49 protein-coding genes, 1 tRNA gene and 1 other RNA gene (2 of these 51 running past the window's edge) are annotated in these 57,671 nt (G+C 56.8%); 25 read left to right on the forward strand and 26 right to left on the reverse strand.

Annotated elements, in window-relative coordinates:
- From rnpA to NP603_RS07360, 5 genes are all read left to right on the forward strand, one after another.
- On the forward strand, nt 1–142 hold the final stretch of the coding sequence (rnpA, locus tag NP603_RS07340; protein ID WP_256610267.1) for a ribonuclease P protein component. Its footprint begins 227 nt before the window's first position; the window shows 142 of its 369 coding nt (coding positions 228–369); the start codon falls outside the window, past its left edge; it ends in the stop codon at nt 140–142.
- On the forward strand, nt 124–348 hold the full coding sequence (yidD, locus tag NP603_RS07345) for a membrane protein insertion efficiency factor YidD (RefSeq protein ID WP_082410012.1): 225 nt from the start codon (nt 124–126) through the stop codon (nt 346–348). Before rnpA ends, yidD begins: the two co-directional genes overlap by 19 nt.
- 2 nt (nt 349–350) lie before the next feature.
- Complete coding sequence (gene yidC, locus NP603_RS07350; RefSeq protein ID WP_256610268.1) at nt 351–2,075, forward strand: membrane protein insertase YidC; 1,725 nt, start codon at nt 351–353, stop codon at nt 2,073–2,075.
- A 3-nt stretch (nt 2,076–2,078) separates the two neighbouring features.
- Nucleotides 2,079–3,419, forward strand: coding sequence for a tRNA uridine-5-carboxymethylaminomethyl(34) synthesis GTPase MnmE (gene mnmE / locus NP603_RS07355; RefSeq protein WP_256610269.1), 1,341 nt, complete (start codon nt 2,079–2,081; stop codon nt 3,417–3,419).
- 459 nt (nt 3,420–3,878) lie between these two features.
- Complete coding sequence (locus tag NP603_RS07360) at nt 3,879–7,355, forward strand: PPi-type phosphoenolpyruvate carboxykinase family protein (RefSeq protein ID WP_256610270.1); 3,477 nt, start codon at nt 3,879–3,881, stop codon at nt 7,353–7,355.
- Nucleotides 7,356–7,388: 33 nt separating this feature from the next.
- Here the strand turns inward: NP603_RS07360 and NP603_RS07365 are convergent, their stop codons facing one another.
- From NP603_RS07365 to sucC, 5 genes are all read right to left on the reverse strand, one after another.
- A complete protein-coding gene (locus NP603_RS07365; protein ID WP_256610271.1) occupies nt 7,389–9,470 on the reverse strand; it encodes a putative bifunctional diguanylate cyclase/phosphodiesterase in 2,082 nt (693 codons plus the stop codon).
- Between the two features lie 242 nt (nt 9,471–9,712).
- Nucleotides 9,713–10,837 carry a hypothetical protein gene (locus tag NP603_RS07370; RefSeq protein ID WP_256610272.1) on the reverse strand — a complete coding sequence of 375 codons (1,125 nt, stop codon included), beginning with the start codon at nt 10,835–10,837 and terminating at the stop codon, nt 9,713–9,715.
- A gap of 4 nt (nt 10,838–10,841) precedes the next feature.
- A complete protein-coding gene (locus NP603_RS07375; protein WP_256610273.1) occupies nt 10,842–12,488 on the reverse strand; it encodes an NAD+ synthase in 1,647 nt (548 codons plus the stop codon).
- Between the two features lie 3 nt (nt 12,489–12,491).
- The gene (sucD, locus tag NP603_RS07380; protein ID WP_256610274.1) at nt 12,492–13,364 is read right to left on the reverse strand and encodes a succinate--CoA ligase subunit alpha; all 873 of its coding nucleotides are present in this window, start codon (nt 13,362–13,364) and stop codon (nt 12,492–12,494) included.
- Nucleotides 13,364–14,533, reverse strand: coding sequence for an ADP-forming succinate--CoA ligase subunit beta (gene sucC, locus NP603_RS07385; protein ID WP_256610275.1), 1,170 nt, complete (start codon nt 14,531–14,533; stop codon nt 13,364–13,366). Before sucC ends, sucD begins: the two co-directional genes overlap by 1 nt.
- A gap of 98 nt (nt 14,534–14,631) precedes the next feature.
- Here sucC and NP603_RS07390 point away from each other — a divergent pair, with 98 nt between their 5' ends.
- Nucleotides 14,632–16,254: a sensor histidine kinase gene (locus NP603_RS07390; protein ID WP_256610276.1), complete on the forward strand. Its 1,623-nt coding sequence runs from the start codon at nt 14,632–14,634 to the stop codon at nt 16,252–16,254.
- On the forward strand, nt 16,251–17,591 hold the full coding sequence (locus NP603_RS07395; RefSeq protein WP_256610277.1) for a sigma-54-dependent transcriptional regulator: 1,341 nt from the start codon (nt 16,251–16,253) through the stop codon (nt 17,589–17,591). Before NP603_RS07390 ends, NP603_RS07395 begins: the two co-directional genes overlap by 4 nt.
- Nucleotides 17,592–17,637: 46 nt before the next feature.
- Here NP603_RS07395 and NP603_RS07400 read toward each other — a convergent pair whose 3' ends face one another.
- Together NP603_RS07400 and NP603_RS07405 are read right to left on the reverse strand one after the other, a co-directional pair.
- Complete coding sequence (locus tag NP603_RS07400) at nt 17,638–18,111, reverse strand: hypothetical protein (RefSeq protein WP_256610278.1); 474 nt, start codon at nt 18,109–18,111, stop codon at nt 17,638–17,640.
- 159 nt (nt 18,112–18,270) lie between these two features.
- Nucleotides 18,271–20,106, reverse strand: coding sequence for an EAL domain-containing protein (locus NP603_RS07405; RefSeq protein WP_256610279.1), 1,836 nt, complete (start codon nt 20,104–20,106; stop codon nt 18,271–18,273).
- 180 nt (nt 20,107–20,286) lie between these two features.
- Between NP603_RS07405 and NP603_RS07410 the strand changes: the two genes are divergently transcribed.
- From NP603_RS07410 to NP603_RS07430, 5 genes are all read left to right on the forward strand, one after another.
- Nucleotides 20,287–21,138, forward strand: a complete 852-nt coding sequence (locus tag NP603_RS07410; RefSeq protein WP_256610280.1) for an HDOD domain-containing protein — start codon at nt 20,287–20,289, stop codon at nt 21,136–21,138.
- 337 nt (nt 21,139–21,475) lie between these two features.
- Complete coding sequence (locus tag NP603_RS07415; RefSeq protein ID WP_256610281.1) at nt 21,476–23,014, forward strand: porin; 1,539 nt, start codon at nt 21,476–21,478, stop codon at nt 23,012–23,014.
- A gap of 182 nt (nt 23,015–23,196) precedes the next feature.
- Nucleotides 23,197–24,624, forward strand: coding sequence for a sensor histidine kinase (locus NP603_RS07420; protein ID WP_256610282.1), 1,428 nt, complete (start codon nt 23,197–23,199; stop codon nt 24,622–24,624).
- Nucleotides 24,625–24,682: 58 nt separating this feature from the next.
- Nucleotides 24,683–25,627, forward strand: a complete 945-nt coding sequence (locus NP603_RS07425; RefSeq protein WP_256610283.1) for a cation diffusion facilitator family transporter — start codon at nt 24,683–24,685, stop codon at nt 25,625–25,627.
- 5 nt (nt 25,628–25,632) lie between these two features.
- Entirely contained in the window at nt 25,633–27,021 is a 1,389-nt protein-coding gene (locus tag NP603_RS07430) for a sigma-54-dependent transcriptional regulator (RefSeq protein WP_256610284.1), read from the forward strand.
- Here NP603_RS07430 and NP603_RS07435 read toward each other — a convergent pair.
- From NP603_RS07435 to hemA, 4 genes are read right to left on the reverse strand one after another with little or no spacing between them, the layout of a single operon-like run.
- The gene (locus NP603_RS07435) at nt 27,018–27,443 is read right to left on the reverse strand and encodes a M67 family metallopeptidase (protein ID WP_256610285.1); all 426 of its coding nucleotides are present in this window, start codon (nt 27,441–27,443) and stop codon (nt 27,018–27,020) included. The two genes, NP603_RS07430 and NP603_RS07435, sit on opposite strands and share 4 nt — an antisense overlap.
- A complete protein-coding gene (gene prmC / locus NP603_RS07440; RefSeq protein ID WP_256610286.1) occupies nt 27,440–28,306 on the reverse strand; it encodes a peptide chain release factor N(5)-glutamine methyltransferase in 867 nt (288 codons plus the stop codon). Before prmC ends, NP603_RS07435 begins: the two co-directional genes overlap by 4 nt.
- Nucleotides 28,299–29,384: a peptide chain release factor 1 gene (gene prfA / locus NP603_RS07445; protein WP_256610287.1), complete on the reverse strand. Its 1,086-nt coding sequence runs from the start codon at nt 29,382–29,384 to the stop codon at nt 28,299–28,301. Before prfA ends, prmC begins: the two co-directional genes overlap by 8 nt.
- A 6-nt stretch (nt 29,385–29,390) precedes the next feature.
- On the reverse strand, nt 29,391–30,641 hold the full coding sequence (gene hemA, locus NP603_RS07450; protein ID WP_256610288.1) for a glutamyl-tRNA reductase: 1,251 nt from the start codon (nt 30,639–30,641) through the stop codon (nt 29,391–29,393).
- Nucleotides 30,642–30,788: 147 nt separating this feature from the next.
- On the opposite strand from hemA, the gene NP603_RS07455 reads away from it, so the two are divergent.
- The 7 genes from NP603_RS07455 to pth all read left to right on the forward strand — a co-directional run bounded on the left by NP603_RS07455 (nt 30,789) and on the right by pth (nt 36,256).
- Nucleotides 30,789–32,513, forward strand: a complete 1,725-nt coding sequence (locus NP603_RS07455; RefSeq protein WP_256610289.1) for a tetratricopeptide repeat protein — start codon at nt 30,789–30,791, stop codon at nt 32,511–32,513.
- Nucleotides 32,510–33,082, forward strand: a complete 573-nt coding sequence (lolB, locus tag NP603_RS07460; protein ID WP_256610290.1) for a lipoprotein insertase outer membrane protein LolB — start codon at nt 32,510–32,512, stop codon at nt 33,080–33,082. The genes NP603_RS07455 and lolB overlap by 4 nt, the downstream gene beginning before the upstream one ends.
- Nucleotides 33,079–33,954, forward strand: coding sequence for a 4-(cytidine 5'-diphospho)-2-C-methyl-D-erythritol kinase (ispE, locus tag NP603_RS07465; protein WP_256610291.1), 876 nt, complete (start codon nt 33,079–33,081; stop codon nt 33,952–33,954). The genes lolB and ispE overlap by 4 nt, the downstream gene beginning before the upstream one ends.
- Before the next feature lie 9 nt (nt 33,955–33,963).
- A tRNA-Gln gene (locus NP603_RS07470) sits at nt 33,964–34,038 on the forward strand.
- Between the two features lie 35 nt (nt 34,039–34,073).
- The gene (locus tag NP603_RS07475) at nt 34,074–35,027 is read left to right on the forward strand and encodes a ribose-phosphate diphosphokinase (RefSeq protein WP_256610292.1); all 954 of its coding nucleotides are present in this window, start codon (nt 34,074–34,076) and stop codon (nt 35,025–35,027) included.
- A gap of 45 nt (nt 35,028–35,072) precedes the next feature.
- Entirely contained in the window at nt 35,073–35,669 is a 597-nt protein-coding gene (locus tag NP603_RS07480; RefSeq protein ID WP_256610293.1) for a 50S ribosomal protein L25/general stress protein Ctc, read from the forward strand.
- Nucleotides 35,670–35,686: 17 nt separating this feature from the next.
- A complete protein-coding gene (gene pth / locus NP603_RS07485; protein WP_256610294.1) occupies nt 35,687–36,256 on the forward strand; it encodes an aminoacyl-tRNA hydrolase in 570 nt (189 codons plus the stop codon).
- 344 nt (nt 36,257–36,600) lie between these two features.
- Here the strand turns inward: pth and NP603_RS07490 are convergent, their stop codons facing one another.
- The 3 genes from NP603_RS07490 to cysD all read right to left on the reverse strand — a co-directional run bounded on the left by NP603_RS07490 (nt 36,601) and on the right by cysD (nt 40,938).
- Nucleotides 36,601–38,193, reverse strand: coding sequence for a tetratricopeptide repeat protein (locus NP603_RS07490; protein ID WP_256610295.1), 1,593 nt, complete (start codon nt 38,191–38,193; stop codon nt 36,601–36,603).
- Nucleotides 38,194–38,364: 171 nt separating this feature from the next.
- Nucleotides 38,365–39,990 carry a sulfate adenylyltransferase subunit CysN gene (gene cysN, locus NP603_RS07495; RefSeq protein ID WP_256610296.1) on the reverse strand — a complete coding sequence of 542 codons (1,626 nt, stop codon included), beginning with the start codon at nt 39,988–39,990 and terminating at the stop codon, nt 38,365–38,367.
- Nucleotides 39,991–40,029: 39 nt separating this feature from the next.
- Complete coding sequence (cysD, locus tag NP603_RS07500; protein WP_256610297.1) at nt 40,030–40,938, reverse strand: sulfate adenylyltransferase subunit CysD; 909 nt, start codon at nt 40,936–40,938, stop codon at nt 40,030–40,032.
- A gap of 89 nt (nt 40,939–41,027) precedes the next feature.
- On the opposite strand from cysD, the gene NP603_RS07505 reads away from it, so the two are divergent.
- A complete protein-coding gene (locus tag NP603_RS07505; RefSeq protein ID WP_256610298.1) occupies nt 41,028–41,438 on the forward strand; it encodes a hypothetical protein in 411 nt (136 codons plus the stop codon).
- Nucleotides 41,439–41,447: 9 nt separating this feature from the next.
- Here NP603_RS07505 and trxC read toward each other — a convergent pair whose 3' ends face one another.
- The 4 genes from trxC to NP603_RS07525 form a co-directional block, all read right to left on the reverse strand.
- The gene (gene trxC / locus NP603_RS07510; protein ID WP_256610299.1) at nt 41,448–41,882 is read right to left on the reverse strand and encodes a thioredoxin TrxC; all 435 of its coding nucleotides are present in this window, start codon (nt 41,880–41,882) and stop codon (nt 41,448–41,450) included.
- 96 nt (nt 41,883–41,978) lie between these two features.
- On the reverse strand, nt 41,979–42,929 hold the full coding sequence (locus NP603_RS07515; protein WP_256610300.1) for a zinc metalloprotease HtpX: 951 nt from the start codon (nt 42,927–42,929) through the stop codon (nt 41,979–41,981).
- 3 nt (nt 42,930–42,932) lie between these two features.
- Entirely contained in the window at nt 42,933–43,244 is a 312-nt protein-coding gene (locus NP603_RS07520; protein ID WP_256610301.1) for a chaperone modulator CbpM, read from the reverse strand.
- Between the two features lie 3 nt (nt 43,245–43,247).
- Entirely contained in the window at nt 43,248–44,192 is a 945-nt protein-coding gene (locus NP603_RS07525) for a DnaJ C-terminal domain-containing protein (RefSeq protein ID WP_256610302.1), read from the reverse strand.
- Nucleotides 44,193–44,434: 242 nt separating this feature from the next.
- On the opposite strand from NP603_RS07525, the gene ssrA reads away from it, so the two are divergent.
- Nucleotides 44,435–44,813, forward strand: a transfer-messenger RNA (tmRNA) gene (gene ssrA, locus NP603_RS07530).
- Nucleotides 44,814–45,198: 385 nt separating this feature from the next.
- Here ssrA and NP603_RS07535 read toward each other — a convergent pair.
- A complete protein-coding gene (locus NP603_RS07535) occupies nt 45,199–45,507 on the reverse strand; it encodes a hypothetical protein (RefSeq protein WP_256610303.1) in 309 nt (102 codons plus the stop codon).
- A 297-nt stretch (nt 45,508–45,804) separates the two neighbouring features.
- On the reverse strand, nt 45,805–47,331 hold the full coding sequence (locus NP603_RS07540; RefSeq protein WP_256610304.1) for a TolC family protein: 1,527 nt from the start codon (nt 47,329–47,331) through the stop codon (nt 45,805–45,807).
- A gap of 240 nt (nt 47,332–47,571) precedes the next feature.
- Between NP603_RS07540 and NP603_RS07545 the strand changes: the two genes are divergently transcribed.
- From NP603_RS07545 to NP603_RS07555, 3 genes are read left to right on the forward strand one after another with little or no spacing between them, the layout of a single operon-like run.
- Nucleotides 47,572–47,841 (forward strand): YtcA family lipoprotein, encoded by a 270-nt coding sequence (locus NP603_RS07545; RefSeq protein ID WP_256610305.1) that lies wholly within the window; start codon nt 47,572–47,574, stop codon nt 47,839–47,841.
- Between the two features lie 7 nt (nt 47,842–47,848).
- A complete protein-coding gene (locus tag NP603_RS07550; RefSeq protein WP_256610306.1) occupies nt 47,849–49,000 on the forward strand; it encodes an HlyD family secretion protein in 1,152 nt (383 codons plus the stop codon).
- The gene (locus NP603_RS07555) at nt 48,997–51,210 is read left to right on the forward strand and encodes an FUSC family protein (protein WP_256610307.1); all 2,214 of its coding nucleotides are present in this window, start codon (nt 48,997–48,999) and stop codon (nt 51,208–51,210) included. The genes NP603_RS07550 and NP603_RS07555 overlap by 4 nt, the downstream gene beginning before the upstream one ends.
- A gap of 14 nt (nt 51,211–51,224) precedes the next feature.
- On the opposite strand, the gene NP603_RS07560 is transcribed toward NP603_RS07555, so the two are convergent.
- The gene (locus tag NP603_RS07560; RefSeq protein WP_256610308.1) at nt 51,225–51,554 is read right to left on the reverse strand and encodes a hypothetical protein; all 330 of its coding nucleotides are present in this window, start codon (nt 51,552–51,554) and stop codon (nt 51,225–51,227) included.
- A 415-nt stretch (nt 51,555–51,969) separates the two neighbouring features.
- Between NP603_RS07560 and NP603_RS07565 the strand changes: the two genes are divergently transcribed.
- Nucleotides 51,970–52,680 (forward strand): hypothetical protein, encoded by a 711-nt coding sequence (locus NP603_RS07565; RefSeq protein WP_256610309.1) that lies wholly within the window; start codon nt 51,970–51,972, stop codon nt 52,678–52,680.
- 2 nt (nt 52,681–52,682) lie between these two features.
- On the opposite strand, the gene NP603_RS07570 is transcribed toward NP603_RS07565, so the two are convergent.
- The 5 genes from NP603_RS07570 to NP603_RS07590 form a co-directional block, all read right to left on the reverse strand.
- Nucleotides 52,683–53,267, reverse strand: coding sequence for a hypothetical protein (locus NP603_RS07570; RefSeq protein ID WP_256610310.1), 585 nt, complete (start codon nt 53,265–53,267; stop codon nt 52,683–52,685).
- A 29-nt stretch (nt 53,268–53,296) separates the two neighbouring features.
- On the reverse strand, nt 53,297–54,313 hold the full coding sequence (locus tag NP603_RS07575; RefSeq protein ID WP_256610311.1) for a PASTA domain-containing protein: 1,017 nt from the start codon (nt 54,311–54,313) through the stop codon (nt 53,297–53,299).
- A gap of 101 nt (nt 54,314–54,414) precedes the next feature.
- Nucleotides 54,415–54,963: a phage tail protein gene (locus tag NP603_RS07580; protein ID WP_256610312.1), complete on the reverse strand. Its 549-nt coding sequence runs from the start codon at nt 54,961–54,963 to the stop codon at nt 54,415–54,417.
- Nucleotides 54,944–57,556, reverse strand: coding sequence for a putative baseplate assembly protein (locus tag NP603_RS07585; protein ID WP_256610313.1), 2,613 nt, complete (start codon nt 57,554–57,556; stop codon nt 54,944–54,946). Before NP603_RS07585 ends, NP603_RS07580 begins: the two co-directional genes overlap by 20 nt.
- Before the next feature lie 2 nt (nt 57,557–57,558).
- Nucleotides 57,559–57,671, reverse strand: the 3' end of a protein-coding gene (locus tag NP603_RS07590; RefSeq protein WP_256610314.1) for a GPW/gp25 family protein. It continues 316 nt past the right edge of the window; the window shows 113 of its 429 coding nt (coding positions 317–429); its start codon lies beyond the right edge, outside the window; the stop codon is at nt 57,559–57,561.

The raw sequence follows: 57,671 nt of genomic DNA on the forward strand, positions 1-57,671 counted from the left end.
ATTACAGCGGCAACACATCGTCGGCATAGATATTGTAGTTTTGGCGCGGGGCGACGCAGCTAACGCAGCCTCGCCGATATTGAGGAAGTCATTGGAAAGGCATTGGCTAAAACTGGTAGAGCGATGCGATTCCTGCTCATAACCCTGATCAAGGTATACAAATACTTCATAAGTCCTTTGCTGGGGCCGAGATGCCGTTTTTATCCCAGCTGTTCAAGTTATGGCTTAGAAGCAATCCAGCTGCATGGTGCTTTCAAAGGCTCTTACCTCACGCTTCGCCGATTATTGAAATGCCACCCTTTTCACGAGGGCGGCATTGATCCTGTTCCGGAAAAATTGAGTAAATAACAATGGATAACATAAGATTTGTCTTGGTCATGGCGATGTTGATGATCTCCTACATGTTGTGGGAGTCTTGGCAGATCGATTATGGCCCGAAGCCGCAAGCGATCATTTCCGACAAGCCTGTGATCGCTGGAGACGCAACGGTCGCCGCAGCCGGACAGGCCGCCGAAGCCGGGCAAAACCCCGCAAATCCAGCCGTTGTCCAAGCCTCTGCGGATAAAGTCATCAAAGTCAAAACCGATGTTTTCGAACTGGAGATTGATACCCAAGGCGGCACATTACGCAATCTCGATCTGCTCAAGTACCCCCACGAAAAAGTCAACACCGTTGTCGACAAGGCCTATGCTCTGATCGGCATGACGCCGCCGGAAAAAAATCTCAACCCGATCCGCCTGTTCGACAGCAATCCGGAAAGCCTTTATCTGGCGCAAAGCGGCTTGATCGCCAATGCCAATTCCGCCGCGGCTCCGGACCATCGCAGTGCGTTTAGCGCCGAAAAGAACGAATACCAATTGGCTGAAGGCCAGGACGAATTGCGGATTCCGTTGACCTGGACCAACGACCAGGGTTTGACCGTCACCAAAACCTATACCTTCAAACGCGGTAATTATGCGATCGGCCTGGAACAAAAGGTCAGCAACCGCACGGCTCAGGATTGGTCGGGTAAACAATACAACCAATTGCTGAGAAAGCTGTACAGCGACAAAAGCAATAACAGCTTCATCAGAACCTTCTCCGGCGGCGTGGTTTACACCGAGAAAGACAAGTTCCAAAAAATCAAATTCGAAGACATGGCCGACGACAAATATGATGTCAAGGCCAAGGAAAATGTGCATAGCCAAGGCGGTTGGAGCGGCATGATCCAACATTACTTTGCCGCGGCCTGGATTCCGCCTGCCGACCAGGATGCCCAGTTTTACACCAACGACTTGAAGGACACCCGCTACCAAGTCGGTTCCCTGTCGCCGGATTTGATCGTGCCTGCCAACGGCGAAGCAGCGTTCACCAGCCAATTGTTTGCCGGCCCGAAAATCCAGCCGGTCATGGAAGCTTTGGCGCCCGGCCTGGAACTGACCGTCGATTACAGTTGGCTGACGCCGATTGCCAAAGGCATTTACTGGCTGCTTAACCAGATCTACGGTTTCGTCGGCAACTGGGGTGTGGCGATTTTGGGTGTGACCTTCGTCATCAAGGCCTTGTTCTTCAAATTGTCCAAAGCCAGCTTCCAGTCGATGGCAAAAATGCGCAAGATTCAGCCGCGCCTGAAAGATTTGCAGGAGCGTTACGCCGACGACCGCCAGAAGTTCAATACTGAAATGATGGCGATGTACAAAAAGGAAAAGGTCAATCCGCTCGGTGGCTGTTTGCCGATCCTGGTGCAGATTCCGGTGTTCATTTCGCTGTATTGGGTATTGATCGAAACCGTCGAAGTGCGCCAAGCTGACTTTGCTTTGTGGATTCAAGATTTGTCGGCGCAAGACCCGTTCTACCTGCTGCCGATTCTGTACGGCATTACCATGAAGATTCAGCAAAGCCTGAACCCGGCACCGATCGATCCGTTGCAAGCCCAGGTCATGAAAATGTTCCCGATCGTGTTCACCGTGTTCTTCCTGTTCTTCCCGTCCGGTTTGGTACTGTACTGGATTTGCAATAACAGCTTGTCGATCATCCAGCAGTGGTACATCACCAAGCACGTTCTGGAAGAAGACGCCCACGCTCATCACCACTAATCGATGCGGGACGGCGACACCATAGCCGCCATCGCCACGCCGCCGGGTAACGGCGGCGTCGGCGTGATCCGCATCTCCGGGCCGGCCGCGCCCGGCATCGCCGGCCAACTGACCGGCAAACCACTTCCCAAACCTCGCTTCGCCCAATTCGTATCCTTCCTGGAAGCCGACGGCCGCGCCATCGACAGCGGTCTGCTGCTATATTTCCGTGCCCCTGCGTCTTTTACCGGCGAAGATGTCGTGGAGCTGCAAGGTCATGGCGGCAGTGTCGTGTTGGATATGCTGTTGCGGCGGGTATTGGCGCTGGGTGCACGTTTGGCCGAGCCGGGAGAGTTCAGCCGCCGCGCCTTTCTGAACGACAAAATCGATCTGGCCCAGGCCGAAGCGATAGCCGATTTGATCACCAGCAGCACCGAACAAGCCGTGCGTTCGGCTCAGCAATCGCTGCAAGGCGTGTTTTCCGAAAAAATTAACCAGTTGATCGACGAATTGATCGAACTGCGCGTGTTCATCGAAGCCGCGATCGATTTCGTCGACGAAGAGATCGACTTTCTCGGCGACGGCGTCGTCGCCGGCCGGATCGAGCGCCTGCAAACACAGATCGGCGAAATCCGCCGTAACGCCGAACAGGGCCGGCTGTTACACGACGGCATGACCGTGGTCTTGGCCGGCAAACCCAACGCCGGCAAGTCAAGTTTGTTGAATGCCTTGGCCGGCCACGATGCGGCTATCGTCACCGATATCGCCGGTACTACCCGCGACGTGTTGCGCGAGCGGATTCAATTGGACGGCATGCCGCTGCACGTGATCGACACCGCCGGTCTGCGCGACAGCGACAATCCGGTGGAGCAGGAAGGCATTCGCCGCGCCCGCCAGGAAATCGCCAGGGCGGATCGGGTGTTGTTGTTGATCGACAGCAGCGACACCGACCGTACTGGCATCGATGCCGATTTGCCGGCCGGTATCGCCGTCACCAAAGTGTTCAACAAAATCGACTTGGTCGGCGGACAGGCCCGGATCGAACATGGCTCGCAGGGAACCGAGATTCATCTGTCGGTGAAACAAGGCGAGGGATTGGATTTATTGAAACGCCATCTGAAGCTGAGCATGGGCTTCAGCGAAGGCGCGGATAACGTTTACGTTGCCAGAGCCCGCCATATCCAAGCCATGCAACAGGCCGCGCAGGCCATACAGAACGCCGCCGAACAATTGCAGCACCAGGCTCACGAACTGGTCGCCGAAGAACTGCGCCAGGCCCAAACCAGCCTGGCGGCAATCACCGGAGAATTCACCTCCGACGACCTACTGGGCGAGATTTTTTCCAGTTTTTGTATCGGAAAATAGCTACGCTTCCAGTCTGTTCCGAAGCAACCGCGCTCGCATGACTCGTCGCCGCTTCGCGGTGCCTTGCAGGTTTTCTCCACCTCATTAGGAAAACCCGCTTGGCGGCACGGCTTCGGAGGCTTAAGAATATTATCGCTGCGCTATCACTCCGTTTCCAAGATTAGCGTACGAGAACTGGCGCCGGAGTAGTCCCTGTTCACGCTGGATGAACCCGGTAGAGCTTTTCGGCGGCGCATCGGCCTGCATGTTCCCGGGCCACCCTGCGCAAGGCGCTGAAGACGCAGGGTCTCAGTCGGTTTTGAGCCACCGGCGTTCCAACGGAGTCATCCGCGTTCAATGCTCGAGGCGGAATGGGCTTTGGTTTGGCATTTATTCGCGAGCGAATGCCAATTTTAGCCGGGGCCGGGTTTGCTATATCATGCTGTTACCATTAATTAAAAAAATTCCAAGGGGGAGGCTATGGATAAACTCAGAGCATTAGGTCTGGGGCCGGCGGGTCAAGATGAACAGGCGATCAAGCAGCAATTGCATTTATACATCAATTTGAAACTGGCATCGTGCGGCCAGCCGACTTGCGTCGACCAGGCCTCGGCGCAATTTATGGACACGGCTCAGGACTTATTGAACAGCTATCTGGAGAAAAGCCGGCAATTGGCTAGTTCCTCGTTGTATCCCGCCGATCGCCGGATCCAGGATTTTCTTGATCGTTACTGCGGCGATGTTGGTTTGGATAAGGTGCCGTCGCTGCCGACCATGACCTTCGAACTGGATCGCCACGGCGTAGCGCGCGAATTGTCGCTGCCGATGGGCGAAGATGAATTCCGTTCCGAAATCGTGTCCAGTTTCCGCGTCAAACAGGGGGTTTTGCATAATCCGGCCAGCGACCGCCGGACTACCCAAGGCTCGTTTCACATTGCCGAAGGCGGTTTGCCGGTGCCCGGCGACAAAAAACAGGTGCCGAAGCTGACTTTCGCCTTGATGTTGGCCGAAGCCCTGAACCCGCCGCCAGACTTGCTGACCCTGCCGTTTACCGCCAATCAACCCCAGCCGGCGCGCATGTTCGCCTCGTTGCTGTTGCGTCCTGTGGTTTGTCCGGAAATCCCTGGCGTCGCTGCCGAAAAGTCGATGGAAATCCGCTTTTTTGCCCCCGGAAACCTGGTCAGCAACCTCGATTTCGTCGAGAGCATTTTCGGCAACGGCGGCAACCCGGCCTTGCCGGAATGCGATGCGGCGCTGGACGTCGAGCATTGGTCCGGCCACAGCGGCTGCGTGATTTTGGCGCCGCATCTGGTCAAACTGACCAAGCAACAGTTGGGCTTGCCGCATTGGGACGATGCCAGCGAGCGCCAGCGCGCCGAAGGCATGTGCTGGCAGGATCCGGCCGAGCTCTATAACGACGGCCAGGCCTTTAAATTGACTGCCCGCGACCGCTCCGGCGTCATCGTCACGCTGTTGGCCGACAATTACTACGGCTATTGCAAAAAGGAAGTGAAAACCCAGATCAGCTATGCCGCCAACCTGTTCGGCCTGGCCGAGGAAGAGCATGCCGGCGGCGCGCTGGCCTTCCGCCGCTTCAACCACGGCGACGAATTCGGCATCGGCAGCCTGACCCGCGAGCCGGGCTACGATTTCGACGACATGGTTTACCGCTACGGCGCGATCATGGACATGCAGCCGGAAGGCTACGCCATCGACAAGCAATACCCGGACATTATTTACGTACCGCAAGACCTGCGGATGAGCCTGAACAACCAGAAAATCACCTGGATCAGAAACGGCCAAAGCCATAGCATCCGGCTGCAACCGGGCAAAATTTACGTGCAGCCCAACGGTTACAAGATCGAAATGTGCAAGCACCCCGGTGCGCCGTCCTGGCGTTTGATCGGTACCGTCGCCGAAGGCACTTTCTGCCACAAGCCGTGTACCGTGTCCGGCGGCGGCAAGTCGGAAATTTCCAAATCCATCGAGGATGCGGTGATTTACGGGCCGCTGTTCGTCGACGATTTGCAGCACGATTTGGACCGGGTGCAGGCGATTTTCGACAAGGATTACACCGGCCGCTTCCTGCCGGGCTACGAGCACGAAGACCGCGATCCGGCCCGCAAGATTCTGAGTCCGGAGCGTAGCTTGGGTTCGGTGATCAAATTATTGACGCCGTCCAGTTACCATACGCCGGAGTTCAACAACTGGCTGAAGTCGATCCCGCCCAGCATTCTGGCTTTGGTGTTCCTGATCAAACGTTTTTACCGCGAAGAGTGGGGCGAACACTGGCGCGACCATTTGTCGGTGGATGTAATCGACGGCGCGCCGGGCCACGAGCTGAAACTGAATCAGCGCAAGATCGTCGCCACCTATTTGCGGGTCGGTTTCGACGCCGAAGGTGGCTGGCGCACGTTTAAGGTACGCCAGGACTACATCGCCTGCGAGAAAGTGCAGATGGAAGACGACATCAGCGCCTCTGTGGTGGTACCGACCGCAGCAGTGCTGCCGTGGTTGCCGGATACCGGTTACCAGATGAGCTTGAAACTGGTCACCAACTGCGAATACCGGCTGTTTCAACGTCCGGACGATGCGATCATCCCCGGCTACGACAAGCAGACCGAAGCCAACATGTCCGGCCCCGGCAATTTCATGGCCAATTTCGAGCCGTTGGACCCGGCAAAACTGGCGGCCGTGGTGGAAGACGTGATGACGTTCTCCAAATTTACCCCGCCGATGCAAAACCTGTTGAGCGAGGCCTATCGCGACGGCAAGGGCTTTGTCGTGTCTTCCGCCCATCCGCGCCTGGTCAACGGCAAACCGTCGAAAAACCCGCGCTATCTGGAAACCCGAGTCGATGTGGTCAAGCCGCTGCGCAAATATGTCGCCGAAGTCGGGGCCCGCCTGCACCGAAAGATTCCGCTGAACCAGCCCTTGTGCCATCCGGTGGATGCGGTGCTGACCGGCCGGCGCAACAATCCGCCCGAGCCCGGAATCCGGCCGCTGGCGGTGTACAACCCGATTCATTACCAGGAATTGCCGGAGCTGTTCATGGACTTCATCAGCTCGCTGACCGGCAAGTCGCCGTCGACCACCGGCGCCGGCAGCGAGGGTGCGCTGACCAAAGGCCCGTTCAACGCCTTGCGCGGCATCACCGATCTGAACAACACGCTGGTGTCCTACGTCCTAACCGGCTATCCGGGGTTTTCCAGCTCGGCCGGCCATATCGGCCCCGACACCCGGGTCGACCACGACATCAGTTTGCTGATTCCGGAAATCTGGGCCCGCTTGTCGCGCCAGGAACGGGAAGCCGATTACCTGTTGCAACACGGTTACCTGGAGCCGTTGACCGATTTCGAGCACAAAGGCCAACTGGTCATGGCCAGCCGGCTCGGCTACCGCATCACCAGCCATTTCGTGCATAGCCTGATGGGTAAGATCTTCGACAATCCGTATGCGGTGTTTACCGACGAGATCCTGCAGCCGGAGCGGCAAGATCTGGAAGTATTCGTCGATGGCGTCAACAACATCGTCGAGACTCAGCAGCGCGTGGCGCAGCAATATCTGGACGACGGCAGCATCGAAGACGCCTGCCCGCCTTTGTATGCGCTGCTGCACATCATGGCGATCGGCCATTACCAGGGCAAGGACGCGCATCATCCGCAAATCCGGGCCATGTTCACCCGCGATTATTTGTTGGCTTCAGATTGGTACCGCGAACGGCTGGAAATCAAACAGCAACGGGAGCTGGCGCTGTGGCAACGCCATGTCGGCTATCTGGAAGCCTTTTTGCGCGACAACAGCCATCAGGCCGTGGTGGGCGAACTGAAACTGGCCGAGCGTCTGCAGCGGGCGCAACGCAAACTTCAGGAACTGTCCGGGCCGGCTTATCTGGAGTCCCTGGTCGGTACCCTGGGCGCCGATCCGCTGGGCCCTTACCGCTGTGGCACCGCGTAACGCGGCGGTTTCCGGCTGTTCGCCCAGGGAACCCTAGGCGAACAGCCGGCGAAACTCGTCTATTGGCAGCGGTTTGTGAAAGAAATAGCCCTGGCCGCGGTCGCATTGGTTCAGTTTCAATAGCTCCAGCTGCTGCGCGGTTTCCACGCCTTCGGCCTGGACTTTCAGGTTCAGGCCGTGGCCCAGACCGATGATGGAGCGCACGATGCAAGCATCGTTCTGGTTGTCGTAGATATCGGCGACGAAGGATTTGTCGATTTTGAGCGTGTCGACCGGAAACCGTTTTAGATAGCTGAGCGAGGAAAATCCGGTGCCGAAATCGTCTATCGCCAGTCGAATGCCGAGATTTTTCAATTCCTGCATCTGCTTGACGGTTTTCTCGAAATGCTCGACCAACATGCTTTCGGTGATTTCCAGCTCCAGCCGCTCGGCCGGAAAGCCGGTTTCCGCCAGAATGCTGCGCACGCTATCTACCAATGTGGTTTTCTTGAACTGGCGTGCCGATAAATTGATCGCCAGCAATAGGTTGCGCTCCCGCAACGGCGCCGCCATATAGTCGCGGCAGGCAGTACGCATCACCCATTCGCCGATTTCGACGATCAGGCCGCTGTTCTCGGCGATCGGGATGAATTCTTCCGGACTGATGGTGCCGATTGCCGGGTTCCAGCGCAGTAATACTTCCGATCCGATGATTTCGCCGCTGGCCAAATCGACTTGCGGCTGGTAGGCCAGCGAAAATTCGTTGCGGGCCAGACCGTGGCGCAAATGGTTTTCGATGTTGAGTCGGCGCAGGGAGAGGGCGTTGGCCGCGGCATTGTAGAACTCGAAGGTGTTGCGGCCGTGTTGTTTCGCCAGATACAAGGCGTCGTCGGCGTGTTTCAACAGTTGTTCGCTGGTGGTGGCGTCTTGCGGGTAGACGCTGATGCCGAGGCTGGTGCTGACGAACAATTGGTGGTCGTCGATAAAAAACGGTTCGTTGACGGTGTGGATCACGCGCTGGGCGATGTCGCCGGCGTCGGCCGGACTGGACAAATTCAGGCCGATCAGCGCGAATTCGTCGCCACCGAGCCGGGCGACGGTTTCTTGCTCGCGCAGGCAGGCCGAGATGCGTTTTCCGACCTCGATCAGCAGTTTGTCGCCAACCAAATGCCCCAGCGTATCGTTAATGCTTTTGAAGCGGTCCAGGTCCAGATAGAACAGCGCGAAGATTTGCGGATTGCGCTTGGCTTGGTGGATGGCTTGTTCCAGCCGCTCGTTGAACAGCGAGCGGTTGGGCAGATCGGTCAAAGGATCGTAGTACGCCATGTGGCGGATGATTTCCTCGGTATCCTTGCGGTCACTGATGTCGTGAATGATGGATACGAAATGGCTGATAGAATTCGTCTCATCCAGGATGGGCGCAATCGATTCCAGGCACCAAAAAAGTTCGCCGTTTTTCTTGCGGTTTAAGAATTCGCCGTGCCAGGCGGAGCCGCTCATTAACGTGGCCCAAAGGCTCTTGTATGTCTCGTCGGCAGTTAGGTCGGATTTGAGCAGATTGGCCCGGCGCCCGATCACTTCTTCCGCGCTGTATCCAGTGATCTGGTAAAAGGCCGGGTTGCAATATTCGATATGGGTTTCGGCGTCAGTCACGATGACCATGCTCGAGCTGTATTGCATCGCCAGCGTTAATTTGCGCAGTTCCTGCTCGGTTCTTTTATGGTTTTCGATCTCTCTGGCCAGGGCCGAGTTGGCTGCTACCAATTGCGCTTGGCTGGGTATGGCCAGAATTTTCGGCACCAGAGGCCAAACCAGGGCCGCCGTCGTGATAGAACTGATTGCCGTAGCCAGTTTGACGAATCCGGACAGCCAGTAATCGGGGACCCAGACATTCCAGATGCTGAGCAAGTGGGTAGTGCCGCAGAGGAAGATGAACAGGCCGAACAGCCAATAAATCCAGCTAAACGGAATATCCTGGCGCTTTTTCAGAATGTAGACCAGCGCGAACGGAATCGAGTAGTAAGACAACACGATCAGCGTGTCGGACACCACATGCAGCAACAGCAGATCGCTCTGCCACAAATAACATTGGCCGTGCGGCATGTATGGGTGGATGTCGAACATGTGATCTTGCATGTTTCGCTCGCTTTGGGGTTATCGAGCGCCGGAAGGCGCCGGTCGAGGTACCGGCGATTCTGGCCCTGTCGGTTTAGGATACTCGCGTTCCGTGGAACAGGGCGGCAAGCTTAACGTAAATTCCCGTTGAGAAAAACAGGTTAATAAAGCGGGCTTGCTAGCGCGAAATGACGCGGTCAGGTGGGGTAGGCCCGGAAAACCGTTTGCCGGTTCATCCGGGGCGAGTGGGGACGGAGTTCGGGCTAGCCTTTGCGTTTGGCTCTTTTGGCTTTGCCTTTCAGCGTTTGCTGGGCGATCAAGGAGCGGGCCAGCTTGCGCAAACCGTTGGAAGAGACTTCCAGGCCCAACGGCGAGCCGATCGATTCCAATTCGTACATCAGATCGGTCGCGGCAATCAGCGTGACGTAGCGCAATTTTTCACCGCCCGGCAATTGGCTGGAGGCGTCGCGCAACAAGGGGGCGAAGGTATCCCACGAGCTGTTGAAAAACTTGCGTACCGGGTCGTTCTCGGCGACCGATTCGCTGCTCAGGCCTTGCTCGAAGGCAGTGCCGGCTTTTTGCAGCACTTCATGCAGTTTGCCGCGGGTTTCCTCGGCATTGTCGCCTAGCTGTGCGGTGGCGATCGATTTGTCCAGGGAAGCCTGCCAGTTTTGCCACAGAGCGCGCCATTGCTTCAACTCGGTTTCGTTCAGAATCGCAGCAGGCTTGACGCCGTTCTGGGTAGGGTTGGCGGCCGTGTAGCCCAGATTGATCTGGAGGCCATTGGCGTCGGCTTTGGCTTGGTTGAAACGTAGACTGTTGATCGTATCGTGCAATTCTTCGCTGTGTTCGGCGGCGATATAAGGAACCAAGGTTTTGGCAATGTCCGGCCTAACCTGGTTCAAATCGATTTTCAAACCGGACAGTTTCGGCTCGGCGGCCTTTTTGATCAGAGATTGCAGTTGGTTGATATTCAGCGGCTGACCGTTGCGGTCGAACGCGTTGAGCTGGGTGACCGGAAAGCTCAGCACATTTCCCGAAGCGTCCACGGTGGGTTGCTGAAAAGTCTGCAGGATACCGGACCATTCCACCAGCGCCATGCATTTGCCGCCCAAAGCAGTGCCGATCCTGGCCTGGACGTTGTTCTGGATTTTGACTTGGCCGTTCTCGCCGCTGATTTGCGGGTGGTCCAGGTCCAGATAGCTGCATTGTTTACCGTCTTTCCAGGCGCGAACCGATTCGTCCGGTCCGGTGTAGAGCTGGTTAACCAAAACGCTTTTGATAAAGCGGTATTCCATCGGCACGGGAATATTGATTTCGCGGGCTAGACCGTTCTCCGCCGTCAGCAGCAGGGCGGTAGAGATTAAAACGGTACGCAATATTGACATGAATTTACTCCTTAACGTTGTCGGGCGCTGTTGGATTAAGCGCGGCGGTGCCGCGGTAAGCCGATGAAATGGGATAACGCCGGTCGCGACCGAAGGCTCTGGGCGTGATGCGAATGCCCGGCGGCGATTGCCGGCGCTTGTATTCGTTACGGTCGACCAGCGAGATGGCGCGTTCGACCGCGTCGCGCGGATAACCCAGGGCGACGATGTCGGCGGACGACTGGTCCTGCTCGATGTACAGGGCCAGAATCGGATCCAGAATCGAGTAGGGCGGCAGCGAATCTTCGTCTTTCTGGTCCGGCGCCAGTTCGGCCGATGGCGGCCGGGTGATGACCCGCTCCGGAATCGCCGGCGACAGGCTGTTGCGGTATTCGGCCAGTTTATAAACCATCAATTTGGAGACATCCTTTAACGGCGCGAAGCCGCCGGCCATGTCGCCGTAAAGCGTGGCGTAGCCGACGCTCATTTCGCTCTTGTTGCCGGTGGTCAGCAGCAGTTTGCCTTGCTTGTTGGATAAAGCCATCAGCAACACGCCGCGGCAGCGGGCCTGGATGTTTTCCTCGGTTGTGTCCTTTCCGCTGCCGGCGAACAACGGCGCCAGCATCTGGTTAAAGGCGTTGACCGCCGGTTCGATCGGTATGGTGTGTAACTTCACGCCGAGCGCTTCGGCTTCCAGTCTGGCGTCTTCGTTGCTGATGTCGGCGGTATAGCGCGACGGCATCGCCACCGCCTCGACCCGGTCGGCGCCCAGCGCATCGACGGCCAGTGCCAACACCAGCGCCGAATCGATGCCGCCGGACAGGCCCAGAATCGCGCCGTGAAAGCCGTTCTTGCGCACGTAGTCGCGAATGCCGAGCAGCAAGGCCCTGTATTCGCTGACGATTGGCTGATAAAGGGCGACGATGCCGGTCCGAGCCGGCACTACGCCGTCGAATTCGACTACATCGAGCTGCTCTTCGAATTCCGCCGCGCGGTAAACCACTTCGCCGCAGCGGTCTGCGACGAACGAGGCGCCGTCGAACACTAACTCGTCCTGGCCGCCGATCTGGTTGACGTACACCAGCGGGATACCGGCGGAGCGGACATGGCCGCAAATGATGTCCTCGCGTTGCTGCATCTTGCCGGCGTGGAATGGCGACGCATTCAAGGCCAACACGATGTCTGCGCCGGCGGCGCGGTTACGCGCCAGGGTGTCCGGCAACCAGACATCCTCGCAGATCGTCAGTGCCAGCTTGCGGCCGTTCACTTCGAAGATGCAACAGCTGGTTCCGGGGGCGAAGTAGCGTTGCTCATCGAATACGCCGTAATTGGGCAGGGCGGATTTGTGGTACTCGGCGACGATAGTGCCATTGCTGATGGCGGCGGCAGCGTTATACAGCTTTCCAGCCTGACGGCGCGGAAAGCCGATCACGGCGACGATACCTTCAATTTGCGCGGTAAGTTGCCGAATGGCCTGTTCCGATTGGGCCAAGAAATCGGCACGCAGCAACAGGTCTTCCGGCGGATAGCCGGTCACGCACAACTCCGGAAACACAACGATGTCGGCTTGGCGCTCGCGGGCTTGCTTGGCCGCGTCCAGGATTTTGCCGACGTTGCCGGCAATGTCGGCGACGGCGAAATTGAGTTGGGCTAACGCGATTCTCAACGGCATTGGCTACTTCGAAAAACAATCCCGCATTGCGGCGCCGATATCCGACGGCGAACTGACCATGCTGACGCCGGCCGCTTTCATCGCCGCGACCTTGCCTTCTGCCGTGCCGCTGCCGCCGGTAACGATAGCGCCGGCATGGCCCATGCGTTTACCGGGCGGTGCAGTCTGGCCGGCGATGTAACCGACCACCGGTTTCGTGACGTGGGCTTTGATGAATTCCGCGGCTTGTTCTTCGTCGCTACCGCCGATTTCGCCGACCATGACGATGCCCTCGGTTTGCGGATCGTCCTGGAACCGGCTCAACACGTCGATGAAATTCATGCCGTGGATCGGGTCGCCGCCGATGCCGACGCAGGTGCTTTGGCCCAGACCTTCGCGGGTGGTTTGGTGTACCGCTTCGTAGGTCAGCGTGCCGGAGCGGGAGACGATGCCGATCTTGCCGGGCTGATGAATATGGCCGGGCATGATGCCGATCTTACATTGGCCGGGCGTGATCACGCCGGGGCAGTTGGGCCCGACCAACAACGATTGCGTACCCTGCATCGCGGCTTTGACTTTCAGCATCTGCAGTACCGGAATACCCTCGGTGATGCAGACGATCAATTCGATGCCGGCCGCGACCGCTTCCAGGATCGCATCGGCGGCAAAGAAGGGAGGCACGTAAATCATGCTCGCATTGGCGCCGGTGGCTTTAACGGCTTGCTCGACCGTATCGAACACCGGTAGATCGAGGTGAGTGGAACCGCCGCGGCCCGGGGTGACGCCGCCGACCAGTTGGGTGCCGTAGGCCAGGGCCTGTTCGGAGTGGAAGGTGCCTTGTTTGCCGGTAAAGCCCTGGCAAATGACTTTAGTGTTTTTGTCGATCAAAATGCTCATCAGGCCACCTCCTGCGCCAGTTTCACCGCCAATTCGGCGGCTTGGTTCAAATCGTCCGCGGCCACCAGGCCCAGCCCGGACTGGCTTAACATAGTTTTGCCCTGCTCGACGTTGGTGCCCTCTAAACGCACCACGACCGGAATGGTCAGATGCATTTCCTCGACCGCAGCCAGAATGCCGGCGGCGATCACATCGCATTTGACGATGCCGCCGAAAATATTGACCAACACTGCCTTGACGGTGCCGTCCGACAAAATCAGTTTGAAGGCTTCTTTGACCTTGTCCTTGTTGGTGCCGCCGCCGACATCCAGGAAGTTGGCCGGCGCGCCGCCTTTTAATTTGACCATGTCCATCGTCGCCATCGCCAGACCGGCGCCGTTGACCATGCAGCCGATGTTGCCGCCCAGCGTGACGTAGTTCAGATCGAATTGTTTGGCCTCAGCTTCTTTGGCGTCTTCTTGCGAAGCGTCGCGCAACGCAGCTATGTCGGGGTGCAACGCGATCGCGTTGTCGTCGAAATTGATTTTAGCGTCCAACGCCACTAGTCTGCCGTCTGCGGTTTCGATCAGCGGATTGATCTCGATCTGGCTGCAGTCCTTGGCCAGGAACAACTGGTACATGCCGTTCAAGATCGATTGCAACTGGGCCTGCTGTTCTTTACCCAAGCCGAATGCCGCGCCGATTTGCCGGCCTTGATAGGCTTGCAGCCCGGCGGCCGGATGTACCGGGACTTTGATGATTTTTTCCGGGGTTTGGGTGGCGACCGCTTCTATATCCATGCCGCCGGCAGCGGAGGCGATAAAGATCAGGCGTTCGCTTTCCCTATCCAGCAGCAGGCTCAAATAAAACTCTGATTTAATCGCAGACGCCTCTTCGATCCAGACGCTATTCACCGGCAAGCCGGCGGCATCGGTCTGGTGGGTAACCAAACGCGTGCCGAGCAGCGCAGCGCTGAACTGGCCGGCTTGTTCCGGGCTGTCGGCCAACTTTACGCCGCCGGCCTTGCCGCGGGCGCCGGCGTGGATTTGCGCTTTGACCACGCACTTTGCCCCGCCCAATTGCCGCGCGGCTTCCTGAGCTTCGGCGGCATTTGCCGCGACCAATCCGCGCGGAACCGGGATGGCAAAGTCTTGAAATAGTTGTTTCGCCTGGTATTCGTGAATATTCATCTAGGTGCTCCATATTGAGGCGGGCATCGCGGCGCTCCGAGTTGGTGCTATGATTGCCCGACACTCATTTTAACCAACTCCTGAAAAAACGACGGGCAATGCGAACGCCAGCGGCCGACACTTTATACCCCTGCCCATTTTCCAAAGGTTACGGTATTCCCAGTCGGCAAGCCTGGCTGATGCTGAAAATCTTTGCTCTGTACCGTTTCGTCACCGCCAGCCTGTTCGCGATGCTGTTCTACTTGCGTTTCGGCCCGTCCTTACTCGGGGCCTACGACGCTGCATTGTACCAGTTCGCTAGTGGCGCTTATTTGGCGATTTCGGTGATTGCCGGTCCGGTCGCATTTAGACAACGGCTGGGCTACGCCAGATTGGCCCAGATTTTGATCTTTACCGACATCGTCTTGATCACGCTGATGATGCACGCCAGCGGCGGGGTTGGTAGCGGCATCGGTATCTTGTTGGCGATATCGATTGCGGCGGGCGGCCTGTTGGTCGGTGGTCGCTGTGCGATCTTGTTCGCCGCCCTGGCCAGTCTGGCGATTCTGGCCGAAGAGCTTTATGCAATACAAATCCGCGCCTTCGAAACCACTACGCTGACCTATGCCGGCATGCTCGGCGTGGCTTTTTTTTCGATTGCCATTCTCTCGGTGATACTGGCGCAACGCGCCGAGCAAGCCGCGATACTGGCGCAACGCCACGAGCAGACCATCGCCCGCCTGGAAAGTCTGAACCGCTACATCATTCAGCATTTGCAATCCGGCATCATGATTGTCGACGACCGTCAGGTAACCCAATTATCCAACCAGTCGGCATTGCGTTTATTGGGGCTGGAACGCCAGCCGCAAGTCTTGGCCGATATATCGCCGCAATTGCAGCAGGCCTTCGAATTGTGGCGCGAACGCCGGGAGCAGGATTTTGCCATCGTGTCTTTGCTCGACCGCAGCGAAATTCAAGTCCGATTTTCGGCGCTGGCGATGGAAGAAGAAACTTTGAACATGCTGATTTTCGAAGACATCGCCTTGTACAATCAGCGATTGCAACAAAGCAAATTGGCCTCCTTAGGTCGGCTGACGGCCAGTATCGCCCACGAAATCCGCAATCCGCTGGCGGCTATTAGCCATGCCGGCCAATTGTTGGCAGAATCGCACGCTCTGGATGCCCAGGATTTGCGGCTGACAGAAATCATTCGGATTCATTGCCAGCGCGTGAATGGTATCATCGAAGATATTCTGAAGCTGTCGCGGCGGGCGCCGTCGCAGAAACAAAAAATCGTGCTCGACCAGTGGCTGCCGGCGTATTTGAGCGAACAAAGTCTCAATTTGGGGCTGGCGGAGGGCACGTTCAAACTGGCGTTCCAGGCCCGCGGACTTGGCGCGTGTATCGACGCCGGCCACTTGAAGCAGATTCTGGACAATCTGTGCGCCAACGCATTGAAATACGGCCGGCCGGATGCGGGGCCGATTCTGGTCGAGGCGGGTATGGCGCAAGGCTCGCCTTACATCAGCGTGATCGACAACGGTCCGGGCATCGGCGCCGACAATCTGCAGCATCTGTTCGAACCGTTTTTCACCACGTCTCACCAGGGTACCGGGCTGGGGCTTTACATTTCCAAGGAATTGGCCGAATTGAACCGGGCGGAGCTGAGTTACGCTCTCGGCGAAAAATCCTGTTTTACCTTGTCATTGGCGAATGCCGATCGTGCGGCGATTGAAATATGAACATGCCTGTCACATTAGTGGTCGACGACGAGCCCGATATTCGGGAATTATTGGAAATCACGCTAAACCGGATGCAAATCCAGACCCGTAGTGCGGCTACCTTGGCGGAAGCCAAGCAATGGTTGGCCAGCCAGACTTTCGATTTATGTTTGACCGACATGCGCTTGCCGGATGGCGACGGCTTGGAGCTGGTCGATTACATCCAGTCCCAAGGTTTGCAACTGCCGGTCGCGGTGATCACCGCCCACGGCAGCATGGACGTCGCGATCAAGGCCATGAAAAAAGGCGCTTTCGATTTTCTGTCCAAGCCGGTGGACTTGGCGGTGCTGCGGCAATTGGTCAGCCATGCCTTGCAACTCTCTCTGAACCGGGTGTCGGAAAAAGATCGCCGCACCCGCGACTTGTTGCTCGGCGAATCGGCGCCGATGCGCAATATCCGCTCCAAGATCGACAAAGTGGCGCGCAACCAGGCGCCGGTATATATCAGCGGCGAGTCCGGCTCCGGCAAGGAATTGGTGGCTCGGCTGATCCATCAGCAAAGTCCGCGCAGCGAAAAGGCGTTCATCGCCATCAATTGCGGGGCCATTCCGCACGAACTGATGGAAAGCGAATTTTTCGGCCACAAAAAAGGCAGTTTCACCGGGGCGGTCAGCGACAAGCAAGGCTTGTTTCAAGCCGCGGACGGCGGCACGTTGTTTCTGGACGAAGTGGCCGATTTGCCTCTGGCACTGCAAGTCAAACTGCTCCGGGCGATACAAGAAAAGAAAATCCGGCCGATCGGCGAGCAACGCGAAATTCCGGTGGATGTGCGCTTGTTGAGCGCGACCCACAGGGATTTGGCAAAAATGGTGCAAGAAGGCAGTTTCCGGCAGGATTTGTATTACCGGATCAACGTCATCGAACTTAATTTACCGCCGTTACGGGCGCGGGCCGCCGACATTCCGCAATTGACCGAACATTTGTTGCAAGTTTTGGCGCGGGCCAACGGCATTGCCAAGCCGCGCTTGTCCGATGCGGCGTTGAATGCTTTGAAACAGTATTGTTTTCCGGGCAATGTTCGCGAGCTGGAAAATATTCTGGAACGGGCTTTGGCGCTGCACGAGGGCGGCGTGATCGAGGTCGGCGATTTGAATTTGCCCACGGGTTTGGATTTAGCCGCGGCGGAAGATTTCAATGCCGAAAAAATGTCGTTGGAAAGCTACTTGGAAGATATCGAGAAAAAAGCCTTAAGCTCGGCATTGGAAGAGAATCGCTGGAATAAAACTGCGACGGCCAAATATTTGGGAATGAGTTTCCGCTCGTTGCGTTACCGATTAAAGAAACTCGGCCTGGAATAAACGGCCGGCAGCCTGCGCCGCAAGGCTGCCGCGTGGCATGGCGTTATTATTGGTATTTCTCCATGGTTCTCAATTGTTGTAGTGCGGCCTGAATCTTGGCGTTGGTGGCCTCGTCAAGTTCGTTGTTTTTATAAACTTTGTCCAGCAGGCCTTCTTCCACCAACGCGTCTTTGATCCAGCGTTTGGCAAACGAGTAACTGGCCGGGAACTTGGCGACTTCGCCGGTTTTCGGATTTTTCAGGCTGTCTACATTTGCGGGCGGTTTGGCGGCGGCTTTGGCCGGAGCGGCTTTACTGGCGGTTTTTGCGGCGGGTTTGGCGGGGGTTGGCTTGGCAGGCTTTTCTGCGGTTTTGGCGGCGGCGGGCGGGGCGGCCGGTTCCGGGAGTGGTGCCGGCTTGGCGGCCTCCGGTTTGGGCGCCTCGGCTTTCGGGGGTTCCGGAACCTCCTTCTTGCCACCCAGTACTACAAACACCACATAAGCCACGAAAATAGTCGTTGCGATGAAAAGCAATTCAGCCATAGTCCTTCCCCCCTTGTTTTTTCTATTTATTAATTTATTAAAAGTTTAAGCACAACGTAACGGCAAATAGGGCTGCCGAATCCGAATATACCAGAGCGCGGCATGCCGGTAAACCGATTGGCTTGCCGCTGCGCGCGGGAGTTTCTCCCAGCCTAAACTTTAAATAACCTTGGTAGGCGATTTTAGCGCGGTGAACAATATCGCATTGGAAACCTGGCTGTCGATTAAATTGCGGTCGGGTTTGCCGAATGCGTAACCCTGGCCGAAATTGACGCCGATTTCTTTCAGTTTGAGCGCGGTACCGGTCGATTCGACAAATTCGGCGATGGTTTTCTTGCCCAGTTTCGAGGCAATTTCCACCATCGATTTCACTAGAATCTGGTCGGTTTCGTTTTCCAGCAGGTTTTTAATAAACTGGCCGTCGATTTTTACATAATCGACAGGAAAGGTTTTCAAATAATTGAAGGAACAAAAGCCGGCGCCGAAGTCGTCGAGCGCGAATTTACAGCCCAGCGCACGAATTTTGTTGATCATGTGCCGAGTTTTGTCGAAATTGTCGACGGCGGCGGTTTCAGTGATTTCGAAGGTCAGACGGCCGGCGTCGACCCAGGTCATTTCCAGCTTGTCGCTGATCGTCGACAGCAGATCCGGATACTGGAACGCAGTGCTGGACAGGTTGATCGCCAACGATACGTGAGACATATAGGACGGTAATGCTGCCAGGAAATCGATGGCGTTTTCCACCACCCACAGGTCGATCGCATGGATCAAACCGGTCCGCTCTGCCACCGGAATGAACTGGTCCGGGGTGATGGTCTCGCCGCCTTCGCCGCGCATTCTCAGCAAGACTTCGTAGTGGGAAATATTGCCGTCGGCCAATTGCACCACCGGCTGAAATACCAGAAACAGGCTGTTGTCGCGCAGCGCTTTGCGGATTAACGGCACCCAGTAGATGTCGCGCCGCCGTTCCTTGACCGTAACGTCTTCGCTGTTATAGACGCAGACCTTGTCGCGGCCGGTGTTTTTCGCGAAATTGCAGGCCTGGCGGGCGTGCAAGATCATCTCGCCGGGGTGGAATGCCGATACCGAATTGTCCAGCGTGGCGATACCGATCGAAACCGAGGCGCTGTAGCAGACCTCGCCGGTGAAGAAGCGGAAATTGTCGACCGTGTTCTTGATGGTTTCGGCCAGAAGCTGCGCCTGCTTCTTGGTTTTGTTCTCGATGAACAAACAGAATTCGTCGGCGCCGATGCGGGCGAACAGGCTGGCCGGAGGGGTCATTTTTCTGACCAGAATCGCCAGCTCCACCAACAAACGGTCGCCGACTTCAAAGCCTTCCAATTCGTTGATCAGGCTGAAGCGATCGACGTCGATGAATAACAGCGCCCCGTCCTTTTGGGTCTTGTTGCTGCGGTTCAAAATCAGCCGCAACTGGCGTTCGAAACTGCTGCGGTTGAACAGGCCGGTCAATTCGTCGTGCGCCACCAAAAATTTGAGCTTGGCGTCGATGACGTTTTTCGCCGCCAACTCATTGATCAATTGTTCTTCCTGGCGTTGGCGGAGCTGGCGCTCCTGTTTCAGGCTCAACAGAAATTTTACGGCCAGCAACAATTCCTGGGTGTTGACCGGAGCGTGGATCCGGTAGGTCAGGCAGTCGGATTCGGGTTCGGGCGGACAGTGGTCAGAGCCGCACTCGAAGTTTTCCGAGTTCAACAACACCACCGGAATCACCGATGCCGCCGTAGTGCTGGACAGGTTGCGGCACATCTCGTGGACTTTGCACAGCGGTAGCGCCGTATTCAGCACGATCAAGCCGATGGCGTCGGGGGTATCGCTGTAGGGGCGGAGTATCTGGTAGATTTCTTCGCCGTTGCTGGCTTGGCGAATATGGGTAAAGCCTTTGGCCTTTAAAGTGGATACGATTTTCAACGCGGAGATTTCGTCATGTTCCGCTACGACGATAAGTTTTTCTTTGAGCGCGTCACTGGCAAACATTTAATACCGTCCTGGTATTGGTTGGAAATGGGGAGCTTCAAACATGGGCTGGGAGATTGGCCGGCATTCGGAAAGCTTGTAATTCCATTGAAATGGACTAGGTTTAAGCGCAGACTTTAAAGTCGTTTCTATGCTACTTCCGGGTAGTATAGGTGCAAATTTATATTTTTAGAATTGTTGATGATAGTATCCTCACCATCCACGTTAACCGTTGCCGATTTGTTGCGGGGCGATCTTCAACTCGCTTCACCGCCCAATATTTATTTCCAGTTAAAGAAAATCGTCGACGATCCCGCCAAGACCGCGAAGGACGCCGCGTTTGTGATCGAGAACGACGCGGCGCTGGCCGCCAAGCTGTTGAAGATCGTCAACAGCGCGTTCTATGGTTTTCCGGCTCAAGTCGGTTCTATCGCCAGGGCGATTACGCTGATCGGTACCCGCGAATTGCAGAATCTGGTGCTCGGAGCGGTTATCGTCGAGCGATTCTCCGACTTGCCCGGCCAAATATTCACGATACACGACTTTTGGGCGCGCAATCTGCGTTGCGCGCTGATTGCCCGCGAATTGGACGTCCAATTCGGCAAGCGCCATGCGGAAGTTGCCTTTATTTGCGGTTTATTGCACAACCTGGGGCAGTTGGTGTTCTACCGGCGGATTCCGGTACTGGCGCGCGAAGTGGATTTGCTGTTGCAATCGCAGGCGCATCTGGAAGTGGATGACGATGTCCATACCGAGCAAAACGTGATCGGTTTCGACCATTTTCAGGTCGGCGCGCAACTGTGCCAATTATGGAATCTGCCTGAAGCTATCGTGGAAAGCATCCGTCTGCACTGTTTCCCGGACACGATCGGTCCTTATTCGGAATTGGCCGCAATAGTGCGGTTGGCTAATTGCCTGAGCCGCATAGAAAACCCCTACGATGCGTTGGCGGTGAGCGCCCTCAACTTGTCCCCCGAACAAATCAGCTTCGTACTGGACAAGATCAGTGACGAATTCGAAGTCATTTTTAAACTGTTTTACCCTTCCCACTAAATTTCCCGGTATTCGGCACCGGCTTGCTCAAATTTGTAGCCGGATTTGTGACGCAAATGTTACGGCCGGTTCTCCGGCTGTTCCTCCCGCAAAACCGAAAACGTAAAGTCTTGTTGCGTTATCGCCGGCAGCAGGTCGTCCAGCCAAATATGTGCTGGGCATCAAATATTTTCGATCCGGCTTGGCGGGATCGTTGCTTTTTAGCAACGTTGGCGTTGCTAAAACCGACTTGTCACAAAGCTGTCATATTGCCCCCCTAAAATGCCTCCAAACTCGCCGACCAAGCCGGTTGGTCTGTCGTAATTTGTTGATTTATTTGAATTTTGGAGCATTTTTGATGAAACTTTCCAAACTGAGTTTGGCAATCGTGGCAGTAATGGGCGCCGGCTACTTCGCCGAAGCTGTAGCGTTGGACCTGTACGTCGACGAAAAAACCAAGCAGATTTTTGCCGAGCCCGGCCCCGGACGTACCAAATTGGGGTCTTTCGAAAAAGTCGAAGACAGCGCCAAGCAAAAAGCCGACTTGACTGCGATTCAGACTGATCTGGAATTGAAAACCAACGAATTGAAAGCCATCGAAGAACATATCGTCGCTCAACGCGAGGACAAGGCCAAGAACGACGAAAAGTGGTTCAACAAGATCAACATGCGCGGTTATACCCAATTGCGTTACAACCAACCGTTATCAGGGGATAGGGCTTCCGATACCAGTTCCACTCCGCCCGGTACTGATCCGGAGCTGACTTCTGTTGGTGATAGATCGATTGGCAATAACCAAGGCTTCTTTTTACGCCGGGTGCGGTTGGTATTTTCAGGTGATATCAACGATTACATATCCTTGTATCTGCAACCGGACTTTGCAACCAATGCCGCTACCAGTTCTTCCAACGTCGATTTGCATTTCGCGCAATTGCGGGATGCTTATGCGGACATAGCTTTCGATAAACCGCACGAGTACCGGATTCGAGCCGGCCAATCCAAAGTGCCATTCGGTTGGGAAAACTTACAGTCTTCGCAAAACCGGCTGACGTTGGACCGGGCCGATGCTTTAAATAGTGCGGTACCGAGCGAGCGGGATCTCGGTTTGTTTGCGTACTGGACACCATCCGAAGTCCAAAAAGTCTGGAAAGACTTGACCAAAAAGGGATTGAAAACTTCCGGCGATTACGGTGTGTTGGGTGTTGGTGTCTACAACGGACAAAGCGTTAACAAGGCCGAGGCCAATGATAACCTTTATTTAGTTGCCCACTCGACCTATCCATTCGATTTGGGGTTCCTAGGCAGTGCTATGCGTGGGCAGGTGTTAGAGGTTGGCGCGGATGTGATGTCCGGACGTTTTACTATGAATCCAGCCGCGTACTCCAACCCTTATGACAATGTTACCGCTACCGTCACACCGACAAACGGTAGCAACTTCAGTATCAGCGAGGATCGGGTCGGCGTTCACGCGGTGTTGTTTCCGCAACCGTTCGGTTTGCAAGCGGAATGGAACTGGGGGGCCGGACCCACGCTCAATCCTAATAGAGACTTGAGCCCTACCGCCGGTATTCAAGGTGTCATCGAACGGCAAAATCTGAATGGCGGTTATGTACAAGCCATGTACAAAATCGACGATGTCTTCGGTACCAAGGGCACCATGATCCCTTACGTAAAGTGGCAAACATACAATGGTGCATGGAAAGGGGCTACCAACGCGCCGAGAGTTGACATGGATGAATTGGAGGCCGGTATCGAGTATCAAATATTCAAGGCGCTGGAGTTGACGGTTGCTTACTCCAGCATGAATAGGACAAATGTCTCCAGTGCGTCCAGCGCAGATTATTTGCGCCAAGCCTCGGGTGATCTGATCCGGACTCAAATTCAGTTCAACTATTAATAATCAGCAGCGAGGCATATTGCTCTTCGCGCCAGTAACCAGCAGAAGCGCCTCGTTTATCCTTAAACGAGGCGCTTTTTTGTCCGGCAAAAAGAACCTGATGTAGCACGTAATCCGCTAACGACCTTCGAATAAGGTCGGTTAAACTCCCCGGCTATCTCGCGATTACCCGGTATCCGCTTATGTATCCCACCATGCGCCGTTTGCTGTTTCGGCCGGTTATCTTCGTCAGCTTCGTTCTCGGTTTGTTGGTGATTGCCGAATTGCTGGCAATCGGTCGCCTGACCTGGGTCAACGACCAACGTATCCACATCATCGAACGCGACATCGGTCGCGGCCATCATTTGGAGGATACGCTGTTCGAGCTGCTGCAACTGCAATTGACGCTATCCAGCAATCAGGGGGCATCTGCAGCCGAGAAAAGCCAGTTGTCCGATATTCAGGAGCAATTGATCGGCGGTTTGCGCGACTACGACAGTGCGATACCGGCCAATCTGCAGCAACTTCAGGAAGTGTTCGGCAAGGCGGTGCAGGGCGACCAAGCCAATTTGGTCCATGCCTTGCAGTTGATCAAGCAGGTTCTGGATCGCCAGGCTCAGGAAGAGGAGCGCTTGTTGATCAATATCGAGGATGACGGGGAATTGGAACTGCAGCTGGCGATATTGTTGCCGCTACTGTTGCTGTGGATCGTCGGCTATTTCTTCCGCACCAATGTGCTGGAGCCGCTGGACTGCTTGAAGGAGCTGTTGTCAGGCCTGGCCGAAGGCGAAATGAAACCGATCAACCGCAGCACCTCGGATCCGTTGCTGCACGCCCTGTTCGACCGCTATAACCATTTGGTCTCGCGTCTGGTCGAGTTGGAACGCGAACATCTGGAGCACACCGAGTTGCTGGAGTACCGGGTCCGGCAAACCAGCCACGCCTTGCTGGAACGCAGCCAGCAGTTGGCCAAAGCCGAGCGTTTGGCGGCATTGGCCGAATTGGCGGCCAGTACCGCCCATGAACTGCGCAATCCGTTGGCCAGCATCCAATTGGCGCTGGAGAACATGTTGGAAGAATGCCGCGACAGCGAATTGGCGGAAAGGTTGCGGATGGTGTACCGCGAAGTGCAACGGCTGACGCGCAACTTGAACGATCTGTTGGCCTCGGCTCGCAGTAACGGCGAGTCATCGCAACGGGTCGAGGTGCAGCCGTTGCTGGAAGAGTTGTTAACTTTGCTGAAATACCAGGCTCGGGAAAATGTGGCGTTTAATTGCCGGATCGCCGAAAATCTGTACGTGTTTTTGCCGGAAAGCGAGTTCCGCCAAGCCGTTTTGAATCTGCTGCTGAATGCGGTGCAGGCCATTGGGCCCAACAACGGCGAAGTCAGTGTGTTTGCCGATAGTCGCGACGGTAAAATGGAACTCGTTGTCGTCGATTCCGGTCCCGGCTTCAGCGCCGATTTTTTGCGGCACGGCATCCGCCCATTCGTCAGTTTGAAGGACGGCGGCAGCGGGTTGGGGTTGGCCATGGTGCGGCGTTTCGCCAAAGACCACCAAGGTGCGATGCACTTGCAAAACGATGACCAAGGTCACGCCTGCGTGACCTTGACGTTTCCGTTGGCCGTCTGAAACCGGCCGGCGCGGTTCAGTCTGCTAGAATTCCGTCATTTCTCATGATTCACCGCTAATGGCAAATCCATCAAAATCTCTTGCCGCCTACGGTTGGCTCTCCATCGTCGCTGCAGTGTCTACAATCGGCCTGAAAAGTTACGCCTATTGGCTGACCGGTTCGGTGGGGTTATTGTCCGACGCGCTAGAGTCTGTAATCAATTTGGTGGCGGCGGTGATCATGGTCGCAGTGTTGAGTATTTCCGCGCGGCCGCCGGACGACACCCACGCCTACGGCCACGAGAAAATCGAATATTTTTCCAGCGGCGCCGAGGGTGTGATGATTCTGTTAGCGGCTTTCAGCATCGGCTTTTCCGCTTGGGAGCGGCTGTGGCATCCGCAGGCGTTGCAGCAACTGGACTTGGGTATCGCGGTTTCGGTGTTCGCTTCGTTGATCAATCTGGCGGTGGCGCGGGTGCTGATCGGTGTTGGTCGGAGTCGGCAATCGATCACATTGGAAGCCGACGGCAAGCATTTGATGACCGACGTCTGGACCACCGTCGGCATTTTGGTCGGGATTGCTCTGATTTCGGTGGGCAACCGCTTCGAAGCCAGTTTGAATCTGGCGCAAAGTTTGGGCATGAAAGGCTGGGAGATTTTGGATCCGTTGCTGGCGATTGGCGTGGCCTTGCATATCGTCTGGGCCGGCTTGCAGTTGATCCGGCGTACCGTGTCCGGTTTGCTCGATGCCGCGTTGCCGGCCGCTGAGGTACAGGCGATCGTGGCGGTGTTGGAGCAATATGTCGCCAGCCATGCCATCGCCTATCACGCCTTGCGCACCCGCTACGCCGGCGCCCGCCGTTTCATGTCGGTGCATGTGCTGGTACCCGGCAAATGGAGCGTGCAACAAGGCCACGACTTGCTGGAAGAAATCGAACGGCAGATCATGGACAATTTGGACAACATCGATATCGATACCCACTTGGAACCGATCGAAGACCTTGCCTCCTGGGAGCATAAATAACGCCTATGCCGGACACTCTGTTAATCATTGAAGACGAGGCCTTGCTCGGTTCCGAGCTGGCGCGTTTTTTTCGAAAAAAAAACTGGGAAGTGACGATTAGCGAGAATCTGCAGCAAGCCGAGCGGCATCTGCTGAGCCAAGCGACCGATCCTTTGGTGGTATTGTCCGACATGAATTTGCCGGACGGCAACGCCCTGGATTTGTTGGAAAGAATCAAGGACAAGATCGTCAGCAGCGAATGGGTGTTTTTGACTGGTTACGGCGGAGTGGCCGATTCGGTACGGGCGGTGCGCTTGGGGGCTTACGATTTCGTCGAAAAGCCTTGTGAACTGGAGCGTCTGAACTTGTTGGTCGAAGGTGCGGCGCGCAGTGCGCGCGCGCAGCGCCAAGTGCAGCAACAAGCTATAGCGCGCAACAGCAAACATACGGTTGACGCCCTGATCGGCGGTAGCCAAGCGGCTACGCTATTACGAACCATGATTGCCCAGGTGGCGAAAACGCCGTTTTCCAGCTTGATCATTTCCGGCGAAACCGGTACCGGCAAGGGCTTGATCGCACGCATACTGCATGCGTCCGGCAATCGGGCCAATGCGCCGTTGATCGAAGTCAATTGCGCGGCGTTGCCGCGGGAATTGTTGGAATCGGAACTGTTCGGTTACGAAGCCGGCGCCTTTACCGGCGCCAAAAAGCGCCACCGCGGTTTGTTCGAGCAAGCCCACACCGGCACCCTGTTCCTCGACGAAATCGGCGAGATGGATCTGGATTTGCAGACCAAGCTGCTGAAGGCGGTGGAAGACCTGCGGATTCGGCGGTTGGGCGGAGAAACCGAAATTGCGATAGACGTGCAAATCATTGCCGCCACCAATTTGAATTTGTTGCAAAAAGTCGAGCTGGGCTTGTTTCGCAGCGATTTATACCATCGGCTGAACGTAATGAGCTTGCGGGTGCCGGCGTTACGCGAGCGCAAGCAGGATTTGGACGAACTGGTGCCGTTTTTTATTGCGGAGAGCAACCGCAAGTCGGCGAAAAACGTCAGCAAAATTTCCAAACAAGCCTGGGCGCTGTTGAAAGGCTACGATTGGCCCGGCAACGTGCGCGAATTGCGGAATGTGGTCGAGCGTTGCGTGCTGCTGGCCACCGACGAGAACTTTCCGGAGCATTGGTTGCAGCTGCCGAATGCGCCGAGCGGTGCGACTGTGCAGCAAAACGAAAACGGCATTTTTCTGCCGTTGGACGGTAGTCTGAGTCTGCACGATATGGAAAAGTACCTTATCCAGGAAGTATTGAACCGTACCGACGAGAACGTCACCGCGGCGGCGCGGATGTTAGGTACCACCCGCGAAACCTTGCGTTACCGGGTGCAGAAATACAACCTGAAATGCAAGGGTTCTTAGGCTTCGATCAGGTTTAACGCGGCTTCGGTGACGTTATTGCCGTCGATTTTGAAGCCGCGCATTTCCAATACGCCTTTAGTGTTCAACGAAATAATCAAATTCAACGCATCCGGATAAGCCGCTTCGGCGATGTCGGTGGCCGAGGGCGTGGCCGGTGTGTCGGGATGCGAGTGGTAAATCGCAAACAGGCTTTGTCCGTTCTCGCGCATTTGTTTCATCGCCGCGATTTGTTCGGCCGCATCCAGTAAAAATCGGCGTTTCGGGTCGGCGGCGCCGTTATTGACCGGATAACAAGCGACCGGTTTGCCGCTGGCGTCGGCGCCGATCAAGCCGCAGATTTCGGCGTCCGGCGACAGTTGCGCCAGATGCAGCAGTTGGTTGGTGAGTTTGCGCGGCAGGTTGATTTCTAAAGTGCTGGTCATGGATTCCATACCCCTGTGGTAACGCGAGGATTATTCGCTAAATCTTGGTGCGTGACGATGTGCCGGTAACCGAGCGCCGATAAGATGGCCCGGACCTCGGCCGCTTGATTGTAACCGTGTTCGAGTAATAGTTGGCCTTGCGGTTTCAAGTGGCTGCAAGCCTGTTCGGCGATCATACGGATGTCTTTCAGGCCGTTTTCGGTGCTGACCAAAGCGTTGGCCGGTTCGAAGCGAACATCGCCTTGCCGCAGATGCGGGTCGTCCGCCGCGATGTAAGGCGGGTTGCTCACCACCAAGTCGAAATCGGATTCGGCTATATCCGCAAACCAATTCGAAACGGCGAAACTGACGTTAGCCACCTGGAGTCGTTCGGCGTTGCGTTGGGCCGTCTCCAGTGCTGCATAGCTGATATCCACGCCGATTACATGCGCCAGCGGTCGTTCGGCGGCGAGGGTGATGGCCAATATCCCGGAACCGGTACCTAGATCGATGACTCGGCAGGGGCGCTCGCTCGGCAGCAGACCCAAGCTGAGTTCGACCAGCAGTTCGGTATCCGGACGCGGAATCAGCACCTCCGGACCGACCAGAAACTCGCGCGACCAGAATTCGCGTTGGCCGGTCAAATAGGCCACCGGAACGCCTTGCCGGCGCTGTTCGAGCAAACGCTGGAATTCCGAGGCCTGCTCGGCATCCGGGTTGCGTTCCGGCCAGGCGCGCAGATATGCGCGCGGTTTACCCAGGCAATGGCAGAGCAGGACTTCCGCGTCGAGCTCGGCAGTTTCGGAACTGCCGGCCAATGCCATCGTCGCGGACTCCAGCAACTCGGCGATGGTTGCCGGCCGCGCTCGCTCGACGTCAAGCATTGCCGAGTTGGGTCAGCAATTCGGCTTGGTGTTCGTGGATTAGCGGTTGGATGACTTGGTCCAACGCTCCTTCCATGATGTCTTCCAGTTTGTATAGGGTCAGGTTGATGCGGTGGTCGGTCAGCCGACCTTGCGGGTAATTGTAGGTGCGGATGCGCTCGGAGCGGTCGCCGCTGCCGACTTGCAATTTCCGGCTTTCCGATTGTTCGGCCTGGATTTTTTCCTGTTCGGCGGCCAGCAAACGCGCCTGCAGTACCGACATCGCTCGGGCCCGGTTTTTGTGTTGCGAGCGTTCGTCCTGGCATTCGACGACGACGCCGGTCGGAATGTGGGTGATGCGGATCGCCGAGTCGGTACGGTTGACGTGCTGGCCGCCGGCGCCTGAAGCGCGGTAGGTGTCGATGCGCAGGTCTGCCGGGTTGATCTCGATTTCGTCGACGCTGTCGACTTCCGGCATGATCGCCACGGTGCAGGCCGAAGTATGCACCCGGCCTTGCGATTCGGTTTCCGGCACCCGTTGCACGCGATGGGTGCCGGATTCGAATTTCAATTGCGAATACACATTCTGACCGGCCACGCGCATGATGATCTCTTTGTAGCCGCCGTGCTCGCCGCGGTTTTCGTTGATGATTTCCACGCTCCAGCCCTGGCGTTCGGCGTAGCGTTGGTACATTCGTGCCAGATCGCCGGAGAATATCGCCGCTTCGTCGCCACCGGTTCCGGCCCGGATCTCCAGAAATACGTTGTGATTGTCGTTGGGATCTTTCGGCAGCAGCAGTATTTGCAGTTCTTGTTCCAAGGTCTCGCGCCGACTTTCTGCGGCGGCAATTTCTTCCTTCGCCATCTCGCGCAGTTCCGGATCGCTATCCTTGGCCATCTCTCTGGCCGATTCCAAGTCGGCTGCGTTATCTTGATACCGCCTGTAGCAGGCAACGATCGGTTCGAGCTGGGCGTACTCCTGGCTCAGGCTGCGAAATTGGTTTTGGTTGCTTTGTACTTCCGGTTGAGTGAGCAGCGCGGTAATTTCTTCGAAGCGCTCGCCGAGATTTTCCAGCTTGGTTGTTATCGAGGGTTTCATCAACGGTTATCTTAATTTGAAAATTTCGCGCGAGGCGGCGATCAGGTCGTGGCGTTCGTTGGCGCCGGCGTCGCGCAGCTGCGCGCAGGGCGTGTGGATCAATTTGTTGGTCAAGGTATAGGCCAAACGTTGTAACACGTCTTCGGCGTTTGCGCCGGCATTTAGTTGGGCCAAGGCTCTTTGCAGAGTTTCGTCGCGGGTCTTTTCCGCTTGGGTCCGGTAATCCCGGATAGTTTCTTGGGCGCCCTGCGAGCGCAACCAGGCCAGAAAATGTTCGACTTGGGTGTCGATGATTTCTTCGGCTTGTTCGGCTGCCCGGCGCCGCGAGTCCATGTTCTGGTTGACGGTGTGTTGCAGGTCGTCAACCGTATACAAATAAACGTCGCGCAATTGTCCGACTTCGGCTTCGATATCGCGCGGCACAGCTAAATCGACCATGAACATCGGTTTGTGCTTACGGATTTTGATCGCGCTTTCCACGCGGCCTTTGCCGAGAATCGGCAACTGGCTGGCGGTGGAGGAGACGACGATATCGGCTTCGGCCAGATGATTGGGCAGTTCCGCCAGCGAGATGGCGTAGCCGTTAAATTGAGTGGCGAGTGCGTGGGCTTTGTCGTAGGTACGGTTGGCGATGATGATGCGACCGATGCCGTGCTGGAACAAATGGCGGGCCGTGAGTTCTATGGTTTCGCCGGCACCGATCAGTAGCGCGGTTTGATCGCCCAGCTTGTCGAAAATTTGCTGGGCCAGTTGCACTGCGGCGAAGGCTACCGAGACCGGGCTGGAGCCGATTGCAGTATCGGTGCGTACCTTCTTGGCGGCGGAAAACGTGTGCTGGAACAGTTTGCTCAGGTTGCGGCCCAAAGTGCCGGCTTGCGATGCCGCGTGGTAGGCGGTTTTCATCTGACCTAAAATCTGGGGTTCGCCGAGTATCATCGAGTCCAGGCCGCAAGCAACGCGGAACATGTGGCGAATCGACTGGCTATCCTTGTAGCTGTATAGATAGGGCGTGAACTCGGCGGGCTTGATTTTCTTGGTGTCGGCGATCCATTCCACCAACGAGCTTTGGTCGTCGCTATCGGACTGACAGTAAAACTCGGTACGATTGCAGGTGGAAAGTATTGCCGCTTCGCTGATCTCGCGTATGCTCCACAAATTTTTTAGCGTGGCCTCCAGCGCATCCGACGGGAATGCCAACCTTTCGCGGACGGCGACCGGCGCTGTGTTGTAATTAATCCCTACGGCAAGAAGAGTCATTGGTTTAAGCGCAATCACTTAAGAAAATTCCTGTATTTTAAGTAATGCGCTGTTTTTGTCCAAATCCATTCAAACAGCGGCCCGACTTGCGGGGTTTTTCTGGTAATCTATTAAAAACAAATTTCTGAACACAGGTCGATTGATTGCATGAACAAATGGATAGCCGTAGCAATAGTTTTATCTTTAGCCGGATGTGCTGTTGCGCCTGACAAGGAAGCGGCGGTCGAGGCACGACCGGCAAAGGTCGATGGCCTGGAAAACCGGGTCAACCGCAACACCGTCATCGACGAAGAAGTTTTGTATCTGTTGATGGCGGCGGAGTTGGCAGGCCAGCGCAACCAGTACGATTTGGCGATGGATGCCTACTTGCAGGCCGCAAAGCGGGTCGACGATCCGCGCATTGCCGAAAGGGCGGTGAAAATTGGTTTGTTCCTGAAGGACGAGGCGCGGACGCGGGAAGCTTTGACGGTATGGCTGTCTAAAGACGGCAAGAATTTGGCGGCCAGAAAATTTGCGGTGCTGTTGGCGATCAAGAACTCCGACCGCAAGGCGGCGCTGGATAATCTCGATGCGATGCTGGCGGACGATCCTGCCGGCTTCGAAGCCGGATTGCTTGAGATGAGCAAACTGCTGGAAAAAGAGGGTCGCACGCAGTTTACTTACGACGTGTTGGATGAGTTGGCGCAAATGCGTCCGTCTTATGCCGGTATCTTCTTTGTTCAGGCCGTATTGGCCTCGGTCTTGCAGCAAAACGAACTGGCGCAGCAAAAAATCAGTCAGGCCCTGTTGTTGGAACCCGATTGGAACAAGGCGGTCATTTTTCAAGCCCAGTTAGCCGGTCGGGCAGGCGACTTGGTGAAAGCCAGAGAGTATCTGGAAAAGGCGGTAAAACAGGCTCCGAACGATAAGCAGCTCCGAAAAATGCTGCTTGAGGTTTTGGTCAGTACTCGCGATTACGACGACGCGATCAAGCTTTGCCAGTCGGTGCTCGAGGATAAGCCGGACGATCCGGAAACGCTGTTTACGCTGGCGCTGATTTACATGCAGCAAAACCAGGTCGACAAAGCCGAAAACACTCTGGAAAAGTTACTGTCCAATCCGGAGTGGGAGGGCCAGGCTAGTTTTTACTTGGGAAAGATTGAGTTGGATCAGCAGCGGCCGGAAAAAGCCTTGGCTTGGTTCGATAGGGTCGAAGAAGGTAATTATGCCTTCGATGCCGACATGGCGGCAGTGTCTCTGTTGATGAATCAGAAGCGGTTGGACGAGGTCGATGCGCGGATCAAGCGGATGGATGTGAAGTATCCGGAGCAGCGATTGCGGGTGCTGATGGTCAAAGCCGAATTTTACAATCAAACCGGCCGGTATCAGGAAGCTTTCGACGCTTTGAGCTTGGCGTTGAAGGAAGCGCCCGACAACAGGGATGTGTTGTACGCCCGTGCGCTGGTTGCCGAGCGGTTGGATAAGCTTGATGTTCTGGAAGCGGATTTGCTAAAGATTTTGGAAAAGAAGCCGGACGACGTGGCTGCGTTGAATGCGCTGGGTTACACCTTAGTCGATAGAACGCAACGCTACGATGAAGCTGCAAAATATCTCGGCAAGGCTATTGAACTGCAACCCGACGAGCCGGTGATCGTTGATAGCTACGGTTGGTTGTTGTACAAACAGGGAAAGTTGGCGTTGGCCTTGGAATACTTGCGCAAGGCTTACGAGAAACAGCCGGAAAATGAGATTGCTGCCCATATTGCCGAAGTGCTTTGGGAGATGGGTGATAAAAAACAGGCCAGGGAGTTGTTCGATGCTGCATTCAAAAAAGCACCGGACGATGAATATCTGCTCGAGTTTAAGAAGCGCTTTTTGCAGAACGGCCAGTGATCATTAATCGCCGTTATTTGGGTTTGTGCTGTTTGCTGTTGGCATCGGCCTGTTCGTTGGTGCCAGAGTCGGGTGTGGATGTCTATCGTCCGTTCGAGACTCAGGCTTTTCAGGCCCGTCGGCAATGGGCATTTGCCGGTAGGTTGGCGGTTGCTGACGAGCGTGAATCTTTTACCGCATCACTGAACTGGCGACATCGCGATGGCAGAGATGATGTCGAACTGGTAGGGCCGCTGGCACAAGGGCGTTTGGCGATCAGTGTGTCCGATGGTGCTGTATCGATTGACGATGGCGAGAGTCGGCAACAGTTCTACGGTTCGGCGGAGGAAATTCTGTTCGAGCGGTTGGGGGTGAGAATGCCGGTTGAATCGCTAAAGTATTGGGTGTTTGGGATTCTTGATCCCGCTGTGGAGGGCTTAAAGCTGGATGCCGGCTTCATGCAGGCGGGCTGGCGGGTTACATTCAGGGAGTCGCATCGAGTTGAAGCGGCATCGCTGCCGAAAAAGATCAATATCGAGAAAGACCGGACAAAAATTAAAGTGATAGTGGATCAGTGGGATTTGTCGTGACGGAAAGTCAATTGAATTCTATGGGCTGGGGCGAGAAGTGGCCGGCGCCGGCAAAATTGAACCTGATGCTGAGGATTACGGGGCGTCGTCAAGATGGCTATCATTTGTTGCAAACCGTGTTTCGGTTTATCGATTTATGCGATTTGATTAGTTTCGATCCTGCTGTGGACGGTGCGGTTAGGCTGCGAAACCCGATTCCTGGGGTGCCTGAGAGCGAAGATTTGACTGTTAGGGCTGCTAATCTGCTTAAGCAGTACACCGGTTGCACAGAAGGTGTCTGGATCGAGATTGACAAAAATCTACCGATGGGTGGTGGGCTGGGTGGTGGTAGTTCTGATGCGGCGACCACATTGTTGGTGTTGAACAGGCTCTGGGGGTTGGGACTTTCGTTGGATATTCTGATGGAGCTTGGTCTTCGCTTGGGAGCCGATGTGCCTGTCTTTGTTTTTGGTCGCAATGCCTGGGCGGAGGGTGTTGGCGAAAAACTTACTGAAGTCAGTGTGCCTGATAGATGGGTAGTGGTGATTAAACCGGATTGTCACGTCAACACCCGGCAAATTTTTTTGGCGGATGGGTTGACAAGGAATAGTAAACCAATCAGAATGACGGACTTTCTTGCAGGGGATGCACGAAACGATTGTCTTCCGATTGTAGGAGAGTTATATCCTCCAATAACAAAAGCTATCGAAGCTTTGTCTCGATTCGGAGAGGCTAAATTAACCGGGACCGGTGCTTGCGTTTTTGCGGAATTTGATTCCGAGGATTTGGCAAGGCATGCGTTTTTAGAGTTGAGTGAAGATTGGCAGGTTTACTTTGCTAAAGGCGTGGATAAGTCGCCTCTTCATGCTAAGTTAGGACAAGGAACGTTTTAAGTCAATTATTGGGCTGTCGCCAAGCGGTAAGGCACGGGGTTTTGATCCCCGCATACCTAGGTTCGAATCCTAGCAGCCCAGCCATAATTTCCAAATTTAAATCCCTTGGGAGTGCTTGAATGCGCGAAGCTTCGGTAATGGTATTCTCCGGCAATGCCAATAAGGCTTTGTCTGAAGGTATCGTAAAGAAGCTGAATATGCGTCTCGGCATGGCTAGCGTCGGTCGCTTTAGCGACGGCGAGATTTTTGTGGAGATTCAGGAGAATGTCCGCGGAAGGGATGTGTTTGTGATTCAGCCGACCTGTTCGCCCACCAACGAAAACTTGATGGAGTTGTTGGTGATGATAGACGCTCTGCGTCGTGCGTCGGCGGCCAGGATAACTGCGGTCATGCCTTATTACGGTTATGCTCGCCAAGATAGGCGGTCGAGATCGGCGAGGGTGCCGATTACGGCCCGATTAGTAGCGGACATGATAGGTAACGCTGGTGCCGATCGGGCGCTGACTGTGGATTTGCATTCCGATCAGATCATGGGGTTTTTCGGGATTCCGGTCGATAACGTATATGCGTCTCCGATCTTGTTGGGCGATATATGGCGGCAGGAGTATCAAGATCTGATTGTAGTCTCGCCGGATGTCGGTGGTGTGGTCAGGGCCAGGGCGATTGCCAAGCGGCTGGGAGATGCGGATTTGGCGATTATCGATAAGCGTCGACCCAGACCTAACGTGTCCGAAATCATGCATATCATCGGCGATGTCGATGGAAGAACTTGTGTGATGGTCGATGACTTGGTGGATACGGCGGGTACGCTGTGTCATGCCGCTGCAGCGCTGAAGAAGCATGGTGCGAAAAAAGTAGTTGCGTACTGTACTCATCCTGTACTCTCGGGCGCGGCGGCCGAGAATGTAAAGCAGTCTGTGCTTGATGAGTTGGTGGTAACCGATACGATACCGCTAACCGATGAGTTAGTTGGTATTAGCAAGATTAGGCAGTTAAGCGTTGCGGAAATGCTGGCTGAAACTATACGGCGAATAGCGGTCGGGGAGTCCGTGAGTTCGTTATATGTTGATTAACGAGAACTAAATGTAGTGCTTGAGTGGCAAGCGTGAGGAGAAATAATGGCAAACGTTTTTGAATTTATTGCGGAGGCTCGAACCGGTGTGGGTAGCGCTTCTGCTAAAGCTGTGCGTCGGCAAGGTAAAGTGCCTGCGGTGATTTACGGCGGCTCTGTTTCTCCTCAGATGTTGGTTCTAGATCATAACGAAATCGTCAAACATCTCGCTCACGAAGCCGTTTATTCGCACGTGCTTGATGTAACGGTTGACGGTAAAACGGAGAAGGCGGTTCTGAAGCATATCCAGCGCCATCCGGCAAAGCCCCAAATTTTACACATGGATTTCATGCGGGTCGACGAATCTCACAAGCTGAGAGTTCATGTTCCTTTGCACTTTGTTAACGAAGCAGTATGCGTTGGTGTAAAGAAGGGTGGCGTCGTGACCCATGCAATGACTGATGTTGAAGTGGTGTGTATGCCTTCAGCGTTGCCGGAATTTATCGAAGTAGATTTGGCTGCGGTGGATATCGGATCGACCATTCACTTGTCTGATTTGGTTTTGCCTGCAGGAGTCGAGTTGCCCGCTTTGGCACAGGGTTCCGAGCATAACCATCCTGTGGCTCAGGTTGTTAAAACCAGGGGTTCCGAAGAATCTGAATAGTTTTTTGAAATTGTTGAATGATTAAGTTGATTGTTGGTTTGGGCAATCCAGGCCAGCAGTATGAAAAAACCCGGCATAATGCCGGGTTTTTGTTTGTGGATCGTTTAGCTGGCTTGTACGGTGGGGGATGGTCTCGCGCCGGTCAATTTCAGGGCGATGTTGCCGAGTGCGTTATTGGCGGCACCAAGGTGCTGTTGCTGAAACCAATGACGTTTATGAACAGAAGCGGCACTTCGGTCGGTGCGGCGCTGCGGTATTACAAACTGGAGTGCGGTGAACTGCTGGTGGTGCATGACGAGCTCGAGTTGGCGGAAGGAGTTGCCAGGCTCAAGCGGGATGGCGGGCACGCAGGGCATAATGGTTTGCGCGACATTATTGCCCATATCGGAACTAAAGATTTTTATCGTTTACGGATCGGAATAGGTCGGCCATCTGTGGGTGGGGTTGCTGATTATGTGTTGTCCGGTTTTTCTGGTGATGGGCTGGTACGGCTTTCCGGTTTGTTCGATGTCTTATTGAGCGATGTTGATGCCTTGGTATCGGGCGACTTGACTGGGGTTAATTCGCTAGCGCAAGCAGCAACGTAACGGTGCGGTTTCAAGCTAAATGGAAGTGATCCCCGAGGCCCAGAAAATCCGCGCTATAAGCCCCCTGCGCTAGGTCAACACCCTCCATGCATACTGATTGAGAATAATCTGCATTGCGAGTGGTAGGGCAAAGAGTGTGGCTTTCGACGATGAATGCAATCGGCAGGGCCCGATTGCAGCTAATTCGGCCTGTCGTTTTGATTCAGCTCTCAACCCCCCCCCCCCCCCCGAAAGGTTGGTGTCACCTTAAAGCACAAGCGCCTCTGGAGGGATGATAGGTTGGGCCCCCCGCGGGAGATAAGCGCAATTACTCTGCTCAGGCGTTCAACTTTTCCGGAGCAAAGTTATTTCCCTGGCTTAATGTCAAATGCAATACAAATCCGTTCTTGGTCGGAGTTGAACGGAATCGTCCGGTGGAACAACGACGAAGGGAATAACACTAGATCGCCGACTTTTTGATCGACGATTTGGGTCGGGAAGTCGTCATGCAATCGCGGATAATCGTCGCCGTCGGTACCGTATTCGAAACTACCTTCATGGTTGTCGCATTTGTCCGGCAGTTGCAGGTAAACGCAGCCGCTGATCCAGCCTTCTTCGTGGATGTGCGAGGTCAAATAGCCGCCCTGGTTCATGCGTAAATACCAGGAGCTGGCGAATTCTAGCGATTTGGGAAACAAGCGAATCAACGCGTCATTACTGCCGGCGAAATACTGCTGGTAGGCTTTGACCTTAGCGCGGATCAGTGTCGCCAATTGCTGAAACGAGGCTTCCGGCCGCTGCAGCAAATTTCCCGCTGATTGCATGCCGTAATATAAACGGCCCTGCTTGCGCTCGGCGATAGCTAAGTGTTTGACGTCGTCTAGCAATTGATTTAACAAAGCGCTGCCGGGTTCGGCCAGCTCGTCAATCCGGGTATGCTGGACATAATCCATCGGGCTACGGCAATAGCCGTAAGTATCAGGCTGGCGGAAATTAGTGGCGTAGTGAGTCGCCAAACTGCCCAACAATACCGAGTTGTGGCGGTCTTGGCCGATCAATTCATCCAGGCGCTGTTTGAATGCGTCGAATTGACTGGTTTTATACAAACACAGTAACACCCGCTCTTGAGCGTCGGCGAAATCCGACGCCGAGAAGTAAGGGATCGCCTGCTCAAACTGTCCTCCCAAACAATAACTCTCGCCCAGATTGTAATTGGCACGGCCGTGATCGGGATTGGCTTGCAGCGCGGCGCGGTAACAACGCACTGCTTCTTCCATGTTGCCTTGGTCGCGGTAAATTTCACCCAGGTCGTTCCAGGCGTCGGCGAATTGCGGATCCAGGCGCAACGCTTCTTTGAAAGCTTCGATGGCTTGGGCGTGCGCGCCTTGGTCGTAAAGATTGGTGCCAAGATTGAAATAGCCCAATGCATCGGCATTGATCTCCAGGGCTTTGCGGTAACACTGCTCGGCCGCTTTCAGGTCGCCAAGCGTTTGCAGCACAGCGCCCCAATTGGCCCAAGCCTGGTAATAACCGGGTTGTTGCTCGACGGCCGTTCGATAATGCTTGGCTGCATCCTGCCAATGGTTTTGCTGCTGCAACAGCGCGCCCAAATTGAAATGAGCAACGGTCAGATCCGGCTTGATTTGTAGCGCCTTGCGGTAAGCGGCGATCGCGCCTTTGGCGTCGTTGAGCTGGGTGTAAATCGCGCCGAGATTGAAATGGATTTCGGCGACATTGGGATCGATGGCGATCATTTTGCGGAAACTGGCTGCCGCCTCGCGCAACTTGCCCTGCACCTGTTGGCACATGCCCAACAAATTCAGCACGGGCAGCGATTTGGGGAAATGGGGTAACAGCGCTTGGGCGCGAGCCTCAGCTAGTGTAATTTGGCCGGCTTGGTAGAGCTGGTGAATGGCTTGCAATTCCCCTGGCTGCGGTTGTTTGACTTGGGCTTTCATCGGCAATCATCCGAATGTGCTGTTTATTCAGTATGCTCGAACGCCTTCAAAACGAATTTGGGCAAGGCTCCGAAAAGACAAAACATTGCCGGTCACTTTTTAGACACGACGGTTAGGGCTTGGGGTGACGGGAACGGATGCTGTCCCTCGTCACCCCAATTCTTCTTGAGCCTAGCGCACCACTTCGCGCTGTTTCAATGTGGCGTAGATGTCGTCGACGCTCATTTGGTCGGCGTCGAAGGCCAAATCGGCGGTATCAGCTGCCAAGCCTACCGACAAGCAGATCAAGCCGGCCTGCTTGATCGCGTTAGCTAGCGTTGGGTCGGCTTGTTCCAATACCGTGGCGGCGTGGCCGGTGTCGAACAAGCGGCGTTCCAGGTGGTAGGCCAAGGTTTTGGCGGCCGTGCCAGTGAGCACGACGATGGTTGCGGTCTGGCCGAAGCGGCTGGCGCGTTCTTCCGCGGTCACTGGCGTCCATTCGTCCTTGCTGGCGTCGCCGACGATCATGCCGGCGCCGACCGTGACGTTGGTCAAGCGGTCGATGACGATGAACGAGCCGGTGGCTTTATTGCGTTTATACGGCTCGAATACCACCGGCGCGTTGACTGCGACGGTGCACAGGCCGATTTCGTTCAGTTTCAATTCGTCGGCGTCATGGTGTTCCAGCGTGTTGACGTCGATCCGATGGTGAATCGTCGCCACCGAACCGGACACGCTGCGGGTGGCCAGTTTGATCACGTACTGGCGACCGGGCAACATCGCTTGTTCGGTCATCCAGACGATGTTGGCCTTGAATTTGTCGGCGACGCTAGGCTGAGTTTGCTGTTGGCCTAAAATCACGTCGCCGCGACTGATGTCGATCTCGTCGTTCAGTGTTAAGGTCACGGCCATGCCGGCGAAAGCTTGTTGCAGATCGCCGTCGAAAGTCACGATCGATTTGATCGTGCTGGTTTTGCCGGACGGCAGCGCGGTAATCATATCGCCTTGATGGAAAATACCCGACGCGACGGTACCGCAGAAGCCGCGGAAATCGAGATTCGGCCGATTGACGTACTGCACCGGAAAGCGGGCGTCGTCGAAATTGTGGTCGCTGGCGATTTCGATGCTGTTCAACAATTCCATCATTGGCAGGCCGCTGAACCAGGGCATATTGGCGCTGGGGTTGACGACGTTGTCGCCGTCCAAAGCCGACATCGGAATGAAATGGATGTCGTGCAAATCCAGATTTTTGACGAAAGCCATGTAATCGTCGCGAATCTTTTCGAAGGTTTCCTGGCTGTAGCCGACCAAGTCCATTTTGTTGACCGCGACAATGATGTGCTTGATGCCCAGCAGCGAGGCGATGAAACTGTGACGTTTGGTTTGGGTTTGCACGCCGTAACGTGCGTCGATCAGGATCACCGCCAAATCGCAGGTCGAGGCGCCGGTGGCCATGTTGCGCGTGTATTGCTCGTGGCCAGGGGTGTCGGCGATGATGAATTTGCGGGTCGAGGTCGAGAAATAGCGGTAGGCGACGTCGATGGTGATGCCCTGCTCGCGCTCGGCCTGCAGACCGTCGACCAACAAGGCCAGGTCGATCTTGCCGGCGCCGGTGGTGCCGGACTTGACGCTATCGGCCTGCACCGCTGCCAATTGGTCTTCGTAAATCATTTTCGAGTCGTGCAACAAGCGGCCGATCAACGTACTCTTGCCGTCGTCGACGTTGCCGCAGGTCAAAAATCGCAGCAACTCCTTGCGTTCGTGTTGCGCCAAGTAGGCGTTGATGTCGGTGGCGATTAAATCTGATTGATGTGACATGGTGTTCTCTGAATTCGTTGCTGAGCGGATAAACGCGATTTAGAAATAGCCTTCGCGTTTTTTCTGTTCCATAGACCCGGCCTGATCATGGTCGATCAAGCGGCCTTGACGCTCGGACGTGGTAGTCAGCAACATTTCCTGAATGATTTCCGGTAACGTCGTCGCGGTCGATTCGACGGCGCCGGTCAGCGGGTAACAGCCCAGGGTGCGGAAGCGCACCATTTTCATTTCAACTTTGTCTTCGGGGCCGATCGGCATGCGGTCGTCGTCGACCATGATCAGCATGCCGTCCTTGTTGACGACCGGGCGCTCCTTGGCGAAGTAGAGCGGGACGATTGGGATGTTTTCCAGATGGATGTATTGCCAAATGTCCAATTCAGTCCAGTTGGATAGCGGGAAGACGCGGATGCTTTCACCTTTGTCGATCTTGCCGTTGTAGATGTTCCAAAGTTCCGGGCGCTGGTTTTTGGGGTCCCAGCGGTGGTTTTTGTCGCGGAACGAGTAAACCCGTTCCTTGGCGCGGGATTTTTCCTCGTCCCGGCGGGCGCCGCCGAACGCCGCGTCGAACTGGTATTTGTTCAAGGCCTGTTTTAGTGCGTCGGTTTTCATCACGTCGGTGTGCTTTTTACTGCCGTGGGTGAACGGGCCGATGCCTTGGGCGACGCCTTCCTGATTGATATGGACGATCAGGTCCCAGCCCAGATCTTTGGCCATGTTGTTCCGAAACTCAATCATTTCCCGGAATTTCCAGGTGGTATCGACATGCAACAACGGAAACGGCGGTTTGCCGGGAAAGAAGGCTTTGCGGGTCAGATGCAGCATCACCGCCGAGTCCTTGCCGATGGAATACAGCATGACGGGCTTTTCGAATTCCGCGGCTACTTCGCGGATGATGTGGATACTTTCGGCTTCGAGCTGTTTCAGGTGGGTCAGTTTATAATCGGTCATCAATTATCCGGGGCGCGCGGCCTGTTTGCATGCAAAGGTTAGCGCGCTATTTTAATGGCAAACCCCTATCGACGCCATCGGCAAAGCTTATGAGACAGTACCACGGTTTGGAAACTCTGCGGACAGCAATCTCCGGCCGGCTGACGCTGGCAAAGTTGGCGGAATGCTTGCTGGAGGATTTGCGCGAATGCCGTTGCACAATCTACGGCAGCATCGGCGAGGATGAACGCGTCGTACTTGCCGAGCTGGCGTTGGAGGCCGATTCGCTGTTTTATGAGCGCTTCGCACAACGCCTCGACTTGCAGGTGGCAGGGCCGATTTTGCGCGCCGATTGCGTGCCGCTGACCTTTCGTTTGGCCGGCCAGCGATTTGCGGTGACAGGCCGCTGTTCGGCTTTACCGCACGTCTGCGGTCGGGATTTGTATTTGAGCAGTTACAGCGGCCAGATTGGCGATATTGCCCGGCAACGTTTTCAGATTCCGCTGAAACAATTGCTGTAGCGAATTATTTCAAGCATGGCTTTTTGCCCAACGCGCAATGTCTTGAGCCGACATCGCCCCGGCCTGGCGGGCAACTTCGCGGCCGCCCTTGAACAGAATCAGAGTTGGGATGCTGCGGATCTGATAATGCGCGCTCAACTCGGCTTGAGCTTCGGTGTCGATTTTTCCCAAGCGCATCGTCGGTTCAAGTATGCCAGCCGCCTGGGCAAAGGCGGGCGCCATCATCCGGCAGGGCCCGCACCAAGCCGCCCAAAAGTCGACCAGCAACGGTATCTCGCTGTGGCGCAGATGTTTGTCGAAATTGGTGCCGGTCAATTCCAGCGGATGGCCGGTAAACAGTGCTTGGTGGCATTGGCCGCATTTCGGGTGCTGGCTGAGCCGCGTGGCAGGCAGGCGGTTGATGGCTGCGCAATGCGGGCAGGCTAAGTGAATCGATTCGCTCATGTTGGCCTCGGAATAGGGACGCTTAGTCTTCGCGAACGCGAAGGGAATGGTGCTTAAATTTGGGGCTAAGGCAGTAAAAACAAGAGGGGACGGATGTTATCGCCACAAGCCACCGATTCGCCAACGCGGTGCTCGCCGGATTGGCGTCACGCTATAGCCCAGTAACGGCGCGTAATTCAGCCAATGACTAGGTGCCGCCGGTACCAGAGCTTGCAGACGGCGAATCCGTTCTTCGGTCGGCGGATGGGTGCGCAGCCAGGAGGGTTCCGGATTGCCCCAACCTGGAAACAACACGGCCAGCCAGCCCTTGCTGGCTTGTTCGATATGGGCCAGCGCTTGCGCCAAACCCAGCGGGTCGCCGGTCAGCATCGCCGCATTCAAATCGGCGTCGTATTCGCGAGTACGGGACAAGCCCAGTTGCGCCAGCAGAGCCAAGTGCGGCGAAAACAGCAATAGCATTACTGCCGGCCAGTTGAATTCGAAGGTTACGCCGGTAAACAGCATGGCCGGAATGCTTAGCAGTAGAAACAGTTGTCCCAGACTGGCAAAAATGGCCGTAATGCGGCTAACCGCATCAGCCAGACTCATCACTCGCAAATCGTTGTTGGCAATATGCGAAATTTCGTGGGCCAGCACGCCGGCCAGTTCTCGGGTCGATAAACGTTGCAACAGGCTGTCGCTCAGTGCAATCGCCGATTGCTCGTGGCTGCCCACGGCAAAGGCGTTGATGACTGGGCTGGGGAAGAAGTAAGGCGTCGGCACGCTGGGCAGTTCGGCACGTTCGGCCAACGTTTCCAGCATTTGCCAAAGCGCCGGGGCTTCTTGCGGATAAATCGGCCGGGCCCGATAGAAACTCAAGGTCAGGCGCCAAGCGGTGCCGGGCGTAATCAACAAACCGAAGCCGGCCGCCGCTAATGCCATCCAGATGCCGTCGTCGCCGAATAACAGACTGCCAGCCAGCGCGCAAATCCCCAGCAGCGCGGCGATTAATAAAACGGTTTGTAGCCGGTTCAGCCAGCGGTGGCTATTTTGGATCGCGTGATTCATCGCTTATTCCAGACCGGCCCGGCGCAGGCGCCGGCGCAGGTCATCGATTTCTTCCTGCATGTCGGCGACCAGCGCGGCCAGCTCCGGTAATGCCTCGAACTGGCGCTCGATGTTGGCGATGCGCCTGACCCGTAGCAGCGTGGCGCTGGAGAAGCGCCATTCGCCGCCGTGTTGAGTTGGCGTCAGCAAACCCTCTTCCACATGTTGGTTGATCCAGTTGTGGTCTACCGCGCACAGTGCGGCGAGTTGCTGTAGGGTCAGGCCGTGTTCCTCGAGAATGGCATCAATGGCAATAGCGGTCAACGATCCGGGCATGGCTCAACTCCTGTGTGCGGCGCGCGGATCGAAAGCCAGCTCGCGCGCCATGGTTTCGTAAAGTTCTTTGGCTTTGGCGGTGTTGGCCGGCGGCAGCACCACTTGTATATCCAGCAGCAAGTCTCCAGGGGGCACGCTAGGGATGCCCTTGCCGCGCACGCGCAATTGCTGGCCGCTTTGGGTGCCTTCCGGAATCCGCACTTTCAGGCCGGTATCGAACAGATTGACCGGCAACACCGCGCCGAGTGCCGCTTCCCATGGCGTCACCGCCAAAGTCATATGCAGATTGTTACCGTCGACGCGCAGTTGCGGATGCGGATTGAAATGGACTTCCAGCAAAAGATCCCCGGACTTGCCGTTGCCCATGCCCGGCGAGCCTTGACCGGCGAGGCGAATGATCTGGCCTTCGTATACGCCCTTGGGTATTTTGACGTTCAAGGTCCGCGTGTTCAAGGTGACATGGCCGCTGGGGTCCATGGTCGGCACCCGCAGACTGATCTGACGGGTGGCGCCGCGGAACGCGTCTTCGATGTCCAATAACACTTTGGCGTGATGGTCCTCGCCTTGGGCATGAAAGCCGCCGGCGTGGGATTCGAAAGGGCCACCGCGGCCGCGCGCGCCCATCCGGCCGAATAATTGGCTGAAAAAATCGCCGAAATCGCCGACGTCGCCACTGGAAAATTCGAAGCCGGCATCCCAGTTCGGCGGCGGATGGAATTCCTGCCCCGGGCGGTAGCCGCGGCCGAGTTGATCGTAGGCAGCGCGTTTCTCCGTGTCGGACAAAACCGCGTAGGCTTCGTTGACTTCCTTCATTTTGGCTTCGGCATCCGCTTCCTTGGAGATGTCCGGATGGTATTTGCGCGCCAATTTGCGGTAAGCCTTTTTAATGTCGGCCAAGGCAGCGTCGCGGTTGACGCCCAAAATTTGGTAGTAATCTTTGTATTGCACGCCATGCCTCCAGTGACTGACGTTGATCAAACCCAATCGGGATCGGGATTATATAGACCATAGCCGGCGGGCGAACAATCGGCAAATGCGGCGTTGGCCGGCCAACTCAACCGTAACACTAAATGCCGGCGCTCCGGCCAGAAATCAAGGCGAATGCGGACGGTGCAAAAGGGTTGAACTTATCGGGCCTGCCCCTATCTTAAGGAGCAATTCTTTTATCGTTTTGGTAGAATGAAGATTCCGGGGGTGACATGGCTTCGACGTGGGTAGCAAAACCTCAGGTGCATGCCGAGCACAGTACAGCTCGTAAAACCTACTGAAAAAAAGTATTCGCAAACGACGAAAACTACTCAGTGGCCTTAGCAGCTTAAAACCTGCACCACTTCTCTGACCAGATGTACTTATGCGTCTGGAGTCCTTTCGGGGACGTTCAGGGATCATATTACATAAGCTCGCGCCAAGGCTTAGTTCGGAGCCCGAAGCGCTAAATCCAATCGAAATCGCTGTTGATCCTCTTGGCCCGACGGGTAGTCAACAGTTAAATTAAAAGCGCGGGATAAGCATGTAGAGCTTGTGGCGGAGTGCTTGCGGACGGGGGTTCAATTCCCCCCACCTCCACCAATTTACCATCCAATGTAGTTCAGTAACATCCACGAAGCCCGCTAAATGCGGGCTTTTTCGTTTGTACTTCACCCAACGACGTCCGAAAAAATGCCCCCACATCCAAGTGTTTTTGGGGGCATATCCGGGGGCATACGCTCAAGGCGGCAAGCCTGATGCCCCAAACACACCGGAAGCCCCGCCAATGCTGAATGGAGGAACGGTTATGCTCAGCGAATGCATAATGCCGAGCTCAAAGAAAGGGTTAGGCATGGGGGCTTTGTTTCGGTACGGCGGTATGCTGGCGGCCTTGCTGCGCCAAAACATCGTTATGCAGTCGTGCACAGAAGCCTTGAATCAACTTGCCCGCCGTTGGCCCCGGTTAGAACCGGCCAGCATCGTGCGGCTATCGCATACGCTTGCCCCAACGATGTGCTTGGTATCTGCGCAAAGCCTGGACGACCAACTGCGGCGTCTGTGGTGCGAACGTGCCGTCCTGGTCTTTGCGATTTCTCCAGGTTTTTGGCAGCGCATGGATCTGCCGCTCATAATCACGCAAGGCACGAGTACGAAAAAATAGAGGCCGATCCGGCACAAGGTGAATGCCCTCAAAACTCAGTTGAACGGTGGCCGAAAAGTTGTATAACCCGCGCCGCATTTCCATCGGCACCACGGCGAACGAAAACCGTACCGGATACTCGATCAAGCCAGACATCGTAACAACTCGGCTACCCGACCCGCCAATGAGCTGGAGAAGCGGCTTCAGCTGCCGCCAACTGTGCCGGCACTAAAGCGCACGTGTCGGCATTAGACAGTTGGCGATATTCGCCGCGTCCCGCCGTGAAGGTGATGTTATCGAGACGTTGCTTTGCCACTTTTCGATATGCAGAAGCCATTTCGATTCAATCGGGCGTGATGCGGTTATCCGCTCCAAGCGCCGGAGGCAGGTGGACAAGTAAATGCACTGGTGTCGTTCCGCTGTAGCATACGGCCCCGCCGTGGTTGTATACATTCATTCGTCCGAGTTTCTTCCCCCCGCCGCATAAACCAATGCCGTTGCCGATTTCAGCAATCCTGCTCGGCTGTCGATTTCGGTGTAGCGGGCGCGGGCCAAATCCTTTTGCGCCGACAACAGTTCGATCACGGTGGAGAAACCGTGATTGTACGATTCCTGTGTGGCGGCGAACGATTCTTCGGCGGCGCGCAGCAGGGCCAAGGCGAATTCGCGTTTTTCCAATGCGGTTTTGGTGTCGGCATAGGCCTGCCAGATGTCGCGCATGATGGCCAGGCGCAAGGCTTCGACTTCGGCTTGGCTGGCCTGCTGTTTGGCTTCGGCCTCCCTGACCGCGCTGTTGCGCTCGAAACCGTCGAACAATTTCCATTCCAGATTCAGCATTGCACTGCCGACCAGATCGTCGGACGCATAGTTTTGCCGGCTCGCCGGCCGGGTATGCACGTCGCCCCAATACTGGTTGCCGACATTGCCCTTTACCGACAATTTGGGCCAGAACTCGGCACGGGCTTTTTTGACTTCGGCTTCGCGGGCGCGCAATTCGGCCAGCCGCGCCATCAGCTCCGGGTGCTGGGCCAAGGCGTCGTCGACGATATTTTCGACCGACGCTGCCAATTTGTCCGGCAACGCCACCTGGCTCAAATCAACCAGTTGCAGCGTCTGCGACGGCGAAGTGCCGATGTTGGCGGCCAGTTCGGCGCGAATCTGGGTGACCGAACCGCGGGTGTCCTGCAAATCGTAATTGGCTTTGGCTTGTTCCTGAATGGCCAATAACAGGTCGGGGCGGGTGGCAAAGCCGCGTTGGAGTTTGGCTCTGACCGCCGCGGCGTTGGTTTCCGCCGCCGCAAACGTCTGTTGGGCCGCATTGACTTTGGCCAGCGCCGCCTGATAAGTGAAAAAGCTGGTCGCGACCCGGTAAGCGATTTGCTGGTGTTTGCGCGTCAACGCGGATTGCGCAGCCTCCAAGCGTTGCAGGCTGGCGTCGACCAGCGCTTCGCGGCGGCCGAAATCGAACAGGGTCCAGGCCAGTTCCAGGCCGGCGAAGCTGCCGTAGCCGTGGCTGACCAGTGCGCTTTCCGGGATCGGAATGCTGGTTTTGAAGTATTGGCCGAAGGCCAGCGCGGTCAGCGCCGGGTACCAAGCGCTGCGCTGTTTATCGACTCGGGCGGCGGCGGCTTTGGCCTCTTCCCAGCTTTGCCGGGTTTCCGGATGGGTCTGCAAGGCCAGATCGACCAGGGCCGGCAAATCGTAGCTTTGCCCCGGTTTCGGCGTTGCGGCTTCAGAGTCCGTCGTCGGTCCGGGCGTTGCAGCGTTGGCCATCCGGTACTCCGACCAGGTCACGCTACGGGGCGGCGCTGCGGCGGCAGGCGCCACTTCGGTGCGCAACTGCGATGGCGGCGTGCAGGCCGCTAACGGCAATGCCAAGGCCAGAACGGCACGCACCGGGTTTAACTTTAACCAAGGCGCTCGAGGCGGGTTCAACCGCCGATCCGGCGCAAGCTGCGCGTTGCGGGGAAATAGCGTCATTGGCGCGCCTCTTTCAGAAGAAAATGCTGATATAGTAACGTAGCTGCCTAACCAAATTGGTGCAACAAATTGACAACAAGCAGCAAATAATCGGCTTGCCGGATAGGGGTTAGAATAGTTCCGAATCGGCTTCGCGTCAGATACCGAGCGGCCGCCGGTGTAGCACAAGCCTGTGCCGTGTGCCGGACAAGGCAGCGGCCGCGGGCCGCATCGATTATTCCGCGATCTCCGGAGGCCGCCATGAAGCCGAGTGCAACCCCGCCCAAAACGGCAACGATACTTGCGTCGAGTTTATTGCTGACCGGCTGCGATCCGATGTTGAGCTTGCAAGGTTCGTTCTGGCCGGCCTGGATCGTCTGTATTTTGGCCGGCCTGGCCGCCAGCATGCTGCTGATGTGGCAATTGGTCCGCTTGCGGCTGGCGCCGCATCTGGGGCCGCCGTTGCTGGTCGCGCCCAGCCTTTGGGCCTTGTGCACCTTCAGCATTTGGCTGTTGTTTTATTCTCGCTAGGATGCCGATGGAAACCTCGCAAAATCCCGATCTTCTGCAACGCCGAATATTGATCGGCCGCATCCTCGGCATTCTGATCGTGCTGGGCGCCGTCGCTACCGGCAGCATGGTCTGGCGCATCAATTACCAGCATCCGCGCACCAACGACGCGATGGTGCGCGCCAACATCGTCGGCATCACCGCCGAAGTCAGCGGCCGCATCACCGAATTGCATGTCGAGGACAACCAGTTCGTGCGCAAGGGCGAGTTGCTCTACGTCATCGATCCGCGGCCTTACCAGGCCAAATTGGATAAGGCCAAGGCCGAATTGCTATTGGCGGAGAAGGAGGTCGAATCGCGGCGCGCGTCCGGCAGTTCCGCGCAAAGCGCGGTCGAACGCCTGCGCCACCAACGCGCGGCGGCAGCGGCTGAAATCAAGCGCATAGCCGCCGAGGACGAGTATTTGCACCACCGTTTGCAGGCGCTGGAACCGCTGGCCGACAAACAATACGTGACCGGCGACCAACTTCGCCAGGCCCGTTCGCGGCTGGATGCGTCGCGCGCCGAATTGGCCGACGCTGTGGCGAAAGAGCAGGCGATGGCCAGCGCGATTGCGGAAGCCGAAAGCGAAAGCAGCCGTGCCCAATCGTTGATTGCTCAGGTCGGCGATATCAACGCCCGGGTCGAGGCGGCCAAGGCCCAGGTCACCGCCGCCGAACTGGATTTGGAATATTGCTTCGTGCGGGCGCCGTTCGACGCCTACGTCACCAATCTGAACACTCGCGAAGGCGAATACGCCAAGGTCGGCAGCCAATTGTTCGCGCTGGTCGACGACCGCCATTGGTATGCGATCGCCGACTTCAAGGAAACCTATCTGCAAGCTATCCAGCCCGGCCAGGAAGCCGAAGTGTTCCTGGTCGGTTACCCCGGCAAGCGCTTTCGCGGCGTCGTCACCGGCATCGGCTGGGCCAATTCGCCGGACAACGTCAAACAACAGGGCGTGTTGCCGGAGGTACAACGCAGCTTGAATTGGGTGATGTTGGCGTCGCGGTTTCCGGTGCGCATAGAAATCCTCGAGCGCGACCCGGAACGGCCGTTACGGATGGGCATGACCGCGTTCGTCACCGTGCTGGGCCGTCCGGCGCCAAGCGATAGCCAAACCGCGCAAACGCCGCGATGAGGTCGCGCAACGGCCATCCCGGCCATAGCCGGTTTTGGTTCGGCACCGGCCTGGCCCAATTTCTAAGCGCCGAACTGAAAGATTTTCCCGGCCGCCGGGTCGCTGCCGCCCGCCTGTTCGCAGTAAGTTTGATCATCGCGCTGGCTAGCCAGACCTTGCACGTGCCGCCGCTGGGCGCGCTGTCGATTCTGGTCTGCCTCAGCTACGACGCCTACGCCAATGCCGGCCAATCGTTGGCGTTCGGCTTGCGCCAGTTGTATTACCTGTTCGTTACCGTGCTGATCGCGGTATTGACGTTGGTGTTGGCCGGCAACGACCCCTGGCTGCTGCTGAGCCTGTCGTTCGCAATCATGGCGTTGGCCTTGTTCCATGCCCGGCTGATAGCGTGGCCGACCGGTATTGCGTTGTGGTATTCGATTCCGGTGTTATACAACCCGGATGCGCCCGCCGCCGCTATCCACAGCGCCTTGTGGAATATCCCTATCATCGGCGTACTGGGCTTGGGGACCTGGACCTTGGTGCATCTGAGCATCAAACCGCAAGACCCGCGCCAGTTATTGGTAGCCGGGCTTGCCGAAGAGCTGGCGGCTGTGGCCGCGATATTCAGCGGCCGCCTGGCCGATGCCGGCGTCGCCGGCCAGCAAAAACCGCTGCACAAGTCTGCGGCCGGCGGCCAGTTTGGCAAGCTGCGAGCGCTGCTCGGCCATGCCGAACTGCTGCATCCGACCATGCGTCGGCAGCGCGACACCTATCTGGCCTTGTTGCTGGAAATCGACGGCCTGCGCCAATTGGCGTCCTGGTTGGACCATAGCCTGGCGGCGGATTATCGAGCGCAGCCGATCAGCCCGGAAAAATTGGCGGTCTATCTGGCGTTACAAAACGCTTGCGTTGGGCTGCGACAGAGCTTGGCGGCGGCGACTGGCTCCGCCGCCAATCCCGGCGCAGTCGCGCTCGACGAAGCCATATTGGCCGGCTATTCCCTGGCCGGCCAGCCGTCGTTGATGACCGCTTTCTGGCGCGCATTGCAACGGATTGCGGCATTGGCCGGCCAATTGCAATGCGACCCAGCCGATAGCGGCCGCAAAGCCGGCGACGAGGCAATGGCGCAATGGCGCCCGGCCTGGCTCGGTTACCCATTTTGGGCCGAGCACGTCGACAGCCTGCAATACGGCATCAAATTCTCGCTGGGCGCGATTCTGTGCATGCTGATCGTGCAAGCTTTGGACTGGCCGGATATCAACACCGCGATCCCGACCTGCCTGGTCGCGGCGCAGACTAGCCTCGGCGCCGACTATCGGCTGTCGTTGTTGCGGATCTCCGGCGCCGCGATCGGCGGGCTGTGCGCTTACTTTTACGTGTTGGTGTTGCAATCGCAGTTCGATACCGTCATCGGTTTTGCTTTGGCGACGACGCCGATATGGGCGCTGGCGGCCTGGATCACCGCCGGCAGCGACCGCATCGCTTATCTGGGCCGGCAGCTCGGCTTTTCCTTTGCATTGTTCGTACTGCACGATTTCGGCGCGGTGACTGATTTGTATCTGCCGCGCGACCGGGTCATCGGCATTTTGCTGGGCTTGGTGGTGATGGGCGTGCTTGATTATGCGCTATGGCCGCGGCGCTCCTCGGTACTGGCGCGCCAGCATTGCATCGCCGCATTGCGCACGCTGGCGAAATTTACGGTACGCCTGCCCGATCCCGGCCGTTTGATCAGTTACACGCTGCCGCTGCGCCTGGCGGCGGAAAAAGATCTGGCGGCAGCGCAGGACTTGCTGGCACACGCCGTGTTGGAGCCGGACGCCCGACTGCCGGACAAGGTGCGCGAGCGCGCGGCATTGCGGGCGATCATGCGCGATGCGGAACGGTTGTCGTCTTTATTGCAGATCCGAAAACGCTACCGCTTGTTAAGCGGCCAGCAATTCGGCCGGTTTCCGGAGCAACTGCAGCAGCACAGCCTCGGCTTCGATGCGGCACTGGCGCTGGCATTGGAGCAGACTGCGGAAATATTGCAAGGCGAGCGGCGCGACAGCGCCAACCAGGCGGCGGAACGCCAAGCCCAGCTCAAGCGCAGTTACGCCGAGCATCACCGGATCGACAGCCTGCCGGCCGATTGGGTGCTGGAATGGGAACTGCGGTTTAAGCTGGACGAGCAAATCACCGAGCTGCTCGGCAGTATGCAAGCTTCGGCACTAAACGCATTGCCGGAACGCTGATATTCGCGCTTCAACTAACTGTGGCTCGCGATAAACGCATCGATATCGCATAAGACCGCCAAGGCCCGGGAAATTAACATCTGCGAATCGGCGTTCCTGCGCAGGTAGCCGTCCCAGCAGGTGTAATCGAAAATAATTTCCCCCGGATCGGTCGTGCGGCTATCGTCGATATCAACAATGAACAGTTCGTACTTATCGAATCCGGTGGCTTCGTATAGTTTCGGCATCAGCAACTCCAATACCTCGAATGGCGCATTTACGCATTTGATTGCGCAGATATCGTGAAATGTCCATCCGGATGAAATTAACTTGGCTTTTAACTCGTTTTCAGTGATTGTGATCATGATGCGGTGTGCTGGTTTTGAGTGGAAAACAGGCCGGCAACGGGCGGAGCCGCGGGTTGTTCGGCAAATAGATTCGTAGCGAACGCCTTGATAGCAAGCCATCGGCAAAAACGATGCCCGATCCGAATCGCCGATAACGCGCGGCTTTCCGCCCAATATACTACCGGTGCTTGGTTGATATTACCTGCGGGCTTGTGCGGAGCGGTTCGTATTCGCCATTTTGGCGGACAGGGCTATCGCAGGCGCAATCCCGCTCGGCCAGTGTCCGATTGCGGCCGGACTATGGTCCGCCGATCCACCTCCCGGCTGCAAAAAGATAGGAAAATCGGGCCGGTGTAACAACGCATCGAATTCGCCGGTTTAGGTGTAGTATTGTCCGTACGCGATTGGGCGCAGCCGCTAACGAGGTACCGTTATGTTGGACACCATGAGAAAGCCGTTTTTTGCCGTCGCACTGGTGCTGTTGGCGTTGGCGTTTTTGATCGACATCGGCGCATCGTTTCTGGATTTCGCCGCGCCGAGCGGCCAGAAAAGTCCAAGCGATCTGCCGCGGCCGGGTTTGGGGATTCCCTACCTGGCCCTGGTCGACGGACTTTTGCTCTACACCGTGGGGTTGATCGGCGTGTCGCTGCTGGTACCGGAGCGCATTCACGGCCGAATCCAAGGCATCGCGACTTTTATCGTCGGCTTAATGAGTCTGATCGCGTCGATTGGCATGATTATGGCTGCCCTCGCCTTGTTAGGCGTCATGGTTTCGTTGCTGTTGGCGGTGCCGTTCGGCACCGCGCTGTATTTCGCCGGATTCGCCGATTTTGCCAAGGCCGCGGCGGCCTCCACCCTGGCGCTGATCATGCTGTTGAAGCTGGGTTTTTGCGGTTTTTTGGTCGCGGCCCAGCAGCAATTCCTGCAGAACAAGGGGTTGGTGCTGCTGACGCTGACGGCCTTGTTGGCGAATATCCTGGTCACTTTCCTGCACGGTCTGGTGCCGGGTTTTCTGGTCAGCATCACCGACTGTATCGCGGCCTTGGTGATCGGCGTGCTGGGCGCGATCTGGAGCCTGGTGTTGCTGATCGGCTCGCTACCGGCCATCGTCAAGGCCTTGCGCGTCGACCGGGCGCTGGCCTGAGCTTATTCCAAGGCTAAGCGCGCGGTTTGCCCATCGCTACAGGTTTCGCAGGTCAGCGTTAAATTGGCGCCTTTCGCCAACACCGGCGCCTTGAAATGCTGCGGATCGCGGGCCGGTTTCCAACACAAAGGCTCTTTCCAGTCCGAATCGGCGTCGTTCAATTCGAATCTGACCCGGACCCGGACCGGCGCCGAATTTTGCGGACAAGCCTCCCCGGCGTCGACCGGAATCAGCAACTGATAATTGTTGGCGCCGCGCAGATTCAAGGTCCTGCGTTCGGCTTGGGTCGGGTCGATTTTGATCAGGCAGGGCGAGCCGGCGCCGAGCGACAAAGTACCGCCGTCGCGCCGGCAATGGTTATCCAACGGATGAATTTCGGCCGGCTTGATCGCCGGCGCCAACGGCGCCAGCAGATCGTCCATCGCACTCAGCCAACTATCCTGGCTCAGGCGCGAGGCCTCCCGGTTCTGGCTGCGGGCGCCGGCCGGTTTGTCGTTGGCTCGGGGGCGAAACCCCAAAGCCAGCGCCAGCGCAAACAGGCATAGCAATAAAACCAAGCCGATGATCACGCCTTTGTTTTGCTCCATCGATCGAATCTCCTAATTTCAATCCGTTATTACTGTTCCGCCGGTTCGATGCCGCGCGGCAACACTTTGAACACTCGATTTTGTTTGGTCATCAACTCGGTCAAATCGCGGTCCCAAATGATCACCGGCCGAGTCGGCTTGGTCGCCACGGTCAGCATGATCGGAGTACCTTTATCCACGGCTTGGCCGGGAGCAGGGGTTTGCTCGATGACTGTTTGTTCCGGCTGGGCGGTGGTCGGTTGCGACTTGGCTTCGCCCAACACCAGATTGCTGTTGGATAGGGTTTGCGCCGCAGCGAGCAGCGATTTGCCTCTCAGGTCCGGCACGGCAACGCCCGGAAAACTCAACACCACCGACACCGTCGTTTCCGCTTCGGCCGCTGATCCCGCAGCGGGAGATTGATCCAGCACGATCGGATCGCGCTTGCTGGGATCGAATTTGAAGCTGGTTTCGAATTTACTCAAGCCCGCCTGCTTCAGCCGTTGCTGGGCTTCGTCCCAGATCATGCCTTTCAGGTCGGGGACTTTGGCTTTTTCGACCACCGGGCCGTTATCGTCGGGCTTCATCATCAACCAAGCCGCTATGCCTATGGTCAACAGCACCACCAGCGCAAGCACCAGAATCCACCAGGGGAACGGCTTGGGCGGGGGCGGCGGAGCCACCGCGTTCTGGATTTGCAGATAAACCGGTTCGCCGTCCTTGAAGTCGTCGTCCGGCCTATCCACCGAAAACACCTGCAAGTGGAACGCATATTTGCCGTCGGCAACCGATTTGGGGACTTGAAAATTGACCGATATTTCCTCGGTCGCGCTCGGCGCCAGCTTCCATTCGTTTGAAATTGCACCGCTGGTCGGCTTGGCGTTGGCGCCGGCCTGAATCGACGTGAACCATTTTTCATCGGCGCCGCTGCCGGTGACGACCCGGGCTTTGAGCAGCAATTGCCGGTCGTTGTAGGCGTTGGTGACGAAAAACTTGCAATTGCCGTTGCCGTTGCTATCGCAACCCACCTTGTCTGACGCTTGTTTGATACTGACGATTGCGGTCATTGTAGTTATCTCCTGTGACGTTAAATAAAACGAATATCGGCTTGTTAGCCGCCGCTGCCGGCGCTACCAACCGATTCGACCGTGTTGCCCGGATAGCGGGTTCAAGTTCCGCCATCGGCGACAAAACAAACTTCGCTGGTCGCGTAAGCCGGTTTTTCCTGGTCCACGATCCGTTCGATCAGGCCGCGGTGCGGACGCAGTCGTTCCGGCGCCAACACGCACAAATGGAACGGCCGGGCGGCACCGTCGGCCGTGGCGTTTTCCCTCAGCTCGAAACCGGCGTCGCCGGTGGCAGTCTGTAAAAACAATTTCAGGCCGTAGGCGGTCCCGCGCCATTTCGACAGCAAGGTGGCCGATGCGATCAGCTCGCGCAAGCGCTCGATACCGGTCGAGATCGGCGGCGCGCCGTTTGCACGGCCGGCACCGGATAGCGGCGACAGCCGGTCCAGATCGACCCAGGCGGCCAGCATCGGCACGAAACGCTCGTCGGCCAGATACGGGTTAAAACGGGTTTCGACGTTTTCCAGAATCGCTTCGGCCGGCGCGTGCAGCGCTTCCATGATTTCCAGAATCGCGAACAGCGGCGTCTGCGGCGTCAGGCCGCGCTGGAATATGCCCGGCAGCAGGCGTTCAATCGCTTGGCGTTTCATCTTCGCTGACCACTTCGAGTTCGTGCGCGCCGGAACACAGCAGCCAATTGCAAGGCACGGTGACGGTGTCCGCAAAACTGTCCGCCGAGCAATTGCGGTAATCGCCGGCCGCGCCGCGCAGATAAAGCCCCTCGACGCCGCCGCACAGCAACAGCGCTTTGCCGGCCGGAGCGGCGGCAATCGCATCGACGGCCTGGAATCTGCCGACATCGCGCACCGGTAAGCCGCATTTGGCGTCCGGCGCTTTCCAAGCGGGCGCGGCGGAATTGGTGTTCAGGCTCAATACCCCCAGGCGTTGGCTGGCGGCAAATACCTCTTCGCCGACGAAAGCAAGACCGTTGCAACTGCCGGCTTGCCAGCCGGCCTGAAAGCCTTTCCAGCCTTCGTTGTTATCGCTGGTGCCGGTCAGCCGCCAACGGAAGCAACCTTTGCCGGGGTCGGCTCCCGGTGCGCCGATTCCCGCCCATAGATAACTATGTCCGCCCTGGTTTTGCACGGCAAGCAGCCGGACCAGTTCGCCTTTCAAACCGATGGCGCTGAAGCTGCCGGCGCGGCCGCCGTTGTTGGACAGGTATATGCCGCGGTTATTGCCGGCAGCCAGCGCGACGCTGACCAAGCCGGAGGCGTCGGCCGCAACGGCAAGCGCGTATAACGGGATTTCGTTGTCCTCGGCGTCGAATTGCACCGGTTTCGGGCCCGCCGCGGGGTCCCACGGCACGCCGAGTTCGAACAGGCCTTTCTCGGTGGCCAGCAACAGCGCCAGTTTGGCGTCGCGCTCGACCCAGGCCATGTCCTCGACCAGAAAATTGGTCTCTACGTAATCCAGCCAGCTTTCGCCGCAGTCGAGCGAGACTCTGACCCGGCTGGCGCCGTCGCTGTCGAGCAGGCGCGAGCTGATCGCCAGCAAGCCGGCATGTTTCGGATCGGCGCCGGCCTGTTTCGGCCAGGCCTTGATCGCGTCGATTTTTTCGCCGGCAAACGGCTCGATCAGCTCCCAGCCCTCGCCGTCATTCGAGGAGCGGAACAGCCCGGCCGGGGTTGCCGTGTACCAGGTCTTGCTCTGGAAGGCGTCGGCGCACAGGGCGCCGACATTGGCGTTCGGCGCGTGTTGCACCGACAGCCGGACATTGTTGACCGATTTGACGCCGGGGTCGTCGCCGAGGATTTTGTAGACGTCGAACACCCGTAACGGTTGGCCGAACGGCCAGGGTTGCGCCGAGTTGGCTTCGATCGGATTGATGCCGCGGTAAAGTTTGCGCAACAAACGCTGCTTCAACTGCTGCGGATCTTCTTCGCGGTGGGTAACGATCTGCGTCCGTATCGTGACGTTTTTGTAGCGTGCCCAACTGACCTGGCATTCGGTACCCAACGGTCGGCGTTCCGCCAGCGCGTTTTGAATTCGCAGCCGGGCCTCCTCGCTTTCCAAAGCGTAGAGTTGTTCGGCGGTCAGCGGCGCACTGTAGTCGTCCGGCGCCTGCAGGTTGGGCACGATCAAGACTTCGACGGTACCGGGTCTGGCGTGGCTCCAGATGTCGGCCCGGGTAAAGGCCTTGGCGCGGTTGGCCGCACCGGAACAATGCACCGCCAGTAGCGCGTAATCGCGGGCCGTCACTACCCGTTCCAAGGAATGGATTTGTTGCGGGCCGCGGATCAGCGCGTTTTCCAGCGTTTCCGCGGCTTTGCCGCCGGCGGCCGGTTCCGGGTTGGTCACCGCAACGCCGACGATCGGATCTTTCAATGTGTTCAGCGTATTCGCCGCCAGATTGCCTTCCGCGCCGCCGCCGCGCCGATACCAGAGCCGGATTTCCCGCCCGGCCGCCGGCACTTGCGCCAGCGTTTGCAGCGGCGTCATGCCGCCGGCCGGATCGGGCAACCGTAGCGCCGGGGTAAACACGATTTTCCCGGTCAGCCGATCCACCAGATAGACTCTGCCGTCCGAACCCGGATTGGCGAAGTTCTCCGCTTCGCGCCAGACGATGTAGGATTTGCCGTCGTACTCCAGCGCCGAGGTATGGTCTTCGATTTCGTCCGCTCCGGCCTCCACCCCCACCACCAGATCGAGGCCGTCGCGGTTCGGAGCGACGATGGGCGGCCGTTTGGCGTTGACGAAAAATCCCGGTTGGCCGTCGCTCTTGCCCGCCAATTCGCCGCGCACCCAGTCGCAGTGGTAGGCAATGCTTTCGGCGCTGGTACTGCCGGCCGGAATCGCCACCGCCTCGCTGGTGGTGAAGATCGGCGGTTCCCGCCCCGAGCCGGCGCGGCCCAGCGTCACCCGCACGCCTTTCGGGATTTCCACGGCGTGGCCCAACGGTTTCGGAATCGAAAACACCAATTTGGTGACCGCGGCAGCGGGCGGTTGCAACCTTACCCCGATCAGGTTCAGGAACTCGATATAGGCTTTTTCCGGCAAGCGGTTCAAGCGGTAGATCATCACCTCGGTCAGATGGGCAAAGGCTTCCAGCAGCACCATCCCCGGGTCGCTCGGACTTAGATCGGTCCATTCCGGGCATTGCTGGCGAATGCGGTCGCGGGCTTCCTGCAGTAAATCGGCGAAGCGGCGGTCGTCGAGGTTGGGCGGCGTCAAGTAAGTCATGATTAACCTGCCACGAGTGGGTAGCCAAATAATAATTGGTCGCGGCCTAGCGTCCGCCGCACCCGGTAATCCAGAACAATGTCGATTCGGGTCGGGTCGTCCGGATTGCTGCCGG

It is taken from the genome of Methylomonas aurea, assembly GCF_024505045.1.
GTDB classification, from domain to species: Bacteria; Pseudomonadota; Gammaproteobacteria; order Methylococcales; family Methylomonadaceae; genus Methylomonas; species Methylomonas aurea.

Excerpts from the sequence above, each read along its gene's own strand:
- yidD (WP_082410012.1), top strand. The coding sequence starts at position 124 with ATGCGATTCCTGCTCATAACCCTGATCAAGGTATACAAATACTTCATA.
- yidC (WP_256610268.1), top strand. The coding sequence starts at position 351 with ATGGATAACATAAGATTTGTCTTGGTCATGGCGATGTTGATGATCTCC.
- mnmE (WP_256610269.1), top strand. The coding sequence starts at position 2,079 with ATGCGGGACGGCGACACCATAGCCGCCATCGCCACGCCGCCGGGTAAC.
- NP603_RS07360 (WP_256610270.1), top strand. The coding sequence starts at position 3,879 with ATGGATAAACTCAGAGCATTAGGTCTGGGGCCGGCGGGTCAAGATGAA.
- NP603_RS07365 (WP_256610271.1), bottom strand. The coding sequence starts at position 9,470 with ATGCAAGATCACATGTTCGACATCCACCCATACATGCCGCACGGCCAA.
- NP603_RS07370 (WP_256610272.1), bottom strand. The coding sequence starts at position 10,837 with ATGTCAATATTGCGTACCGTTTTAATCTCTACCGCCCTGCTGCTGACG.
- NP603_RS07375 (WP_256610273.1), bottom strand. The coding sequence starts at position 12,488 with ATGCCGTTGAGAATCGCGTTAGCCCAACTCAATTTCGCCGTCGCCGAC.
- sucD (WP_256610274.1), bottom strand. The coding sequence starts at position 13,364 with ATGAGCATTTTGATCGACAAAAACACTAAAGTCATTTGCCAGGGCTTT.
- sucC (WP_256610275.1), bottom strand. The coding sequence starts at position 14,533 with ATGAATATTCACGAATACCAGGCGAAACAACTATTTCAAGACTTTGCC.
- NP603_RS07390 (WP_256610276.1), top strand. The coding sequence starts at position 14,632 with ATGCGAACGCCAGCGGCCGACACTTTATACCCCTGCCCATTTTCCAAA.
- NP603_RS07395 (WP_256610277.1), top strand. The coding sequence starts at position 16,251 with ATGAACATGCCTGTCACATTAGTGGTCGACGACGAGCCCGATATTCGG.
- NP603_RS07400 (WP_256610278.1), bottom strand. The coding sequence starts at position 18,111 with ATGGCTGAATTGCTTTTCATCGCAACGACTATTTTCGTGGCTTATGTG.
- NP603_RS07405 (WP_256610279.1), bottom strand. The coding sequence starts at position 20,106 with ATGTTTGCCAGTGACGCGCTCAAAGAAAAACTTATCGTCGTAGCGGAA.
- NP603_RS07410 (WP_256610280.1), top strand. The coding sequence starts at position 20,287 with ATGATAGTATCCTCACCATCCACGTTAACCGTTGCCGATTTGTTGCGG.
- NP603_RS07415 (WP_256610281.1), top strand. The coding sequence starts at position 21,476 with ATGAAACTTTCCAAACTGAGTTTGGCAATCGTGGCAGTAATGGGCGCC.
- NP603_RS07420 (WP_256610282.1), top strand. The coding sequence starts at position 23,197 with ATGTATCCCACCATGCGCCGTTTGCTGTTTCGGCCGGTTATCTTCGTC.
- NP603_RS07425 (WP_256610283.1), top strand. The coding sequence starts at position 24,683 with ATGGCAAATCCATCAAAATCTCTTGCCGCCTACGGTTGGCTCTCCATC.
- NP603_RS07430 (WP_256610284.1), top strand. The coding sequence starts at position 25,633 with ATGCCGGACACTCTGTTAATCATTGAAGACGAGGCCTTGCTCGGTTCC.
- NP603_RS07435 (WP_256610285.1), bottom strand. The coding sequence starts at position 27,443 with ATGACCAGCACTTTAGAAATCAACCTGCCGCGCAAACTCACCAACCAA.
- prmC (WP_256610286.1), bottom strand. The coding sequence starts at position 28,306 with ATGCTTGACGTCGAGCGAGCGCGGCCGGCAACCATCGCCGAGTTGCTG.
- prfA (WP_256610287.1), bottom strand. The coding sequence starts at position 29,384 with ATGAAACCCTCGATAACAACCAAGCTGGAAAATCTCGGCGAGCGCTTC.
- hemA (WP_256610288.1), bottom strand. The coding sequence starts at position 30,641 with ATGACTCTTCTTGCCGTAGGGATTAATTACAACACAGCGCCGGTCGCC.
- NP603_RS07455 (WP_256610289.1), top strand. The coding sequence starts at position 30,789 with ATGAACAAATGGATAGCCGTAGCAATAGTTTTATCTTTAGCCGGATGT.
- NP603_RS07475 (WP_256610292.1), top strand. The coding sequence starts at position 34,074 with ATGCGCGAAGCTTCGGTAATGGTATTCTCCGGCAATGCCAATAAGGCT.
- NP603_RS07480 (WP_256610293.1), top strand. The coding sequence starts at position 35,073 with ATGGCAAACGTTTTTGAATTTATTGCGGAGGCTCGAACCGGTGTGGGT.
- pth (WP_256610294.1), top strand. The coding sequence starts at position 35,687 with ATGATTAAGTTGATTGTTGGTTTGGGCAATCCAGGCCAGCAGTATGAA.
- NP603_RS07490 (WP_256610295.1), bottom strand. The coding sequence starts at position 38,193 with ATGAAAGCCCAAGTCAAACAACCGCAGCCAGGGGAATTGCAAGCCATT.
- cysN (WP_256610296.1), bottom strand. The coding sequence starts at position 39,990 with ATGTCACATCAATCAGATTTAATCGCCACCGACATCAACGCCTACTTG.
- cysD (WP_256610297.1), bottom strand. The coding sequence starts at position 40,938 with ATGACCGATTATAAACTGACCCACCTGAAACAGCTCGAAGCCGAAAGT.
- NP603_RS07505 (WP_256610298.1), top strand. The coding sequence starts at position 41,028 with ATGAGACAGTACCACGGTTTGGAAACTCTGCGGACAGCAATCTCCGGC.
- trxC (WP_256610299.1), bottom strand. The coding sequence starts at position 41,882 with ATGAGCGAATCGATTCACTTAGCCTGCCCGCATTGCGCAGCCATCAAC.
- NP603_RS07515 (WP_256610300.1), bottom strand. The coding sequence starts at position 42,929 with ATGAATCACGCGATCCAAAATAGCCACCGCTGGCTGAACCGGCTACAA.
- NP603_RS07520 (WP_256610301.1), bottom strand. The coding sequence starts at position 43,244 with ATGCCCGGATCGTTGACCGCTATTGCCATTGATGCCATTCTCGAGGAA.
- NP603_RS07535 (WP_256610303.1), bottom strand. The coding sequence starts at position 45,507 with ATGTCTGGCTTGATCGAGTATCCGGTACGGTTTTCGTTCGCCGTGGTG.
- NP603_RS07540 (WP_256610304.1), bottom strand. The coding sequence starts at position 47,331 with ATGACGCTATTTCCCCGCAACGCGCAGCTTGCGCCGGATCGGCGGTTG.
- NP603_RS07545 (WP_256610305.1), top strand. The coding sequence starts at position 47,572 with ATGAAGCCGAGTGCAACCCCGCCCAAAACGGCAACGATACTTGCGTCG.
- NP603_RS07550 (WP_256610306.1), top strand. The coding sequence starts at position 47,849 with ATGGAAACCTCGCAAAATCCCGATCTTCTGCAACGCCGAATATTGATC.
- NP603_RS07555 (WP_256610307.1), top strand. The coding sequence starts at position 48,997 with ATGAGGTCGCGCAACGGCCATCCCGGCCATAGCCGGTTTTGGTTCGGC.
- NP603_RS07560 (WP_256610308.1), bottom strand. The coding sequence starts at position 51,554 with ATGATCACAATCACTGAAAACGAGTTAAAAGCCAAGTTAATTTCATCC.
- NP603_RS07565 (WP_256610309.1), top strand. The coding sequence starts at position 51,970 with ATGTTGGACACCATGAGAAAGCCGTTTTTTGCCGTCGCACTGGTGCTG.
- NP603_RS07570 (WP_256610310.1), bottom strand. The coding sequence starts at position 53,267 with ATGGAGCAAAACAAAGGCGTGATCATCGGCTTGGTTTTATTGCTATGC.
- NP603_RS07575 (WP_256610311.1), bottom strand. The coding sequence starts at position 54,313 with ATGACCGCAATCGTCAGTATCAAACAAGCGTCAGACAAGGTGGGTTGC.
- NP603_RS07580 (WP_256610312.1), bottom strand. The coding sequence starts at position 54,963 with ATGAAACGCCAAGCGATTGAACGCCTGCTGCCGGGCATATTCCAGCGC.
- NP603_RS07585 (WP_256610313.1), bottom strand. The coding sequence starts at position 57,556 with ATGACTTACTTGACGCCGCCCAACCTCGACGACCGCCGCTTCGCCGAT.